This window comes from Streptomyces sp. NPDC087300 (assembly GCF_044744425.1).
Lineage (GTDB): Bacteria > Actinomycetota > Actinomycetes > Streptomycetales > Streptomycetaceae > Streptomyces.
This window is the reverse complement of the sequence record NZ_JBIUYI010000020.1, coordinates 1-57,671: the sequence shown is the minus strand read 5'-3', so window position 1 is coordinate 57,671 and position 57,671 is coordinate 1. Positions and strand designations below refer to the sequence as shown.

The 57,671-nt window shown below is 73.3% G+C and carries 4 protein-coding genes (1 of these 4 running past the window's edge); all 4 read right to left on the bottom strand.

The annotated features are described in order from the left end of the window. Window positions 1-4,783, bottom strand: the beginning of a protein-coding gene (locus tag ACIO9J_RS42305) for a type I polyketide synthase (RefSeq protein WP_402010953.1). The gene continues 15,371 nt to the left of window position 1, outside the view; the window shows 4,783 of its 20,154 coding nt (coding positions 1-4,783); its start codon is at window positions 4,781-4,783; its stop codon lies off the left edge, out of view. Window positions 4,784-4,835: 52 nt separating this feature from the next. After that, window positions 4,836-29,561, bottom strand: a complete 24,726-nt coding sequence (locus ACIO9J_RS42300; protein WP_402010957.1) for a type I polyketide synthase — start codon at window positions 29,559-29,561, stop codon at window positions 4,836-4,838. 131 nt (window positions 29,562-29,692) lie between these two features. Then, window positions 29,693-49,018, bottom strand: coding sequence for a type I polyketide synthase (locus ACIO9J_RS42295; protein WP_402010951.1), 19,326 nt, complete (start codon window positions 49,016-49,018; stop codon window positions 29,693-29,695). Between the two features lie 53 nt (window positions 49,019-49,071). Next, window positions 49,072-57,671: SDR family NAD(P)-dependent oxidoreductase (locus ACIO9J_RS42290; RefSeq protein WP_402010949.1), on the bottom strand; the 8,600-nt coding region annotated here is incomplete at its 5' end.

The following is a 57,671-nucleotide window of genomic DNA, read 5'->3' as shown; positions in this document are numbered from 1 at the left end:
GGAACTCGGACACCGCGTCCTCACCCGACAGGACGATGTCCCACAGTTCCTCCGGGCTCGACACTCCGCCCGGGAACCGGCACGCCATCGCGACGATCGCGATCGGCTCGTCGGACGCGTTCGACACCGTCACGGAAGCGGAGTCCGTGGGGAGCGCGCCGGAGAGTTCGGTGCGGAGGAAGGCGGCGAGGGCCGCGGCGTTGGGGTAGTCGTAGACCAGCGTCGCCGGAAGCGCGACACCTGTGACCTCGCTCAGCCGGGAGCGCAGCTCCACCGCCGTGAGCGAGTCGAAGCCCAGCTCCCTGAACGCGCGGGACGCGGAGAAGGCGTCACCGGACACGTGGCCCAGCACCGCCGCCGCCTCGTACCGCACCAGCTCGGTGAGCTGACGCTCCTGCTCGACCTCGTCCAGACCCACCAGACGCTGCGCCAGCTCCGACAATCCGCTCTCCGCGGACGTCGCCGCGAACGCCTCCCGCACCTGCGGCAGTTCACTCAGCAGCGGACTCGGACGCTGGGCCATGAACGTGCCCGCGAACCGCTCCCAGTCCACGTCCGCGATAGCGACGTTTCCATCACCGCGCTCCAACGCCGTGGCCAGACCCGTGATCGCCACCGCCGGAGCCATCGTCGGCAGACCCCGACGCCGCAACTGCTCCGCCGCATCCACACCGGCACCAGCCACCATGCCGCCGCCACCCCAGGGACCCCACGCCACAGCCGTCGCACACAGACCAGATGCCCGACGATGCTCAGCAAGCGAGTCCAGATAGGCATTGGCCGCCGCATACGCGCCCTGCCCACCACTGCCCCACACACCCGCAATCGACGAGAACAAGACGAACGCGTCCAACTGCCGCTCCCCCAGCAGCTCATGGAGATTGCGCGCACCGTCGACCTTCGCCGTCAGCACACCCGCGAACCCACTCAAGTCCGCCGGATCCATGTCCACCAGCACACCCGAACGCTCCACACCCGCCGCATGCACCACCGCGGTGAGGGACGGAATGCCCGCCAGGAGCTCGGCGACGGACTCCCTGTCCGCCATGTCGCAGGCGGCGAACGTGACGCGCGCGCCCAGTTCGGTGAGTTCGGCCTCCAGCTCCGCGGCGCCGTCGGCCGCGCTGCCGCGGCGGCTGACCAGCACGAGGTGCTCGGCACCCTGCCCGGCGAGCCAGCGCGACACGTGACCGCCCAGGGCGCCGAGGCCGCCGGTGACGAGGACCGTGCCGCGCGGCGTCCAGCCGGCGCCGGGCGCGGTCCCGCTCAGCGGCGCGGGCACCAGCCTGCGGCCGAGGAGTTCGCCGCCTCGTACGGCGATCTGATCCTCGCCGTTCGTGCCCGCGAGCGCGGAGGCGAGCAGGTCCCCGGTCGTCTCGTCCTGCGTCTCGGGCAGGTCGACCAGACCGCCCCAGTGAGCGGAGAGCTCAAGCGCCGCGACCCGGCCGAGGCCCCACAGCATCGACTGCTCGAAGCCGGCGACCGCGTCATCCGCAGCCGCCGACACCGCACCCGACGTCAGCGACCACAAACGCACGTCCGCGTCACCAAGAGCCTGCAACAGACCGACCGTCGCAGCGATGCCCGTGGGCACGGTCGTCCCGCCCGCATCCGCGAGCCCGAGCAGCGAGACCACGCCATCGAGCGACGAAAGACCCGTCAACTCCCCTTCCCAGTCGGTCGATTCCGGATCCACGTGCAGGAGACGCACGTCCTCCGCACCGCTCCGGGCCAGCGACTCACGCACCCACTCGGCACGCGCCTCACCGACCGGCGCGACGACCAGCCACGCACCCTTCAGGCGCCCGGACCCGGCAGCCAGCGGCTGCCACTCCACCCGATAGCGCCAGCCATCGACCGTGGAACGCCCCTGCTGCTCCTTACGCCACGCGGACAGCCGCGGCAGGACCTCGCTCAGCGGAGCGTCCGACGACACATCCAGTGTGCGGGCCAGGTCGGCGATGTCGCCGTCCTCCACGACGCCCCAGAACCGCGCGTCCACCGGCGACAGAAGCTCGACGTCCAGGTCGGCGGGCCGGGCGTCCAGCCAGTAGCGCTCGCGCTGGAAGGCGTACGTGGGCAGGTCCACGTGACCCGCGCCGTGACCGGCGAAGAACACGTCCCAGTCCACCCGGACGCCCCGCACGTGGAGTTGACCTGCCGCGTTCGTCGCGGCGAGCGCCTCGGGGCGGTCGCCGCGCAGCGTCGGCACGAAGGCCGCGTCCGGCGCGGACTGCCGACCGAGCGCGGAGAGCGTGCCGCCGGGGCCGACCTCGACGAAGGTGGTCACGTCGTCGCCGACGAGCGTGCCGACGGCGTCGGCGAACCGCACGGACTCGCGCACGTGCCGCACCCAGTACGCGGGCGAGGCGAGCTCCTCCGCCGTAGCGGGGCGACCCGTCAGCGTCGACACGATCGGAATCGCCGGAGCCGCGTACGAAACGGACTCCAGGACCGCACGGAACTCCTCCAGCATCGGGTCCATCAGCGGCGAGTGGAACGCGTGACTGACCTTCAGACGGGACACCTTGCGACCCGCCTCACGCCAACGCTCGGCCACCGCCTCGACATCGGCCTCGACGCCCGAAATCACCACGGACGACGGCCCGTTGACCGCCGCGATGCCGACCGTGTCGGACAGGTCCGAGGCGACCTCGGCCTCCGTCGCCTCGATCGCGACCATCGCGCCACCCGACGGCAGCGCCTGCATCAGCCCGGCACGCGCCGACACGACCTTCACCGCGTCCGCGAGGGACCACACACCCGAAACGTGTGCCGCGGCAAGCTCACCGATCGAGTGACCGGCGAGGACATCGGGGCGCACACCCCACGAGTCCAGAAGCCGGAACAGCGCGACCTCGACCGCGAACAGCGCGGGCTGCGTCACACCCGTCTCATTCAGCGCGTCGACGTCCTCGCCGAACAGAACCTCACGTACGGCCGGGTCGAACTCCGACAGCACCGCATCCAGCGCCTCGCCGAACACCGGGAAACGAACGGCCAGTTCGCGCCCCATGCCGATCCGCTGCGAACCCTGACCCGAGAAGAGGAAGCCCACCCGACCGGGCGCATCGGCAAGTCCCGTGACCACGGCGCCGGCCGACCGGCCCTCCGCCACCGCCTCAAGAGCGGCGAGCAGCTCCGACCGGTCCGCACCGGCCACGACCGCGCGGTGTTCGAGCGTCGCCCGCGAGGACACCAGCGCGCGGCCCACGTCCGTCACGGACAGGTCGGATGCCTCGTCCACGAAGGACTTCAGCCGTACCGCCTGCTCCCGCAGCGCCTCGACGCTCCGTGCCGAGAGCACCCACGGGACCAGACCGCCCTCACGCACCGGCTCCGCGACGGGCTCCGCCGGAGAGGCCACCGGAGCCTGCTCGACGATGACGTGCGCGTTCGTGCCGCTCACGCCGAACGACGAGATGCCCGCGCGCCACGGCTGGCCCGTCTCCGGCCACGGACGGGCCTCGGTGAGCAGCTCCACCGCGCCCGCCGACCAGTCCACGTGCGAGGACGGCGCGTCGACGTGGAGGGTCTTGGGCAGCATGCCCTGCCGCATCGCCATGACCATCTTGATCACACCCGCCACACCGGCGGCCGCCTGCGTGTGACCGATGTTCGACTTCACCGAACCCAGCCACAACGGGCGGTCGGCGGGGCGGTCCTGGCCGTAGGCCGTCAGGAGCGCCTGGGCCTCGATGGGGTCGCCGAGCTTCGTGCCCGTGCCGTGCGCCTCGACCGCGTCCACCTGTGCCGCGGAGAGCCGTGCGCTCGCCAGTGCCTGGCGGATGACGCGCTGCTGGGAGGGGCCGTTCGGGGCGGTGAGGCCGTTGGACGCGCCGTCCTGGTTGACCGCCGAGCCGCGGATCACCGCGAGGACGGGGTGGCCGTTGCGCTGGGCGTCGGAGAGGCGTTCGAGGACGAGCAGGCCGACGCCCTCGCCCCAGCCGGTGCCGTCGGCGGCGTCCGCGAACGCCTTGACGCGGCCGTCCGTGGCCAGGCCGCGCTGGCGGCTGAAGTCGATGAACACACCGGGCGTCGACATCACGGTGACGCCGCCCGCGAGGGCGATCGGGCACTCGCCGTGGCGCAGCGCGTGCACCGCGAGGTGCATGGCGACCAGGGACGACGAGCAGGCCGTGTCGACGGTCAGGGCGGGGCCTTCGAAGCCGAAGGTGTAGGAGAGGCGGCCGGAGATGACGCTCGCCGCGTTGCCGGTGCCGAGGTAGCCCTCGTAGCCGTCCGGCGCGCCGGTCAGCAGGCGGGCCAGGTAGTCCTGGCCGTTGGTGCCGACGAATACGCCGGACCGGCTGCCGCGCAGCGCGTGCGGGTCGATGCCCGCCCGCTCGAAGGCCTCCCAGGAGGTCTCCAGGAGCAGGCGCTGCTGCGGGTCCATCGCGGCGGCCTCGCGCGGCGATATCCCGAAGAACGCCGGGTCGAAGTCCGGCACGTCGTGGATGAAGGCGCCTTCACGGGTGTAGCAGGTGCCCTGCCGGTCGGGGTCGTCGTCGAAGAGCGCCTCCAGGTCCCACCCGCGGTTGGTGGGGAACTCGGAGACGGCGTCCCTGCCGTCGTTCAGGAGTTGCCACAGGTCCTCCGGGGACCGTACGCCGCCGGGGAACCGGCAGCTCATGCCGACGATCGCGATCGGCTCGACCTCGCGGTCCTCCGCCTCGCGCAGCTTGCCGCGCGCCTCTTGGAGGTCGACGGAGGCTCGGCGGAGGTAGTCGAGGTACTTCTCCTCGTTGGAGGACATGTGTTCGGACCCTTCAGGGGAGTTCATGGGCTCAGGACCTACCGAGTTGTTCGTTTCGAGCAGCGGGAGCGGCTCGTGCTCAGGAATTGCCGAGTTGTTCGTCGAGCAGCGCGAGCAGCTCATCCGCCGTCGCGGTACGTGCGTCCGTACCGGACTCGGCGGGTTCCGTGCGGTGGTGCGTTTCTTCCCAGATGGCGAGCAGGGCGCGGAGACGGTCTCCGACGGCCACGCTCTGTTCGTCGTCCGGGGTGAGGAGGGAGAGGGTGGATTCCAGTCGGTCCAGTTCGGTGTCGATGGTCGGTGTCCCGCCGCCCGGCAGCCCGTCCAGCACGTGCGCGGCGAGCGCGGACGGCGTGGGGAAGTCGAAGACGAGCGTGGCGGGCAGGCTCAGCCCGGTGGTGGCGTTGAGGAGGTTGCGGAACTCGACCGCGGTGAGCGAGTCGAAGCCCAGCTCCTGGAAGGCGCGGCCGGGTTCCACCAGCTTGGTGCCCTCGTGTCCGAGGACGGCGGCCGCCGCCTCCCGTACGAGGTCGAGCACGGCGCGTTCGCGGTCGGGACCCGACAGGGCGGTCAGCTTGGCCACCATGTCGACCGGCGCCGGTGCCTCCGCCGATCCTTGTCCGCGCTGTACGCCGGGCAGGTCCTGGAGCAGCGGGCTCGGGCGTACGGACGTGAACGCCGGTGCGAACACGCTCCAGTCGACGTCCGCGACGAGTGCCGTCGGTTCGCCCTGCCGGATGGCCCGGTCGAGGGCCGCGACGGCCTGCTCGGGCTCCAGCGGGGCGAGGCCGCGGCGGCGCAGCTGTTCGCCGAGCTGTCCGTCGGCCATGCCGCCGCCGCCCCAAGGCCCCCACGCGACCGCGGTGGCGGGCAGGCCCGCCGCCACGCGCTGTTCCGCGAGTGCGTCGAGGAAGGCGTTGGCGGCCGCGTAGTTGCCCTGGGCCGCCGCACCGAAGGTGCCCGACACGGAGGAGAACATCACGAACGCCGACAGGTCGAGGTCGCGGGTCAGCTCGTGCAGGTTGGCGGCGGCCCCTGCCTTGGGCCGCAGCACGGCGTCGAGCCGCTCGGGGGTGAGCGCGGTCAGGACGCCGTCGTCCAGGGTGCCCGCCGCGTGCACGACGGCGGTGAGCGGGAACTCCTCGGGCACCGAGGCCAGCAGGGCCGCGAGCGCGTCCCGGTCGGCGACGTCGCAGGCCGCGACGGTGACGCGGGCGCCCAGAGCGGTGAGCTCCGCGCGCAGTTCCTCGGCGCCTTCGGCGGCGAGCCCGCGCCTGCTGGTCAGCAGGAGGTGTTCGGCGCCCTTGGCGACCAGCCACCTGGCGACGTGGCCGCCGAGCGAGCCGGTGCCGCCGGTGACGAGCACCGTGCCGGTGGGGTCCCAGTCGTTCAGGCGCGCCGAGGACACCGGCAGGAGCCTTCGGGCGTGGACCCCGCCGGCGCGCAGCGCGACCTGGTCCTCCCCCTGCGTACCGGACAGGACACCGGCGAGGCGGGCGCCGCCGCGCTCGTCCAGCGTCTCGGGCAGGTCGACGAGGCCGCCCCAGCGCTCGGGGTATTCGAGTGCGACGACCCGGCCGAAGCCCCACACCATCGCCTGCTCGGGTGCTGCGGGCGCGTCGGAGTCACCGACCGTGACGCCGCCCCGCGTGGCGCACCACAGCGGGGCCGCGAGGCCGGTGTCGCTGAGGGCCTGGACCAGGGCGAGGGTGGCGTGCAGACCGCCGGACGGCAGTGCGGGGTCGAGCGCGAGCAGCGAGAGGACGCCCGCGACGGGCTCGCCGGTCGCCATCGTGACCGCGAGGGATTCCCGGTCCACCGCTTCGCCGGTCCGTACGGGAACCACGCGGGCCCCGTGCGTGCTCAGCGCGGCGGCGACGGATTCCTCACCGGTGCCGTCCCTGCTGACCACGAGCCAGGTGCCGGTGAGCGCGGCGGCCGTCTCGCCGACGGGCTGCCAGGTGGCGCGGTAGCGCAGGCCGTCGACCGCGGAGTTCTCCGCCTGCTCCTTGCGCCACGACGACAGCCGGGGCAGCACGGCGCTGATCGGGTCGTCCAGGGACACGGCGAGCTCGTCGGCGAGTTCACCGAGGTCGCCGTCGGCGACGGCCGCCCAGAAGCGCGCGTCGACGGACCCGGAGACCTCGCCCGTGGGGGCCGCGGCCAGGGTCGGCCAGTAGCGCTGCCGCTGGAAGGCGTAGGTGGGCAGGTCGACGTGCCTGCCACCGGCGGTCAGTGCGGTCCAGTCGACGGCGACACCCAGCACGTGCAGCCTGGCCGCGGCCGTGACCAGTTCGAGCGTCTCGGACCGGTCGGCGCGCAGCGCGGGCACGAACGCCGCCTCGGGCGCGGTCTGCTGGCCCAGCGCGGTGAGCACCCCGCCGGGGCCGATCTCCAGGAACGTGTCCACGCCCTGGTCCCGCAGCGTGCCGACGGCGTCGGCGAACCGCACCGCGTCGCGCACGTGCCGCACCCAGTACTCCGGCGACGTCAGCTCCTCGGCACCGGCCCGCTCGCCGGTCAGCGTGGAGACGATCGGGATGCCCGGCGCGGCGTACGACACGGTGTCGAGCACCTTGCGGAAGTCGTCCAGCATCGGGTCCATCAGCGGCGAGTGGAACGCGTGGCTGACCTTCAGGCGGGACACCTTCCGGCCCGCGGCGCGCCACCGCTCGGCGACGGCCTCGACGTCGGCCTCGACGCCCGAGATGACCACCGAGGAGGGGCCGTTGACCGCGGCGATGCCCACGGTGTCGGTCAGCTCCGGCAGGATCTCCGCCTCGGTCGCCTGGACCGCGGTCATCGTGCCGCCGGTCGGCAGCGCCTGCATCAGCGCACCGCGCGCCGCCACCACGGCGGCGGCGTCGGCCAGCGACCAGACACCGGCCACGTGTGCCGCGGCGAGCTCGCCGATGGAGTGCCCGGCCAGCATGGCGGGCCGCACACCCCACGACTCCAGGAGCCGGAAGAGCGCCACTTCGACCGCGAACAGAGCGGGCTGGGTCACACCTGTCTCGTTCAGCGCGGCGGCATCGGCATCGGCGTCCGTGCCCTCGCCGAGGAGAACCTCTCGTACGGCGGGGTCGAACTCCGACAGCACCGCGTCCAGCGCCTCGGCGAACACCGGGAAACGGGCGGCCAGTTCGCGGCCCATCCCGATGCGCTGCGAACCCTGGCCCGAGAACAGGAACGCCGTCCTGCGCCCGGCCGCGACACCGGAGACGAGACCGTTGGCGGTCCGCCCGCCGGCGAGCGCGTCGAGCGCGGTGAGCAGTCCCTCGCGGTCCTGCCCGACGACGACGGCCCGGTGGTCGAGCGTGGCCCGCGTCTCCGCGAGCGTGGCCGCGGCGTCGAGCGGGTCCAGGTCCTGGTGCGCCACCAGGTGGGCGCGCAGCCGTCCGGCCTGTGCCCGCAGCGCGTCGTCGCCGCGCGCCGACACCAGCAGCGGAAGTGCGGACGGGTCCTGGGCCACGGCCTTCGGGGCGGCGGCCGGGACGTCCGGTGCCTGCTCGATGATCGCGTGCGCGTTGGTGCCGCTGAAGCCGAAGGACGACACGCCGAACCGGCGCGGCCTCTCGGTCTCCGGCCACGGACGGGCCTCGGTGAGGAGCTCGATGTCACCGGCCGACCAGTCGACCTGCGGGGTCGGCTCGGCGACGTGCAGCGTCTTGGGGAGCACGCCGTGCCGCATCGCCATGACCATCTTGATGACGCCGCCGACGCCCGCCGCGCCCTGCGTGTGACCGATGTTCGACTTCAGCGAACCGAGCCACAGCGGCCGGTCCTCGTCACGGTCCTGGCCGTAGGTGGCCAGGAGCGCCTGCGCCTCGATCGGGTCGCCCAGCTTGGTGCCGGTGCCGTGCGCCTCCATGGCGTCCACGTCGGCCGACTCCAGACCGGCGCTCGCGAGCGCCTGACGGATCACGCGCTGCTGCGAGGGACCGTTCGGGGCGGTCAGACCGTTGGACGCGCCGTCCTGGTTCACCGCGGTTCCGCGTACGACGGCGAGCACGTCGTGCCCGTTGCGGCGGGCGTCGGAGAGGCGCTCCAGGACGAGCATGCCGACGCCCTCGCCCCAGCCGGTGCCTTCGGCGTCCGAAGAGAACGGCCTGCAACGGCCGTCGGCGGACAGGCCGCGCTGGCGGCTGAAGTCCAGGAACGCGCCCGGGGTCGTCATCACCGCGACGCCACCGGCGAGCGCCATCGAGCACTCGCCCGACCGCACCGCCTGCGCGGCGAGGTGCAGGGCCACCAGCGACGACGAGCAGGCCGTGTCGACCGTGACGGCCGGACCTTCGAGGCCGAACGTGTACGACAGCCGGCCGGACGTGACGCTCGCCGCGTTGCCCGTACCGACGTACCCCTCGACGCTCTCCTCGCTCGCGCCGAGCAGCGTGGCGTAGTCCTGGATGCTGGTACCGGCGTAGACGCCGATGTCGCGTCCCCGCACCGAGTTCGGGTCGATGCCCGACCGCTCGAAGGCCTCCCAGGTGATTTCGAGGAGCAGCCGGTGCTGCGGGTCCATGGCGAGGGCCTCGCGGGGCGAGATCCCGAAGAACGCCGGGTCGAACTGGTCGGCGTCGTGCAGGAAGCCGCCGTGGCGGGTGTACGCGGTGCCCATGTGGTCGGGGTCCGGGTGGTAGATCGCGTCCAGGTCCCAGCCACGGTTGACGGGGAACTCGCTGATGGCGTCGGCGCCGTCGGCGACGAGCCGCCACAGGTCCTCCGGCGAGGTGACCCCGCCCGGGTAGCGGCAGCTCATGCCGACGATCGCGATCGGCTCGTCGGACACGGCGACGGTCCTGCGGGTGCGTGCCTCGACGGCGGGCGCGCCCGCGAGCTCGGACACCAGGTACGCGACGAGCGCGTCCGGGGTCGGATAGTCGAAGACCAGCGTGGCGGGCAGCCGCAGCTCGGTGGCCGCGTTGAGCCGGTCACGGAACTCGACGGCGGTCAGGGAGTCGAACCCGAGCTCCTTGAAGGCGCGTTCGGGTACGACGGCGTGCGCCGAGCTGTGCCCGAGCACCACGGCCACGTGCCCGAGCACGAGGTCGAGCAGCGTCTTCTCCCGCTCCGCCGCGGTCAGCCCCGCGAGCGACTGCGCAAGGGCGGACGCGGCGGCGCCGTTGCCCGCGGACGCGGACGCCCTGCGCGTGGAGCCCCGCACGAGTCCGCGCAGCAGGTGCGGCACGGGCCGCGAGCGCGCCTGGCGGTGCAGCACCGGCAGGTCGAGCGGGATCGGGACGAGCACGGCACGGTCCGTGGCGCCCGCCGCGTCGAAGAGGGCCAGGCCCTCGTCCGCGCCGATCGGAGCCACACCGCTCCGGGTCATCGGCAGCGCGTCGGCCTCGTCGAGGCCGCCCGCCGTACCGTTCGCGTCGGCCCACAGGCCCCAGGCGAGGGAGGTAGCGGCGAGTCCGTTGGCACGGCGGTGCTGCGCGAGGGCGTCCAGGAAGGCGTTCGCCGCCGCGTAGTTGCCCTGTCCGGAGTCACCGAGGGTCCCGGCCGCCGAGGAGAACAGCACGAAGGCGGACAGGTCCAGGTCGCGGGTCAGCTCGTGCAGGTGCCAGGCCGCGTCGGCCTTGGGCCGGAAGACGGTGTCGATCCGGTCCGGGGTCAGCGAGCCGATCGTGCCGTCGTCCAGCACGCCTGCCGCGTGTACGACAGCGGAGATCTCGTGCTCGGACAGCAGGCCCTTGAGGGCGTCGCGGTCGGCGACGTCGCAGGCCGCGAACGTCACCTCGGCGCCCTGCACGGTGAGTTCATCGCGCAGCTCCTCGGCACCCTCGGCTGTGGCGCCGCGCCTGCTGACCAGCAGCAGGTTGCGTACGCCGCGCTCGGCGACCAGGTGCCGGGCGAAGAGTCCACCCAGCGTGCCAGTGGCACCGGTGACCAGCACCGCGCCCGAACCGAAACCGGGGTCCTCCGCTGCGGAGGGCTCGACCCTGGCCAGGCGCGGCACACGCACCTCGCCGGAACGCACCGCGAGCTGCGGCTCACCGGTAGCCAGCGCGGACGCCAGTTCCTCACGGGAAGCTGAGCCGTCCGTGTCGACCAGGACGATCCGGTCCGGGTTCTCCGACTGGGCGGAACGAACCAGGCCCCATACGGCGGCTTGCGCCACATCCCGTACGTCGTCGTCAACGGTCGCGGCGATCGCACCGTTGGTGACGATCACCAGGCGCGTAGCGCCGAACTCCTCGCTGTCCAGCCAGGATTGAACCGTGGTGAGAGCCCAGTACGCCGACTCATGGGCGTTGGCGACCGGGTCCGTTCCCGAGGTGACGGGGCACGACACGGCCACGAACTCGGGCAGTTCCTGCGCACCCGCGAGCGAGTCCAGATCAGCCCATTCGACCGTCGGAACATCGCTGTCCGACACCGCGGTCGACACCCAGTCGACGCCGAACAGCGACTCCCGGTCCTGTCGCGCGGGCTTCGCCGCCATGGGACGGAGCACCAGCGAGTCGACCGTGGCCACCGGAGCGCCGGAGCCGTCCGCGACCGTCAGCGCCACCGCGTCCGCGCCCGCAGGTGCGAGGCGCACCCGCAGCGACGTCGCGCCCGAGGCGTGCAGGCGCACACCCGACCACGCGAACGGCAGACCGCCGGATTCGCCGTCGCCACCCGCGAGACCGATCGCGTGCAGCGAGGCGTCGAGCAGCGCCGGGTGCAGACCGAAGCCGTCCACGCCCGTGCCGTCCGGCAGGGCCACCTCGGCGAACACCTCGTCGCCCTTGCGCCAGGCGGCCCGCAGGCCCTGGAACAGCGGGCCGTAGCCGAAACCACCGTCGGACATTCGGTCGTAGTGACCCTCCAGGTCCACGGCCTCCGCATCCGCGGGCGGCCACGCGACCAGCGAGGTCCCAGCGGACTGCGCGCCCTCGCGCAGCACGCCGGTGGCGTGGCGCGTCCATGCGCGACCGTCGTCGGTGTCGCCGACGCTGGAGTGGAACGTCAGCTCGCGGCGGCCCGACGCGTCCTCCGCGCCGACCCACACCTGAACCCGTACCGAACCGTGCTCGGGCAGTACGAGGGGAGCTTCGAGCGTCAGCTCCTCGACCAGGTCACATCCGACCTGGTCACCGGCGCGCACCGCCAGTTCGACGAACGCGGCACCGGGCAGCAGCACCGAACCCTGGACGAGGGAGTCGGCGAGCCACGGGTGGGTCTGGAGCGAGAGCCGGCCGGTCAGCAGCACACCATCGGTGCCGCCCACCGTGACGGCCGCGCCGAGCAGCGGGTGCTCGGCCGAACCGAGCCCGACCGCGGCGACATCGCCCAGCATCGGCTGGACGGCGGGCCAGAAGCGCTCGCGCTGGAAGGCGTACGTCGGCAGGTCCACGTGTCCCGCGCCGCGACCGGCGAAGAACACGTCCCAGTCCACCCGGACTCCACGCACGTGGAGTTGACCGGCGGCCGTGGTGGCGGCCAGCGCCTCGGGGCGGTCGCCGCGCAGGGTCGGTACGAAGGTGGCGTCCGGCGCGGACTCACGGCCCAGCGCCGACAGCGTGCCGCCGGGGCCGACCTCGACGAAGATGCCCACACCCTCGTCCACGAGCGTGGCGACGGCGTCGGCGAACCGGACGGACTCGCGTACATGGCGCACCCAGTACTCCGGGGAGGCGAGCTCCTCGGCACCGGCAGGCCGACCCGTCAGCGTCGAGACGATCGGGATGGCAGGGGCCTCGTAGGAAACGCTCTCCAGGACCGCGCGGAACTCGTCCAGCATCGGGTCCATCAGAGGCGAGTGGAAGGCGTGACTGACCTTCAGACGGGACACCTTGCGACCTGCCTCGCGCCACCGCTCGGCGACCGCGTCCACATCGGCCTCGACGCCCGAAATCACCACGGAGGACGGGCCGTTGACCGCCGCGATGCCCACCGTGTCGGACAGATCCGAGGCCAGCTCCGCCTCCGACGCCTGGATCGCGACCATCGCGCCGCCGGACGGCAGCGCCTGCATCAGCGCGCCACGCGCCGAGACGACCTTGACCGCGTCCGCGAGGGACCACACACCCGATACGTGTGCGGCGGCCAGCTCACCGATGGAGTGACCCGCGAGCAGGTCGGGGCGCACGCCCCACGACTCCAGGAGACGGAAGAGGGCGACCTCGACCGCGAACAGTGCGGGCTGGGTCACGCCCGTCTCGTTCAGCGCGGCGGCATCAGCATCCTCGTCTTCGCCGTACAGCACCTCACGTACGACAGGGTCGAACTCACCCAGTACAGCATCCAGGGCGTCCGCGAACACCGGGAAACGAACCGCCAGTTCACGCCCCATCCCCAACCGCTGCGAACCCTGCCCCGAGAACAGGAAGCCCACCCGACCGGGCGCATCGGCAAGCCCCGTGACCACGGCGCCGGTTGCCCGGTCCTCGGCCAGGGTCTCCAGAGCGGCAAGCAGCTCCGAGCGGTCGGCGCCGGCCACCACGGCACGGTGCTCAAGCACTGCGCGGGAGGACACCAACGCACGACCCACGTCCGTCACGGACAGATCGGACGCCTCGTCCACGAAGGACTTCAGCCGCGCGGCCTGCTCCCGCAGCGCTTCCACGCTCCGCGCGGAGAGCACCCACGGGACAAGTCCCTCGTGCTGAGGCTCGGGGGCTTCCGCCTGCTCGGCGGCGGGAGTCCGCGGGGCCTGCTCGACGATGACGTGCGCGTTCGTGCCGCTCACGCCGAACGACGACACGCCCGCACGCCACGGCTGCCCGGTCTCCGGCCAGGCGCGCGCCTCGGTGAGGAGCTCCACCGCACCCGCCGACCAGTCCACGTGCGACGACGGCGCGTCCACGTGCAGCGTCTTGGGCAGCACACCTTCCCGCATCGCCATGACCATCTTGATCACACCCGCGACACCCGCCGCGGCCTGCGTGTGACCGATGTTCGACTTCACCGAGCCGAGCAACAGCGGCTCGGCGCCGCGGTCCTGGCCGTAGGTCGCGAGAAGCGCCTGGGCCTCGATCGGGTCACCGAGCTTGGTGCCCGTTCCGTGTGCCTCGACGACGTCAACGTCGGTCGGGGCAAGGCCCGCGCTCGCCAGTGCCTGGCGGATGACGCGCTGCTGGGAGGGACCGTTCGGGGCGGTCAGACCGTTGGACGCACCGTCCTGGTTGACCGCCGAGCCGCGTACGACCGCGAGGATCTGGTGGCCGTTGCGCTGAGCGTCCGAGAGACGCTCGACGAGCAGCATGCCGACGCCCTCGCCCCAGCCGGTGCCGTCGGCGGCATCCGCGAACGCCTTGACGCGGCCGTCCACGGACAGCCCTCGCTGGCGGCTGAACTCGATGAACGCACCCGGCGTCGACATCACGGTCACACCGCCGACCAGGGCCAGTTCACACTCGCCCTTGTGCAGTGCCTGGCTCGCCCAGTGGAGGGCGACCAGGGACGACGAGCAGGCCGTGTCGACCGTGACGGCCGGGCCTTCGAGTCCGAAGGTGTAGGAGAGCCGGCCGGAGATGACACTCGCGGCGTTGCCGGTGCCCGCGTACCCCTCCACGCTCTCGCGGGAGGCCATCAACAGCGTGCCGTAGTCCTGGCCGTTGGTGCCGACGAAGACACCGGACCGGCTGCCGCGCAGCGAGTTGGGGTCGATGCCCGCCCGCTCGAACGCCTCCCAGGAGGTTTCCAGGAGCAGGCGCTGCTGCGGGTCCATCGCCAGGGCCTCACGCGGCGAGATCCCGAAGAACGACGGATCGAACTCCGCGACACCGTCGAGGAAGGCACCCATCCGGCTGTAGGTGGTGCCCGAACGCTCGGGATCGGGGTCGGGGTCGTAGAGCGACTCGATGTCCCAACCCCGGTCCGTCGGGAACTGCGCCACGGCGTCCCCGCCCTCGGCCACGAGACGCCACAGGTCCTCCGGCGACTCGACGCCACCGGGGAAGCGGCAGCTCATGCCCACGATCACGATCGGCTCGTCCGCCACCACCGCGACCGAGTCATTCGACACGACATCGACCACGCCACCCAGCAGCTCCGCGCCAAGGTGCGCGGCCAACGCAGCCGGGGTCGGGTAGTCGAACACCAGCGTGGCCGGGAGCGCCAGCTCCGTCGCCGCGTTCAAGCGGTTACGCAGCTCGACCGAGCTGAGCGAGTCGAAACCGAGCTCCTTGAACGCACGCTCGGAGCCGATCGCCTGGGCCGAGCCGTGGCCCAGCACCACCGCCACATGCCCCAGCACCAGATCGAGAAGCGCCTTCTCACGCTCCGCCACCGGAAGGCCCGCCAGCGACTGCGCCAGCGCCGACCCGGCAACGACAAGACCCGACTCGGCCACCCGGCGCACCGAACCCCGCACCAGACCACGCAGCAGATACGGCACCGGCTGCGAACGCGCCTGGCGATGCAGCACCGGCAGGTCGAGCGGAACCGGCGCGAGAAGCGCGCGGCCCGTCGTACCCGCCGCGTCGAACAGCGCGAGCCCCTCGGCCGCACCGATCGGGACGACACCACTGCGCGTCATCCGTCGCACGTCGGTGTCGTCGAGGCTGCCCGCCATGCCGCCACCCGAGGCCCACAGGCCCCAGGCGAGGGAGGTCGCGGCGAGGCCGCTGGCGCGACGGTGCTGGGCGAGCGCGTCCAGGAAGGCGTTGGCCGCGGCGTAGTTGCCCTGACCGGGGCCGCCGAGGAGGCCTGCCACCGAGGAGAACAGTACGAAGGCGGACAGGTCCAGGTCGCTGGTCAGCTCGTGGAGATTCCAGGCCGCGTCGACCTTCGGACGGAAGACGGTGTCGATCCGCTCCGCGGTCAGCGAGCCGATCGTGCCGTCGTCCAGCACGCCTGCCGTGTGTACGACGGCGGAGATCTCGTGGCTGTCGAGCAGGTCCTTGACGGCGTCGCGGTCGGCGACGTCGCAAGCGGCGAAGGTCACCTCGGCGCCCTGCGCGACGAGGTCGTCGCGCAGTTCCTCGGCACCCTCGGCGGCCGCACCGCGCCTGCTGACCAGCAGCAGGTTGCGTACGCCGCGCTCGGCGACCAGGTGCCGGGCGAAGAGTCCACCCAGCGTGCCGGTGGCACCGGTGACCAGCACCGCGCCCGAACCGAAGCCCGGGTCCTCCGCTGCGGAGGGCTCGACCCTGGCCAGGCGCGGCACACGCACCTCGCCGGAACGCACCGCGAGCTGCGGCTCACCCGTGGCCAGCGCGGACGCCAGTACGTCACGCGAGACCGCGTCATCGTCCATGTCGACCAGGACGATCCGGTCCGGGTTCTCCGACTGAGCCGAACGCACCAGGCCCCACACGGCGGCCTGCGCCACATCCCATACGTCCTCGCCGGCCGTGGCGGCGATCGCGCCACGGGTCACGATCACCAGGCGCGCAGCATCGAACTCCGCTCCGTCCAGCCAGGATTGGACCGTGGCCAGGGCCCAGTGCGCCGCCTCGTGGGCGTTGGCGACCAGGTCCGAGCCCGACGTGACCGGGCACGCCACGGCGACGAACTCAGGCAGCTCCTGCGCACCCGCGAGCGCGTCCAGGCCAGACCACGCAACCGCCGGAACAGCACTGTCCGGCACCGGAGTTGAGACCCACTCGACGCCGAACAGGGCGTCGTCCTGACCGCGGCCGGCGAACTGCTCCGGCGACACCGGGCGCAGCACCAGCGAGTCGACCGTGGCCACCGGAGCGCCGGAGCCGTCCGCGACCGTCAGCGCGACGCCGTCCGAGCCGGTGGGCGCGAGGCGCACCCGCAGCGTCGTCGCGCCCGAGGCGTGCAGGCGCACACCCGACCACGAAAACGGCAGACCGCCAGAGTCGCCGTCGACATCGCCGTCCGTCAGACCGACCACCTGCAACGCCGCATCCAGCAGCGCCGGGTGCAGACCAAACCCTTCGGCCTTCACACCCTCCGGCAGCGCGACCTCGGCGAACACCTCATCGCCGACCCGCCACGCGGACCGCAGCCCCTGGAACACCGGACCGTAGGCGAAGCCCAGCTCCGCCAACTCACCGTAGAACGAGTCCAGTTCCAGGGCCTCGGCACGCGCCGGCGGCCACTCGGTTAGCGACACCTCATCAGAACGGCCGCCCTCGCACACCACACCCGTGGCGTGGCGGGTCCATGCGCGGCCGTCGTCGGAGTCGCCGACGCTGGAGTGGACGGTCAGCTCACGCCGACCCGATTCGTCGGCAGTCCCGACCCACACCTGAACCCGTACCGAACCGTGCTCGGGCAGTACGAGGGGGGCTTCGAGCGTCAGCTCCTCGACCAGGTCACATCCGACCTGGTCACCCGCACGTACCGCCAGCTCGACGAAGGCCGTGCCCGGCAGCAGTACGGAACCCCGCACCACATAGTCGGCGAGCCACGGGTGGGTCTGGAGCGAGAGGCGGCCGGTCAGCAGCACGCCGTCCGTGCCACCGAGGGTGACCGTCGCGCCGAGCAACGGGTGCTCGGCGGCACCGAGCCCGGCCGCCGCGACGTTGCCGATCACCGGCAGGACGTCGGGCCAGAAGCGCTCGCGCTGGAAGGCGTACGTCGGCAACTCGATGCGGCGGGCGCCGCGACCTGCGAAGAAGGCCTCCCAGTCCACTCGGACACCCCGCGCGTGGAGCTGTCCGGCGGCCGTCATCGCGGCCGCCACCTCGGGGCGGTCGCTCCGCAGCGTCGGTACGAAGGTGGCGTTCGGCGCGGACTCCTGGCCGAGGGCCGAGAGCGTGCCGCCGGGGCCGACCTCGATGAACGTGCCCACGCCCTCGCCGACGAGCGTGCCGACCGCGTCGGCGAACCGGACGGACTCGCGGACGTGGCGCACCCAGTACGCGGACGAGGTCAACTCCTCGGCCGTGGCACGGGATCCGGTCAGCGTCGACACGATCGGGATGGCAGGGGTGTCGTAGGAAACGCTGTCCAGAACCGTGCGGAACTCGTCCAGCATCGGGTCCATCAGCGGCGAGTGGAAGGCGTGGCTGACCTTCAGACGGGACACCTTCCGGCCCGCCGCACGCCAACGCTCCGCGACCGCGTCCACGTCAGCCTCGACACCCGAAATCACCACAGAGGACGGGCCGTTGATCGCCGCGATGCCCACCGTTCCGGACAGGTCAGCGGCGAGTTCGGCCTCCGACGCCTGGATCGCGACCATCGCGCCGCCCTCAGGCAGCGCCTGCATCAGCGCGCCACGCGCCGACACCACCTTCACGGCGTCGGCCAGCGACCACACACCCGCCACATGCGCGGCAGCAAGCTCACCGATCGAGTGACCAACGAGGACATCGGGGCGCACCCCGAAGGACTCAAGGAGCCGGAACAGCGCGACCTCGACCGCGAACAGCGCGGGCTGCGTCACACCCGTCTCGTTCAGCGCGTCAGCATCCTCACCGAAGAGAACCTCACGCACCGCCGGGTCGAACTCCGACAGCACCGCGTCCAGAGCGTCAGCGAACACCGGGAAACGGGCGGCCAGCTCACGCCCCATCCCCAGCCGCTGCGAACCCTGACCCGAGAACAGGAAGCCCACCCGACCAGGCTCATCAGCCACGCCCGTGACCACCGCACCGGTCACCTGGCCCTCGGCCAGAGCCGTCAGCGCGGACACGAACTCGGCGCGGTCGGCGGACACGACCACCGCACGGTGGTCCAACGCCGAACGCGTCGTAGCCAGCGAGTAGCCGACGTCGACGGGCTCGTGCGCATCCACCAGGGACAGCAGACGCTCCGCCTGCCCACGCAACGCGCCCTCGTCACCGGCCGAGAGCACCCACGGCACCACGCCACCGTCACGTACCGGCTCAACAGCCTCGACCGGCTCGGCGGCCGGGGCCTGCTCGATGATCGTGTGCGCATTCGTGCCGGAGAAACCGAACGACGACACACCCGCACGCAACGGCTGACCCGTCTCCGGCCAGGAGCGCGCCTCCGCCAGCAGCTCCACCGCGCCCGCCGACCAGTCGACGTGCGGCGACGGCTCATCCACGTGGAGAGTCTTGGGCAGCACGCCGTGGCGCATGGCCATGACCATCTTGATCACGCCGGCGACACCAGCCGCGGCCTGCGTGTGACCGAGGTTCGACTTCACCGAACCCAGCAGCAGCGGCTCACCGTCACGGTCCTGGCCGTAGGTCGCGAGAAGCGCCTGGGCCTCGATCGGATCGCCCAGCTTGGTGCCCGTGCCGTGCGCCTCGACCACGTCCACGTCGGACGGGGCCAGGCCCGCGCTCGCCAGCGCCTGACGGATCACGCGCTGCTGCGACGGACCGTTCGGGGCCGTGAGGCCGTTGGACGCGCCGTCCTGGTTCACCGCGGAACCCCGCACCAAGGCAAGCACCTGATGCCCGTTGCGCTGGGCGTCGGAGAGGCGCTCGACGAAGAGCATGCCCACGCCCTCGCCCCAGCCCGTGCCGTCCGCGCCGGCGGCGAACGCCTTGCAGCGGCCGTCCTCGGCGAGGCCGCGCTGGCGGCTGAACTCCACGAACGCACCCGGCGTCGACATCACCGTGACGCCACCCGCCAGGGCCATCTCGCACTCGCCGGAGCGCAGCGCCTGGACCGCGAGGTGCAGGGCGACCAGCGACGAGGAGCACGCCGTGTCCACGGTCACGGCCGGACCCTCGAAGCCGTACGTGTACGAGAGACGGCCCGAGGCCACGCTCGCCGCGTTGCCGGTCGCCACATAGCCGCCGACATCCTCGGCCGCACCGCCGAGGACGAGGCCGTAGTCCTGCACGTTCGAGCCGACGAACACGCCGACGCGCTCACCGCGCAGCGACGCCGAGTCGACCCCGGCCCGCTCGAACGCCTCCCACGACGTTTCGAGGAGCAGGCGCTGCTGCGGGTCCATCGCCAGGGCCTCGCGCGGCGAGATCCCGAAGAAGCCCGCGTCGAACCCGCCGACGTCCGAGAGGAACGCGCCGGACCGCGAGTACGAAGTGCCGATCCCGTCCGGGTCCGGGTCGTACAGCGCCTCCAGGTCCCAGCCGCGGTCGGTCGGGAACTCCGACACCGCGTCCCCGCCGGACAGGAGCACCTGCCAGAGGTCTTCGGGGCTGGCGACGCCGCCGGGGTAACGGCAGGCCATCGCCACGATCGCGATCGGCTCGTCGGTGGCACCGGAGACAGCGGCGGGACCGGCGGGGGCCGCCAAGTCCGCGCCGGAGAGCTCGGTGCGGAGGAAGGCAGCGAGGGCCGCCGCGTTGGGGTAGTCGTAGACCAGCGTCGCCGGAAGCGCGACACCCGTGACCTCACTCAGCCGCGAACGCAGCTCCACGGCAGTCAGTGAGTCGAAGCCCAACTCCTTGAACGCACGCGCCGGGGAGAGGGCGTCACCGGACACGTGGCCCAGCACCGCCGCAGCCTCATAGCGCACCAGCTCGGTGAGCTGACGCTCCTGCTCGGCCTCGTCCAGACCCACCAGACGCTGCGCCAGCTCCGAGAGCCCACTGTCCGCGGACGTCGCCGCGAACGCCTCCCGCACCTGCGGCAGTTCACTCAACAACGGACTCGGACGCTGGGCCATGAACGTGCCCGCGAACCGCTCCCAGTCCACATCAGCAATAGCGACGTTCCCGTCACCGCGCTCCAACGCCGTGGCCAGACCCGTGATCGCCACCGCCGGAGCCATCGTCGGCAGACCCCGACGCCGCAACTGCTCCGCCGCATCCACACCGGCACCAGCAACCATGCCGCCGCCACCCCACGGACCCCACGCAACAGCCGTCGCACACAGACCAGATGCCCGACGATGCTCAGCAAGCGAGTCCAGATAGGCGTTGGCCGCCGCATACGCGCCCTGCCCACCACTGCCCCACACACCGGCAATCGACGAGAACAAGACGAACGCGTCCAACTGCCGCTCCCCCAGCAGCTCATGGAGATTGCGCGCACCGTCGACCTTCGCCGTCAGCACACCCGCGAACCCACTCAAGTCCGCCGGATCCATGTCCACCAGCACACCCGAACGCTCCACACCCGCCGCATGCACCACCGCGGTGAGCGGGAACTCCTCGGGCACCGAGGCCAGCACGTCCGCCAGGGCATCCCGGTCGGCGACGTCGCAGGCCGCGATCGTGACCTGGGCGCCCAACTCGGTCAGCTCCGCACGCAGTTCCTCCGCGCCTTCGGCCGCCGGTCCGCGCCGGTTGGTCAGCAGCAGGTGCTCGGCGCCCTTGCCCGCCAGCCACCTGGCGACATGCGCACCGAGCGCGCCGGTACCACCGGTGATCAGGACCGTTCCTCGCGGGGACCAGCCCGTCCCTGACGTCTTGCCCAGCGGCGCGGGCACCAGCCTGCGCCCCAGGATCCCGCCGCCGCGCAGCGCGACCTGGTCCTCGCCGTCGGACCCGGCAAGCACCGAGACCAGCAGGTCGCCCGTCGCTTCGTCCTGCGCCTCGGGCAGGTCGACCAGGCCGCCCCAACGGCCCGGCTGCTCCAGGGCGGCCACCCGGCCAAGACCCCACAACATCGACTGCTCGAACCCGACGACCGCGTCATCCGCACCCGCCGACACCGCACCCGACGTCAGCGACCACAAACGTACGTCCGCGTCACCAAGGGCCTGCAACAGACCGACCGTCGCAGCGATACCCGTAGGAACGGTCGCCCCACCCGCGTCCGCGAGCCCGAGCAGCGAGACGACTCCGTCGAACGACGAAAGATCCGCCAACTCCCCTGCCCAGTCCGCCGATTCCGGATCCACGTGCAGGACGCGCACATCGCCCGCACCGTTCCGGACCAGCGACTCACGCACCCACTCGGCACGCGCCTCACCCGTCGCGGCGACGACCAGCCACTCACCGTCCAGGCGACCCGACCCGGCAGCCACCGGCTGCCACTCCACCCGATAACGCCAGCCGTCGACCGTGGAACGCCCCTGCTGCTCCTTGCGCCACGCGGAAAGCCGAGGCAGGACCGCACTCAGCGGAGCGTCCGACGACACGTCCAGCGTGCGGGCGACATCGTCCAGATCGCCGTCCTCGACGACGTCCCAGAACCACGCGTCGGCCGGCGACAGCTGCTCGGCGCGCTCGGAGGGCCGCACGTCCAGCCAGTAGCGCTGGTGCTGGAAGGCGTACGTCGGCAGGTCGACGCGCCGGGCACCACGAGCCGCGAAGTACGCGGGCCAGTCGACCGTCACACCCCGCGTGTGAAGCGCACCGACCGTGCTGACCAGCGCGCTCTCCTCGGCCCTGTCCGCGCGCAACGCGGGCAGGAACACGGAGTCGGGAGCACACCCGAGACCCAGCGCGGACAGCGTGCCACCCGGGCCGACCTCGACGAACGTGCCGACACCCTGCTCACCCAACGCAAGCACCGCGTCGGCGAACCGCACGGACTCGCGCACGTGGCGCACCCAGTACGCGGGCGAGGCAAGCTCCTCCGCCGTAGCGGGGCGACCCGCCAGCGTCGACACGATCGGAATCGCCGGAGCCGCATACGAAACGGACTCCAGGACCGCACGGAACTCGTCCAGCATCGGGTCCATCAGCGGCGAGTGGAAGGCGTGGCTGACCTTCAGACGGGACACCTTGCGACCCGACTCACGCCAACGCTCGGCGACGGCGTCCACATCGGCCTCGACGCCCGAAATCACCACGGACGACGGCCCGTTGACCGCCGCGATACCCACCGTGTCCGACAGGTCCGAGGCGACCTCGGCCTCCGTCGCCTCGATCGCAACCATCGCGCCACCCGACGGCAGCGCCTGCATCAGCCCGGCACGCGCCGACACGACCTTCACCGCGTCGGCCAACGACCAGACACCCGATACGTGTGCCGCGGCAAGCTCACCGATGGAGTGACCCGCCAGGGCATCGGGCTTCACGCCCCACGACTCAAGAAGACGGAACAGCGCGACCTCGACCGCGAACAGCGCGGGCTGCGTCACACCCGTCTCGTTCAGCGCAGCGGCGTCCTCGTCCTCACCGAAGAGAACCTCACGTACGGCCGGGTCGAACTCCCCCAGGACCGCATCCAGAGCCTCCGCGAACACCGGGAAACGGGCCGCCAGTTCACGCCCCATCCCCAGCCGCTGCGAACCCTGACCCGAGAACAGGAAGCCCAGCAGCCCACCGACGACGGAACCCGTCACCACACCCGCCGACTGCCTGCCCTCCGCGAGCGCGGTCAGCGCGGCGGTCCGGGTCTCCGTGTCCTCCGCGACGACCACCGCGCGCTGCTCCAGCGACGCACGCGTCGTCGCGAGAGAGAAGCCGACGTCCGCGGGGTCGAGGTCGATCACGTCGGACAGCAGCCGAGCAGCCTGCTCGCGGAGCGCCTCCGCGCTCCGGGCCGAGAGGACCCACGGCACCGAGCCGCCGACCACGGTCGGCGTCGCGGGAGTCGGCTCCTCGACGGCCGGGGCCTGCTCGATGATGGTGTGCGCGTTCGTGCCGCTGAAGCCGAACGACGACACACCGAACCGGCGCGGGCGGTCGGTCTCCGGCCACGGACGTGCCTCGGTGAGGAGTTCCACGTCACCGGCCGTCCAGTCGACCTGCGAGGACGGCGCGTCGACGTGCAGCGTCTTGGGCAGCACGCCCTGCCGCATCGCCATGACCATCTTGATCACACCCGCCACACCGGCGGCCGCCTGCGTGTGACCGATGTTCGACTTCACCGAACCCAGCCACAACGGCTGATCGGCGGCGCGGTCCTGACCATAGGTGGCGATCAGGGCCTGAGCCTCGATCGGGTCGCCGAGCGTGGTGCCGGTGCCGTGCGCCTCCATGGCGTCCACGTCGGCCGGGGTCAGACCCGCGCTCGTGAGCGCCTGGCGGATGACGCGCTGCTGGGAGGGACCGTTCGGGGCGGTGAGGCCGTTGGACGCGCCGTCCTGGTTGACCGCCGAGCCGCGGATCACCGCGAGGACGGGGTGGCCGTTGCGCTGGGCGTCGGAAAGGCGCTCCACCAGGAGCATGCCCACGCCCTCGCCCCAGCCCGTGCCGTCCGCGGCATCCGCGAACGCCTTCACCCGGCCGTCGGCGGCAAGGCCGCGCTGGCGGCTGAACTCGATGAACGAGCTCGGCGTCGACATCACCGAAACGCCGCCGACCAGGGCCAGTTCGCACTCGCCCTTGTGCAGGGCGTTCACGGCCAGGTGCAGCGCCACCAGGGACGACGAGCAGGCCGTGTCGACCGTGACGGCCGGGCCCTCGAAGCCGTACGTGTAGGACAGCCGGCCGGAGATGACACTCGCCGAGATGCCGGTGCCCGCGTACCCCTCGACCTCCTCCTGCGCGGCCATCAACAGCGCCGCGTAGTCCTGGCCGTTGGTGCCGACGAAGACGCCCGAACGGCCGCCGCGCAGCGAGTTCGGGTCGATGCCCGCCCGCTCGAACGCCTCCCAGGAGGTCTCCAGGAGCAGGCGCTGCTGCGGGTCCATGGCGAGGGCCTCGCGCGGCGAGATGCCGAAGAACGTCGGGTCGAACTCCGCGACGCCGTCGAGGAAGGCGCCCATCCGGCTGTAGCTGGTGCCCGAACGATCGGGGTCCGCGTCGTACAGCGACTCCAGGTCCCAGCCGCGGTCGTCCGGGAACCCGGCCACCGCGTCCCCGCCGGACTCGACGAGGCGCCACAGGTCTTCCGGCGACTCGACGCCACCGGGGAAGCGGCAGCTCATGCCGACGATCACGATCGGCTCGTCCGCCACCACCGCGACCGAGTCGTTGGAGACCACATCGACCACGCCGCCGAGCAGCTCCGCACCCAGATGCGCGGCCAGCGCAGCCGGGGTCGGGTAGTCGAACACCAGCGTGGCCGGGAGCGCCAGCTCCGTCGCCGCGTTCAAGCGGTTACGCAGCTCCACCGAGCTGAGCGAGTCGAACCCGAGCTCCTTGAACGCACGCTCGGAGCCGATCGCCTGGGCCGAGCCGTGGCCCAGCACCACCGCCACATGCCCCAGCACCAGATCGAGAAGCGCCTTCTCACGCTCCGCGACCGGCAGGCCCGCCAGCGACTGCGCCAGCGCAGAACCGGCCACCACGAGACCCGACTCGGCCACCCGGCGCACCGAACCCCGCACCAGACCACGCAGCAGATACGGCACCGGCTGCGAACGCGCCTGGCGGTGCAGCACCGGCAGGTCGAGCGGGATCGGGACCAGCGTGGAACGACCCGTCGTGCCCGCGGCGTCGAAGAGGGCCAGGCCCTCGGCCGCGCCGATCGGGATCACACCGCCACGGGTCATCCGCTGGACGTCGGTCTCGTCGAGGCTGCCCGCCATGCCGTCCGCGTCGGCCCACAAGCCCCACGCGAGGGAGGTGGCGGCCAGGCCGTTGGCGCGGCGGTGCTGGGCGAGCGCGTCCAGGAAGGCGTTCGCGGCCGCGTAGTTGCCCTGACCGGGGCCGCCGAACACACCGGCGGCGGACGAGAAGAGCACGAAGGCGGACAGGTCCAGGTCGCGGGTCAGTTCGTGCAGATGCCAGGCCGCGTCGACCTTCGGGCGGAACACCGTGTCGATCCGCCCGGCGGTCAGCGAGCCGATCGTGGCATCGTCCAGCACGCCTGCCGTGTGCAGCACGGCGGAGATCTCGTGCTGGGACAGCAGATCCTTGACGGCGTCGCGGTCGGCGACATCGCAAGCCGCGAAGGTCACCTCGGCGCCCTGCGCGACGAGGTCGTCGCGCAGCTCATCGGCGCCCTCGGCTGTGGCGCCGCGCCTGCTGACCAACAGCAGGTTGCGTACGCCCCGCTCAGCGACCAAGTGCCGGGCAAGGAGGCCGCCGAGCGTGCCCGTCGCGCCGGTCACCAGGACCGCACCGGCACCGAAACCGGAGTCCTCCACCACGGACCGACCGGCCCGCGCCAGGCGCGGCGCGCTGACCGCACCCGCGCGCAGCGCCAACTGCGGCTCCCCGGTGGCCAGCGCGGATGCCAGGTTCTCGCGGGAGGCCGACTCGTCCATGTCGACCAGGACGATGCGGTCCGGGTTCTCCGACTGAGCCGAACGCACCAGGCCCCACACCGCGGCCTGCGCCACATCCCGTACGTCCTCGTCGGCCGTGGCAGCGATCGCGCCATTCGTGACGATCACCAGGCGCGAGCCGTCGAACTGCTCGCTCTCCAGCCAGATTTGGACCGTGGCGAGGGCCCAGTGCGCCGCCTCGTGGGCATTGGCGACCGGGTCCGAGCCCGACGTGACCGGGCACGACACGGCGACGAACTCGGGCAGCTCCGCCGCACCGGCAAGCGCGCCCGACTCGGTCCACGCGACCGTCGGAGCGTCGCCCCCGGTCGTCGGCACCGACACCCAGTCGACGCCGAACAGCGCGTCATCGCGGTCATCAGCGGCGAGCTGCTCCTGCGACACCGGGCGCAGCACCAGCGAGTCCACGGTCGCGACCGGGGCACCGGAACCGTCCGACAGGACCAGCGACGCGCCGTCCGTGCCCGTCGGCGTCACCCGCACCCGCAGCGCCGTGGCACCCGAGGCGTGCAGGCGCACACCCGACCACGCGAACGGCAGACCGCCGGATTCGACATCGCCGTCCGTCAGACCGACCGCCTGCAACGCCGCATCCAGCAGCGCCGGGTGCAGACCGAAGCCGTCGACCTTCACACCCTCCGGCAGCGCGACCTCGGCGAACACCTCATCGCCGACCCGCCACGCGGACCGCAGCCCCTGGAACACCGGGCCATAGCCGAAGCCGAGATCCGCCAGCTCTCCGTAGAACGCGCCGAGTTCGACGCCCTCCGCGCCCGACGGAGGCCACTCCGCCTGCGCGACGCCGCCGGAGCGTCCGCCCGCGCCGAGCACACCCGTGGCGTGCCGCGTCCACGAACGGCTGTCGTCGGCGTCCCCCGCGCTGGAGTGGAACGTCAGCTCGCGGCGGCCCGACTCGTCGCCCGCGCCGACCCACACCTGAACCCGTACCGAACCGTGCTCGGGCAGGACGAGAGGGGCTTCGAGCGTCAGCTCCTCGACCAGGTCACATCCGACCTGGTCACCGGCGCGCACCGCCAGCTCGACGAAGGCCGTGCCCGGCAGCAGTACCGAACCGCGCACCACGTAGTCGGCGAGCCACGGATGGGACTGGACCGAGAGGCGGCCCGTCAGGAGCACACCGTCCGTGCCCGCCACCGTGACGGCCGCGCCGAGCAGCGGGTGCTCGGCCGAACCCAGTCCGGCCGCCGTGACGTCGCCCGCCGAGGGCAGGGCGTCCAGCCAGAAGCGCTCGCGCTGGAAGGCGTACGTCGGCAGGTCGACGCGCTGGGCCCCGTGGCCGGCGAAGTACGCGGCCCAGTCCACCTGGACGCCCCGTACGTGCGCCTCCGCGAGGGCGGCCGTCAGTGCCGCCTGCTCCGGGCGGTCGTTCCGCAGCACCGGGACGAACCCGGCCTCCGGCGCGGACTCCTGACCGAGGGCGCACAGCGTGCCGCCCGGTCCGACCTCGACGAACGTGGTAACGCCCTCGTCCACGAGCGCGCCGACGGCGTCGGCGAACCGCACGGACTCGCGCACGTGCCGTACCCAGTACGCCGGGGAGGTCAGCTCCTCGGTGGTGGCCGGCCGGCCCGTCAGCGTGGAGACGACGGGGATCGCGGGAGCTTCGTACGTCACGCTCTCCAGGACCGTGCGGAAGTCCTCCAGCATCGGGTCCATGAGCGGCGAGTGGAAGGCGTGGCTGACCTTGAGACGGGACACCTTGCGGCCCGCCTCGCGCCAGCGCTCCGCCACCGCGTCCACGTCAGCGGCCACGCCCGAAATCACCACGGACGAGGGGCCGTTGACCGCCGCGACGCCGACCGTGTCGGACAGGTCCGAGGCAAGCTCCGCCTCCGACGCCTGGATCGCCACCATCGCGCCGCCCTCAGGGAGCGCCTGCATCAGCGCACCACGCGCCGACACCACCTTCGCCGCATCGGCAAGCGACCACACGCCGGATACGTGTGCCGCGGCCAGCTCGCCGATCGAGTGACCGGCCAGCACGTCGGGGCGCACACCGAGCGACTCCAGGAGGCGGAAGAGTGCCACCTCCACCGCGAACAGCGCGGGCTGGGTCACACCTGTCTCGTTCAGCGCAGCGGCATCAGCATCCGCGTCCTCACCGAACAGCACCTCGCGTACGGCGGGGTCGAACTCCGAAAGGACCGCGTCCAGCGTCTCCGTGAACACCGGGAAACGGGCGGCCAGTTCGCGCCCCATCCCGATCCGCTGCGAACCCTGGCCCGAGAAGAGGAAGCCCAGCAGTCCACCGGCCACGGAACCCGTCACCACGCCCGCCGCCTGCCCGCCCTCGGCGAGCGCGGTCAGTGCGGCGGTCCGGGCGTCCGCGTCGCCCGCGAGGACCACGGCGCGCTGCTCCAGCGAGGCGCGCGTCGTCGCGAGGGAGAAGGCGACGTCCACGGGGTCCAGGCCGAGCACTCCGGAGAGGAGGCGTTCCGCCTGTTCACGCAGGGCGTCGGCGTTCCGGGCGGAGAGGACCCACGGCACGAGGCCGCCCTGCACGGAGTTCTCCGCGGGGGCGGACTCCTCGACCGCCGGGGACTGCTCGGTCTCCGGGGTCTGCTCGGCTTCGGGAGCCTGCTCGACGATGACGTGGGCGTTCGTGCCGCTCACGCCGAACGAGGACACGCCGGCCCGCCACGGGCGGCCCGTCCGCGGCCACTTGCGGGTCTCCGTGAGGAGTTCCACCGCGCCCGCCGACCAGTCCACGTGGGACGAGGGCTCGGTGACGTGGAGCGTCTTGGGCAGCAGGCCGTGCCGCATCGACATGACCATCTTGATCACACCCGCGACACCCGCCGCGGCCTGCGTGTGACCGATGTTGGACTTCACCGAGCCGAGCCAGAGCGGGCGGTCCTCGGGGCGGTCCTGGCCGTAGGTCGCGAGGAGTGCCTGGGCCTCGATGGGGTCGCCCAGCTTGGTGCCCGTGCCGTGCGCCTCCATGGCGTCCACGTCGGCCGGGGTCAGACCCGCGCTCGTGAGCGCCTGGCGGATGACGCGCTGCTGGGAGGGGCCGTTCGGGGCGGTGAGGCCGTTGGAGGCGCCGTCCTGGTTGACGGCGGAGCCGCGTACGACCGCGAGGATCGTGTGGCCGTTGCGCTGGGCGTCGGAGAGGCGCTCCACCAGGAGCATGCCGACGCCCTCGCCCCAGCCGGTGCCGTCGGCGCTGTCGGAGAACGCCTTGCAGCGGCCGTCGGGGGCGAGGCCACGCTGGCGGCTGAACTCGATGAACGACCCGGGCGTCGACATCACGGTCACACCGCCGACGAGGGCCATCTCGCACTCGCCCTTGTGCAGGGCCTGGGTGGCCAGGTGCAGGGCGACGAGGGACGAGGAGCACGCGGTGTCGACCGTGACGGCCGGGCCTTCGAGGCCGAAGGTGTAGGAGAGGCGGCCGGAGATGACGCTCGCCGAGATGCCGGTGCCCGCGTAGCCCTCGACCTCCTCCTGTGCGGCCATGAGCAGCGAGGCGTAGTCCTGGCCGTTGGTGCCGACGAAGACACCGGACCTGCTGCCGCGCAGCGAGTCGGGGTCGATGCCCGCCCGCTCGAACGCCTCCCAGGAGGTCTCCAGGAGCAGGCGCTGCTGCGGGTCCATCGCCGCGGCCTCGCGCGGGGATATCCCGAAGAAGCCGGGGTCGAACTCCGTTGCCTCGTAGAGGAATCCGCCCTCACGGGCGTAGGTGGTGCCCTTGTGCTCGGGGTCCGCGTCGTACAGCGACTCCAGGTCCCAGCCGCGGTCGGCGGGGAATCCCGCGACCGCGTCCGCACCGGACTCGACAAGACGCCACAGGTCCTCCGGCGACTCGACCCCGCCGGGGAAGCGGCAGCTCATGCCGACGATGGCGATCGGCTCGCTGTCCTTCTCCTCGACCTCGCGGAGACGTTGCTTGGTCTGCCGCAGGTCCGCGGTCAGGCGCTTCAGATAGTCGAGGACCTTGTCGTCGGTCGACATGTGCTTGATACCCCTCTGGGTGAGAGTCCGTACCCGTCGTGATGGGAGTCCGTAGCGGGCTTGTCGGTTTGGTGCGAGTACGTACCCGCAGGTCAGGACTTTCCGAGCTCCTCGTCGATGATGTCGAAGACGTCATCGAGCGTTGCCGAGGTCAAGTCGTCGGCGGCGGGCTCGGGTTCGCTCTCGTCCCAGGTGGACAGGAGCGACCTGAGCCGCAGCCGGATGTCCCCGGCCAGGGCGTCGTCCGGGTCGAGCTTGGAGATGGCGACGGTCAGCTTGTTCAGCTCGCCGAGGACCGCGGCGGCGGGTGTGCCGTCGCCGGCGAGCACCGTCGTCCGCAGGTGGGCCGCGAGTGCCGCCGGGTTGGGATGGTCGAAGACCAGGGTGGCGGGCAGTCGCGATTCGACCTCGGCGTCGAGCCTGTTGCGCAGTTCCACGGCCGTGAGCGAGTCGAAGCCGAGTTCCTTGAACGCCCGGTCCGCCTCGACGGCCTCCGGGCCGGCGAAGCCGAGCACGGCCGCGGTGTGGGTGCGGACGAGCCGCACCAGGGTTCGGTCCTGCTCCGCCTCGGTGAGCCCGGCGAGCCGTTGGGCCAGCGAGACCGTTCCCGGGCCTTCGCCGGAGCGTGCGGTCCTGCGGGCCGGCGTCGGGACGAGGCCGCGCAGCAGGGGCCGCACCTGTTCCGGGTGGGCGCGCAGTGCGGCCAGGTCGAGCACGGCGGGCATCGCCGTCGCGGTGCCGGTGGTGCGCACCGCGTCGAACAGTGCCATGCCGTCGGCGGAGGACAGCGGCGTCATGCCGCCCCTGGCCATCCGCTGTACGTCGGCGTCGTCGAGGTGCCCCGTGATGCCGCTGGCCTCGGCCCACAGGCCCCAGGCGAGGGACGTCGCGGGGAGCCCCGCCGCCCTGCGGTGCTGGGCGAGCGCGTCGAGGAACGTGTTGGCGGCCGCGTAGTTGCCCTGTCCGGGGCCGCCGAACACACCGGCGGCCGCGGAGAACAGTACGAATGCCGTGAGGTCCGCGTCCCGGGTCAGCTCGTGCAGGTGCAGCGCCGCGTCGGCCTTGGGGCCGAACACGGTGTCGATGCGCGCCGCTGTCAGGGACTCGATGACGCTGTCGTCGAGGACGCCCGCCGTGTGCACGACGGCGGTGACGGGGTGCTCGGCGAGGAGTGCGGCGACCGCGGCGCGGTCGCTGACGTCGCAGGCCACGACGGTGACCCGGGCGCCCAGTGCGGCGAGTTCCGTGCGCAGTTCCGTCGCGCCCGGGGTGGCGGGTCCGCGCCTGCCGGTCAGGACGAGGTCCCGTACGCCGTGGCGGGTGACCAGGTGGCGTGCGGTCAGGCCGCCGAGTACGCCGAGGCCGCCGGTGACGAGCACCGTGCTCTCGGGGGTGAACCCGGTCTGCTCGGAGGCGTCGGCAGGAGCGGCGAGGCGGGCCAGCCTGGCCACGGTGGCGGTGCCGTTCCTTACGGTCACCTGGGGTTCCCCGGTGGCGACGGCGGCGGGCAGCCTGCGCAGCGACTTGTCGTGCCCGTCGACGTCGACGAGGACGAACCGGTCGGGGTGCTCGGTCTGTGCCGATCGGACCAGGCCCCACGCGGGGGCGCGCACCAGGTCGGGTACGGCGTCCTCCGGCCCCGCCGCCACCGCTCCGCTCGTGACGAGCACGAGCCGCGACGCGGCGAACCGGTCGTCGGCGAGCCACTCCTGGAGCAGGTCCAGGGTGAGGTGCGTCGCCTCGCGCGGGCTCGTCGCTCCTTCGCCGGGCGTCACGGCCACGCACCGCGGTGCGGGCAGGCCCGCGTCGAGTGCGGCGCGCAGTGCGGCCAGGTCGGCGTGCTCGTCGACCGGCTCGCCCGCGGCGGTGAGTGCCTGGGTGAGGCGGGCGGTGTCGCCGCCGATGACCGCCCAGGTGCCGTGGTCGGGCGCGGCGTCCGGCATCGGGACCCACTTCACCTCGAACAGCGAGTCGCGGTGGGCGGAGCGTGCGGCGTCGAGCTGGTCGGCGGAGAGCGGCCGCAGGCTCAACTCGTCGACGGTGGCGACCGGTTCACCGGAGCCGTCGGTGACGAGCACGGCCACGGCGTCCACGCCGGCCGGCGTCAGCCGGACCCGCAGTGCCGTCGCCCCGGTCGCGAACAGGCGTACCCCGGCCCAGGAGAAGGGGAGGCCGTCCGAGCTCACGCCGAGTCCGACGGTGTGCAGTGCGGCGTCCAGGAGGGCGGGGTGCAGCCCGAAGCCCTCGTCGGCGAGGCCGTCGGGCAGTGCCACTTCGGCGAACACCTCGTCGCCCTTGCGCCAGGCGGCGCGCAGGCCCTGGAAGGCGGGGCCGTGGTCGATGCCGGAGGCGGCGACGGTGGCGCGGTGGCCGTCGAGGTCGACGGGTTCGGCCTCGCTCGGCGGCCAGGCGACGAGGTCGTCGGTGACGGGGCGTGCCTCGCCCGTCAGGGTGCCGGTGGCGTGCCGGGTCCAGCCGCCGCCGTCGTCCCGCCGGGAGTCGACGGTGAACGCCCGGGTGCCGGTGGCGTCGGGTCCTTCGAGGCTGAGCCGGATCTGGACGCCGTCCCGTTCGGGCAGCACCAGGGGCGCTTCGAGGACCAGGTCGTCCAGGGACGCGCAGCCGACGTGGTCACCGGCGCGCAGCGCGAGGTCCACGTAGGCGGCGCCGGGCAGTACCGCGGTGTCCAGGATGCGGTAGTCGGCCAGCCAGGGGTGGGTGCGCGCGGAGATCCTGCCGCTGAACACGAGGCCCTCGGAGTCCGCGAGTTCGGTGACGGCGGCGAGCAGGGGGTGGTCCACGCGGCCGAGGCCTGCCGAGGTCACGTCGCCGGGTGCGGCGTGCGTCGTCGTGGGCCAGAAGCGCTCACGCTGGAACGGGTAGGTGGGCAGGTCCACTTGGCGGGCCGCGGGCAGCGGCAGGGTCACCCGGCCGCCGCGTACGAAGAGCCTGCCGGCGGAGTCGATGAGCCGGTCGATGCCGCCGTCGCCGCGCCGCAGCGAGCCGACCACCAGGCCTTCGGGTCCGGCGAGTTCGCCGAGTCCGGCCGCCAGGACCGGGTGCGGGCTGACCTCGACGAAGGTGGTGTGGCCCGCGGCGACCAGGGCGGTGACGGAGTCCGCGAACTCCACCGTCCTGCGCAGGCTGCGGTACCAGTACGCGGCGTCCAGCTCCCGGGTGTCCAGCCAGTCGCCGGTCAGCGGCGAGAAGTAGGGCACGTCGCCGGTGCGCGGCGTCACGTCGGCCAGGCCCGCGAGGATGTCGGCCTCGACCTGCTCGACGTGGTGGGAGTGCGGGGCGTAGTCCGCCTGGACCCGCCGCGCCCATACGCCCTGTTCGGCGCAGACCTCGATGAGTTCGTCCAGCGCAGGGGCGTCACCGGAGACGACGACGGAGGCGGGGCCGTTCACCACGCCGACGGCGAGGCGTCCTTCCCAGCGCGTGAGGAGTTCCCGCGCGTCCTCCTTGGCGAGCGCGACCGAGACCATGCCGCCCCGGCCCGCCAGCGCGGTGAGCGCCTTGCTGCGCAGGACGGCGAGGCGTGCCGCGTCCGGCAGGGACAGGGCGCCCGCGACGCAGGCCGCGGCGATCTCGCCCTGGGAGTGCCCCAGCACGGCGCTGGGCTCGACGCCCCAGGAACGCCAGACGGCGGTGAGGGAGACCATCACGGCGAACAGGGCGGGCTGGACGACGTCCAGACGCTCCATCAGATCGGGGTCGCCGATGGCGTCGATGAGCGTCCAGTCGACGTGCTCTTCGAGTGCTTCGGCGCACTCCTGCATCCGCTCCCTGAACACCGGTGAAGTGTCGAGGAGTTCGAGGGCCATACCGACCCACTGCGTGCCGTGGCCGGGGAAGACGAACACCGTTCCGGTGCCGCGGTGCCCTGCCGTGCCCGTGACGACGCCGGGTGCCTCGCGGCCTTCGGCCAGCGCGGCGAGGCCGGTGCCGAAGTCGTCCCTTTCGAGGCCGACGAGGACGGCCCGGTGGTCGAACAGCGCGCGGGAGCGCAGCGAGTGGGCGACGTCGGCGACCGACGCGGCCGCGTCGGCGCGCCCCAACTCCGCCTGGAGGCGGGCCGCCTGTGCCCGCAGGGCATCGGCGGTCCGCGCCGAGAGGATCCACGGCACGACGCCGGGCGCGTCCTGCTCCGCCGGTTCGGTGTCGGGGGCCTCCGGTTCGGGGGCCTGCTCGATGATGGTGTGCGCGTTGGTCCCGCTGAAGCCGAAGGACGACACGCCGGCCCGCCACGGCCGGTCGACGGCGGGCCAGGCCCGCTCGCCGGTGAGCAGTTCCATCGCGCCGGCCGTCCAGTCCACGTGCGAGGACGGCTCGGTGACGTGCAGCGTCTGCGGCAGTACGCCGTGCCGCATGGCCATCACCATCTTGATCACTCCGGCGACGCCGGCGGCGGCCTGGGTGTGGCCGATGTTGGACTTCACCGAGCCGAGCAGCAGCGGCCGGTCGGCGGCGCGGTCCTGGCCGTAGGTGGCGAGCAGGGCCTGTGCCTCGATCGGGTCGCCGAGGGTGGTGCCGGTGCCGTGGGCTTCGACCGCGTCCACGTCGGACGGGTGCAGGCCCGCGCTGGCCAGCGCCTGGCGGATGACGCGCTGCTGAGAGGGGCCGTTCGGGGCGGTCAGACCGTTGGACGCACCGTCCTGGTTCACCGCGGATCCCCGTACGACGGCGAGGACCTGGTGGCCGTTGCGCCGGGCGTCGGAGAGGCGCTCGACGATCAGCATGCCGATGCCCTCGCCCCACCCGGTGCCGTCGGCGCTGTCCGAGAAGGCCTTGCAGCGGCCGTCCACGGAGAGCCCGCGCTGGCGGCTGAACTCGATGAACGCGCCGGGCGTCGACATCACGGTGACACCGCCCGCGAGCGCCATCTCGCACTCGCCGGAGCGCAGTGCCTGCGCGGCCAGGTGCAGGGCGACCAGGGACGACGAGCACGCCGTGTCCACGGTCACGGCCGGGCCCTCGAGGCCGAACGTGTACGACAGGCGGCCGGACATGACGCTCGCCGCGCTGCCCGTCGCCACGTGTCCGCCCACGTCCTCGGCGGCTTCACCGAGGACGAGGCCGTAGTCCTGCACGTTCGATCCGACGAACACGCCGACGCGCTCGCCGCGCACCGAGTTCGGGTCGATGCCCGCCCGCTCGAAGACCTCCCAGGAGGTTTCCAGGAGCAGCCGCTGCTGCGGGTCCATCGCCAGGGCCTCACGCGGTGAGGTGCCGAAGAAGGTCGCGTCGAAGTCCGCCACGCCGTCGAGGAAGGCGCCCTTGCGCGAGTACGTCGTGCCGATCCCCGCGGGGTCCGGGTCGTACAGCGCCTCGATGTCCCAGCCGCGGTCGGCCGGGAAGTCGGTCACCGCGTCCCCGCCCGACCTGAGCACCCGCCACAGGTCCTCGGGGCTGGCGACGCCGCCGGGGTAGCGGCAGGCCATCGCCACGATCGCGATCGGCTCGTCGGTCACGTCCTGCCGCGCGGTGTCCCGCGCCGGGTCCGTACCGCCCAGCGGTTCCAGGACCACCGTCAGGAGGTGGTCGGCGAGCGCCGCGGGGTTGGGGTAGTCGAAGACGACGGTCGCGGGGAGGGTGAGGCCGGTCGCGGCCGTCAGCCGGTTGCGCAGTTCCACGGCGGTCAGCGAGTCGAAGCCCAGGTCGCGGAAGGCCCGGTCCGGGTCGACCGCGCCTGCCGTGGCGTGCCCCAGGACGGCGGCGGCCTCCGCGGCCACCAGGCCGCGCACCAGCTCGCCCCGCTTCGCCGCGTCCAGGCCGGTCAGACGGCCCCGCAGCGCGGCCCCGTCCCGGTCGGACTCCGCAGGGCCCGAAGAGTTCTCGGTCCGCCCCGCGACGGCGTCGCGTGCCTCGGGCAGGTCGGAGAGCAGCGGGCTCGGCCTGCCCACGGTGAACGCGGGCGCGAACCGCTCCCAGTCGACGTCCGCCACCACGGTGGTCGGCGTGCCGCCCGCGACCGCGTCGGCGAGGGCGCCGACCGCGAGTTCGGGCGCCAGGGACAGGAGTCCGCGCCGGGAGAGCTGCCGCTGAGCCTCGTCGTCGGCCATTCCGCCGCCGCCCCACGGGCCCCAGGCCACGGCGGTGCCGGGCAGGCCGTGCGCGGTGCGGTGCTCGGCGAGCGCGTCGAGGTAGGCGTTGGCCGCGCTGTAGCCGACCTGGCCGCCGCTGCCCCAGATACCGGCGATCGAGGAGTAGGACAGGAACGCGTCGAGCGGCTTGTCCGCGAGCAGTTCGTGCAGGTGTGCGGCACCGGCCACCTTGGCGCCGACGACGTGCGCGAAGCGCGCGAGGTCGGTCTCGCCGACCGGGGCGCTGTCGTTGAGTCCCGCGGTGTGGACGACGGCGTCGACCTGGTCCCCGGCGGCGGCGAGGCCGTCGAGCAGGGCGGCGAGCCCGTCCCGGTCCGCGATGTCCACGGCGGCGACCGTGACGCGCGCGCCGAGCCCGACGAGCTCGGCCGTCAGCTCGGCGGCGCCCTCCGCCTCGGCGCCGCGACGGCTCGCCAGGACGACGTGGTCCGCGCCGCGCTCGGCGGACCAGCGCGCGGCCCGCGCGCCCAGGGCACCGAGGCCGCCGGTCACCAGGACGGTGCCGCGCGGCGTCCAGCCGGTACCGGCTTCCGGGGCGACCCGGTCGGCGCGGCGGAGCCGGCGTGCGAACACCCCGGTCCCGCGTACGGCGACCTGGTCCTCAGCGCCGCCGAGCAGCCCGCACAGCCGCGCGGCCACGCGCTCGTCCAGCGCGTCCGTCTCCGACGCCGCCTCTTCCCTTGCCTCGGGCAGGTCGATCAACCCGCCCCAGCGGTCGATGAGTTCGAGTGCGGCGGCCCTGCCGAGGCCCCACACCATCGACTGTGCGAAGCCCGTGACCTGGTCACCCGCGACCGCGGCCACCGCGCCGGACGTCGCGCACCACAGGGGTGCCTGGACGTCCGTGTCACCGAGCGCCTGGATCAGCGCGAGGGTGGCCGCCACGCCCCGCGGCACCGCGGGGTGGTCGGCGTGCGGCGACTCGTCGAACGCGAGCAGCGAGAGGACTCCGCCGAGCTCGTCGCCCCGCGAGAGCACCCGGGCGGCGGCCGCGCGCAGCGCGCCGGCGAGACCCGCGCGGTCCGACGCCTGGGCGTCGGCCTCGACCGTGTCGAACGTCAGGCCGCTGTCCGCGAGCAGTGCGCTCAGCGCGGCGGCGCGCTCGTCACCGGCAGGCAGTACGGCCAGCCAGGTGCCCGAGGGCGGCGTCGTCGCCGGGACGCCGACGGACTTCCAGCCGACGGTGTAACGCCACGCGTCCAGGGTGGACTTCTCGTGGCTCCGGCGTCGCCAGGACGTCAGGAACGGCAGCACGGCGCGGAGCGAATCGGTCGCCCCGTCGTCGGTGATGCCGAGGGACGACGCGAGCGCGGACGCCTCCTCGCCGTCCACCGCGGCCCAGAACCGTGCCTCGTCCGCGTTCGGCGCGGCCTCGACGGCGACGGGCGCGGCGTCCATCCAGTAGCGCCGGTGCTGGAAGGCGTACGTCGGCAGCTCGACGCGCCGAGCACCACGACCGGCGAAGTACGCGGCCCAGTCGACCGCCACGCCGTGCGTGTGCAGTGCGCCGACAGTGCCGACCAGCGCGTTCTCCTCGGCCCTGTCCGCACGCAGCGCCGGAAGGAACACGGAGTCGGGAGCACAGCCGAGACCCAGCGCGGACAGCGTGCCGCCGGGACCGACCTCGACGAACGTGCCCACGCCCTCGCCCACGAGCGTGCCGACGGCGTCGGCGAACCGGACGGACTCGCGCACGTGGCGCACCCAGTACTCGGGGGAGGCAAGCTCCTCGGCCGTGGCGGGGCGACCGGTCAGCGTCGAGACGATCGGGATGGCAGGGGTTTCGTAGGAGACACTGTCCAGGACCGTGCGGAACTCGTCCAGCATCGGGTCCATGAGAGGCGAGTGGAAGGCGTGGCTGACCTTGAGACGGGACGTCTTGCGGCCCGTCTCGCGCCAACGCTCGCCGACCTCCAAGACGTCGGCCTCGACACCCGAAATAACCACGGATGACAGGCCGTTGACCGCGGCGATGCCGACCGTGTCGGACAGGTCCGAGGCGAGTTCCGCCTCCGACGCCTGGATCGCGACCATCGCGCCGCCGGACGGCAGCGCCTGCATCAGCCCGGCACGCGCGGACACCACCTTGACGGCATCCGTCAGCGACCAGACACCCGATACGTGTGCGGCGGCAAGCTCACCGATGGAGTGGCCCGCGAGCAGGTCGGGGCGCACGCCCCACGACTCCAGGAGACGGAAGAGAGCCACCTCGATCGCGAACAGCGCGGGCTGGGTCACGCCCGTCTCGTTGAGCGCGGCGGCGTCAGCATCGGCGTGCTCGCCCTCGTCCTCGCCGAAGAGAACCTCACGTACGACCGGGTCGAACTCCCCCAGCACCGCATCCAGCGCCTCCGCGAACACCGGGAAACGGGACGCCAGTTCACGCCCCATCCCCAGCCGCTGCGACCCCTGCCCTGAGAACAGGAAGCCCACCCGGGCGGACTCGGCGGCCACTCCGCTGACCACGGCACCCGTCGTCCGGCCGTCGGCCAGAGCCGTCAGCGCGGACACGAACTCGGCACGGTCGGCGGCCACGACCACCGCGCGGTGGTCCAATGCCGAACGCGTCGTAGCCAGCGAGTAGCCGACGTCGACGGGCTCGTGCGCATCCACCAGGGACAGCAGACGCTCCGCCTGCCCACGCAACGCGCCCTCGTCACCGGCCGAGAGCACCCACGGCACCACGCCACCGTCACGTACCGGCTCAACAGCCTCGACCGGCTCGACCGCGTCGACCTGCGGGGCCTGCTCGATGATCGTGTGCGCGTTCGTGCCGGAGAAACCGAACGACGACACACCGGCACGCAACGGCCGGTCCGTGGCGGGCCATTCACGCTCGTCGGAGAGCAGTTCCACCGCGCCCGCCGACCAGTCCACGTGCGGCGAGGGCTCGTCCGCGTGCAGGGTCTTGGGCAGGACGCCGTGGCGCATGGCCATCACCATCTTGATGACACCCGCGACACCGGCGGCCGCCTGCGTGTGACCGATGTTGGACTTCACCGAACCCAGCCACAGCGGCCGGTCCTCGGGACGGTCCTGGCCGTACGTGGCGAGGAGCGCCTGGGCCTCGATCGGGTCGCCCAGCTTGGTGCCCGTGCCGTGCGCCTCGACCGCGTCCACGTCGGCCGGGGTCAGACCCGCGGTGGCCAGGGCCTGGCGGATGACGCGCTGCTGGGAGGGGCCGTTCGGGGCGGTGAGGCCGTTGGAGGCGCCGTCCTGGTTCACGGCGGAGCCGCGTACGACCGCGAGGACGGGGTGTCCGTTGCGCCGGGCGTCCGAGAGGCGCTCGACGAAGAGCATGCCGACGCCCTCGCCCCAGCTGGTGCCGTCGGCGTCCGCGCCGAAGGCCTTGCAGCGGCCGTCGAGCGACAGGCCGCGCTGGCGGCTGAACTCGATGAAGGCGCCGGGCGTCGACATCACGGTGACGCCACCCGCCAGGGCCATCTCGCACTCCCCCGTGCGCAGCGCCTGCACCGCGAGGTGCAGGGCGACCAGCGACGAGGAGCACGCGGTGTCGACCGTGACGGCGGGGCCCTCGAAGCCGAAGGTGTACGACAGTCGGCCCGAGGCCACGCTCGCCGCGTTGCCGGTCGCCACATAGCCGCCGACGTCCTCGGCCGCATCACCGAGGACGAGGCCGTAGTCCTGGGCGTTCGAGCCGACGAACACGCCGACGCGCTCACCGCGCAGCGACGCCGAGTCGACCCCGGCCCGCTCCAGGAGTTCCCAGGAGGTTTCGAGGAGCAGCCGCTGCTGGGGGTCCATCGCGAGGGCCTCGCGCGGCGAGATGCCGAAGAAGCCCGCGTCGAATCCGCTCACGTCCGAGAGGAACGCGCCGGAGCGCAGATACGTGGTTCCCACCGCGTCCGGGTCGGGGTCGTACAGCGCCTCGACGTCCCAGCCGCGGTCGGCGGGGAACTCCGTGACGGCGTCCCCGCCCGACCTGAGGAAGTCCCACAGGTCCTCGGGCCCCGTCACCCCGCCGGGGAACCGGCACGCCATCGACACGATCGCGATGGGCTCGTCGATCACGCCGGAGACGGCGGCAGGGGTGGCGGCGGTGGGCGTCGCGTCCACCGCGCACAGCTCTTCGCGCAGGTAGGCGGCGAGCGCGGCGGCCGTCGGGTAGTCGAACACCAGGGTCGCGGGCAGCGCGATGCCCGTCGCCTCGCGAAGTCGGGCGCGCAGTTCCACGGCCGTCAGCGAGTCGAAACCGAGCTCCTTGAACGCACGTGTCGGGGAGAGGGCGTCGCCGGACACATGGCCGAGGACCGCGGCGGCCTCGAACCTGACCAGCTCGGTGAGCTGCCGTTCCTGCTCGGCCGCGTCCACCTCGGCGAGGCGCCGCGCGAGTGCCGACGTGCCGCCCTGTTCTGCGGGCGCCGCATCGAACACGGCGCGGACCTCGGGCAGTTCACCGAGCAGCGCGCTGGGGCGCTGCGCCATGAACGTTCCGGCGAACCGGGCCCAGTCGACGTCCGCGACGACGACGTTCCCGTCACCGCGCTCCACCGCCGTGGCCAGACCCGCGATCGCCACGTCGGGAGCCATCGTGCCCAGGCCCCAGCGGTGCAGCTGCGCGGTCTGCTCGTCGGTCGCGACCATGCCGCCGCCGCCCCACGGGCCCCAGGCGACCGCGGTGGCGGGCAGGCCCGCGGCCCTGCGGTGGTCGGCGAGGCCGTCCAGGTAGGCGTTGGCGGCCGCGTATGCACCCTGCCCGCTGCTGCCCCACACACCGGCGATGGACGAGAACAGCACGAACGCGTCCAGCTCGGTGCCGTGTTCGGCGAGCAGCTCGTGCAGGTTCCGCGCGCCGTCGACCTTGGCCGTGAGGACCTCGCCGAACTCGGTGAGGTCGGCCGGGTCGAGGTCGGCGAGGGTGGCCGAGCGCTCGATGCCGGCTGCGTGCACCACCGCGGTGAGCGGGAACTCCGCGGGCACGGAGGCGAGTACGTCCGCCAGCGCGTCCCGGTCGGCCGCGTCGCAGGCCGCGATCGTGACCCGGGCGCCGAGCGCGGTGAGCGCCGCACGCAGCTCCTCCGCGCCCTCGGCGGCCGCGCCGCGCCTGCTGGTCAGCAGCAGGTGCTCGGCGCCCTTGCCCGCCAGCCACCTGGCGACATGCGCGCCCAGGGCGCCGGTACCACCGGTGACGAGGACCGTGCCGCGCGGGGACCAGCCGTCCCCGGCCGCCCCGCGCACCGGAGCGGACACCAGCCTGCGGCTCAGGATCTTGCCGCCGCGCAGCGCGACCTGGTCGTCGCCACTCGTGCCGGCGAGGACGGAGACCAGCAGATCGCCGGTCCTGTCGTCCCGCGTCTCGGGCAGGTCGACCAGGCCGCCCCAACGGCCCGGCTGCTCCAGGGCGGCCACGCGGCCAAGACCCCACAACATCGACTGCTCGAACCCGACGACCGCGTCGTCCGCACCCGCCGACACCGCACCCGACGTCAGCGACCACAGACGCACGTCCGCGTCACCAAGAGCCTGCAACAGACCGACCGTCGCCGCGATACCCGTGGGCACGGTCGCCCCGCCCGCATCAGCCAGCCCGAGCAGCGAAACCACGCCGTCGAGAGATGCAAGTCCCCTCAACTCCTGGGCCCAGTCCGCCGATTCCGGCTCCACGTGCAGGACGCGCACATCGCCCGCACCGTTCCGAGTCAGCGACTCACGCACCCACTCGGCACGCGCCTCACCCGTCGCGGCAACGATCAGCCAGTCACCGTTCAGGCGCCCTGTTCCGGCAGTCACCGACTGCCACTCGACCCGATAGCGCCAGCCGTCGGCCGTCGACCGGTCCCGCTGCTTCCTGCGCCACGCCGAGAGCCGAGGCAGGACCGCGCTCAGCGGGTCGTCCGAGGACACACCCAACGTGCGGGCGAGATCCGCCGGATCACCCTCCTCCACGACCTCCCAGAACCGCTCCTCCACCGGCGACATCCGCTCGACGCCCAGCTCCACGACCGGAGCGTCCAGCCAGAAGCGCTCGCGCTGGAAGGCATACGTCGGCAGGTCGACGCGCTGGGTGCCACGACCGGCCAGGAAGGCTTCCCAGTCGACATCGACACCGCGTACGTGCAGGTGGCCCAGGGCCGTCGTGGCGGACATCTCTTCGGAGCGGTCGCCGCGCAGCGTCGGTACGAAGGTGGCGTCCGGCGCGGACTCCTGTCCGAGCGCGGACAGCGTCCCGCCGGGGCCGATCTCCACGAACGTCGCCACGCCCTCGTCGACGAGCGTGCCGACCGCGTCGGCGAACCGCACCGACTCACGGACGTGCTGCACCCAGTACGCGGACGAGGTCAACTCCTCGGCCGCGGCACGCGATCCGGTCAGCGTCGAAACGATCGGAATCGCCGGAGCGACGTACGAAACGCTCTCCAGGACCGCACGGAACTCCTCCAGCATCGGATCCATCAACGGCGAGTGGAACGCGTGACTGACCTTCAGACGGGACACCTTGCGACCCGACTCACGCCAACGCTCGGCGACCGCGTCCACGTCGGCCTCGACACCCGAAATCACCACGGAGGACGGGCCGTTGACCGCCGCGACACCCACGGTGTCGGACAGGTCCGAGGCGACCTCGGCCTCCGTCGCCTGGATGGCGACCATCGCGCCGCCCTCAGGCAGCGCCTGCATCAGCGCGCCCCGCGCCGACACGACCTTCACGGCGTCCGCGAGGGACCACACACCCGCCACGTGCGCGGCGGCCAGCTCACCGATCGAGTGACCGGCCAGAACGTCGGGCTGCACGCCCCACGACTCAAGGAGCCGGAACAGCGCGACCTCGACCGCGAACAGCGCGGGCTGCGTCACGCCCGTCTCGTTCAGCGCGTCAGTGTCGTCGCCGAACAGAACCTCGCGTACGGCGGGGTCGAACTCAGACAGCACCGCATCCAGCGACTCCGCGAACACCGGGAAACGGGAAGCCAGTTCACGCCCCATCCCCAGCCGCTGCGAACCCTGGCCCGAGAAGAGGAAACCCAGCCGGTGCGGAACGGCCTCGCCGAGCACGACACCCGGGCCGCCCCGCCCTTCGGCGAGCGCGCTCAGCGCCGACCGGAACTCGGCGGGCTCCGTGGCGGACACCACCGCGCGGTGTTCGAGGGCGGCTCGCGAGAACGCCAGCGCGCGGGCGACGTCCGGTACGGCCAGGTCCGGCGCCGCGTCCAGGAAGGACGTGAGCCGCGCGGCCTGCTCGCGGAGCGCCTCGGGGCTCTTGGCCGACAGCGTCCACGGGACGACCGTGCCCGCGGGCAGCGGCTCCGCGGCCGCTTCCTGCTCCGGCACGGCGGGGGCCTGCTCGATGATGGCGTGCGCGTTCGTGCCGCTGAAGCCGAACGACGACACACCGGCACGCAACGGCCGGTCGGTGACCGGCCATGCGCGCTGCTCGGAGAGCAGCTCCACCGCACCGACGGACCAGTCCACGTGGGGCGAGGGCTCGTCGGCGTGCAGGGTCTTGGGCAGGACGCCGTGGCGCATCGCCATGACCATCTTGATCACGCCGGCCACACCGGCGGCCGCCTGCGTGTGACCGATGTTCGACTTGATCGAGCCGAGCAGCAGCGGCCGGTCGGCAGGGCGGTCCTGGCCGTACGTGGCGAGGAGCGCCTGCGCCTCGATGGGGTCGCCCAGCTTGGTGCCGGTGCCGTGCGCCTCGACCGCGTCCACGTCGGACGGCGTGAGGCCGGTCTCGTCGAGGGCGGCGCGGATGACGCGCTGCTGGGAGGGGCCGTTCGGGGCGGTCAGACCGTTGGACGCACCGTCCTGGTTGACGGCGGATCCGCGTACGACAGCGAGGACTTGGTGGCCGTTGCGCTGGGCGTCGGAGAGGCGTTCGACGAGGAGCATGCCGATGCCCTCGCCCCAGCCGGTGCCGTCCGCGTCCGCGCCGAAGGCCTTGCAGCGGCCGTCGACCGAGAGGCCGCGCTGGCGGCTGAACTCCACGAAGGCGGCGGGCGTCGACATCACGGTCACGCCGCCCGCGAGGGCGAGTTCGCACTCGCCCTTGCGCAGCGCCTGCACCGCGAGGTGCAGGGCGACGAGCGACGACGAGCACGCCGTGTCCACGGTGACGGCCGGGCCTTCGAGGCCGAAGGTGTACGAGAGGCGGCCGGAGATGACGCTCGCCGCGCTGCCGGTGCCGAAGTAGCCGTCGACGCTGTCGGGCGCGGCCATCATCAGCGTCGTGTAGTCCTGGCCGTTGGTGCCGACGAAGACACCGGACCGGCTGCCGCGCAGCGAGTTCGGGTCGATGCCCGCCCGCTCGAACGCCTCCCAAGAGGTCTCAAGGAGCAGGCGCTGCTGCGGGTCCATCGCCAGGGCCTCACGCGGCGAGATCCCGAAGAGCGTCGGGTCGAAGTCCGCCACGCCGTCGAGGAAGGCTCCCCTGCGGGAGTACGTCGTGCCGACGCCCGCCGTGTCCGGGTCGGGGTCGTACAGCGCCTCGACGTCCCAGCCGCGGTCGGTCGGGAAGTCGGTGACGGCGTCCTCGCCCGAGAGCAGGACCTGCCAGAGGTCCTCCGGGGTCGCCACGCCGCCGGGGTAGCGGCACGCCATCGCCACGATCGCGATCGGCTCGTCGGTCACGCCCGCGACGGTGCCGGGGCCGGTGGCCGCGGGCGCGGCTCCGGACAGTTCCTCGCGCAGGTAGGCGGCGAGGGCGGCGGCGGTCGGGTAGTCGAACACCACGGCCGCGGGCAGGGCGACGCCGGTGGCCTCGCTGAGCCGGGCGCGCAGTTCCACGGCGGTCAGCGAGTCGAAGCCGAGCTCGCGGAATGCGCGCGTCGCGGAGAAGACGTCGGCGGACGCGTGGCCGAGGACCGCGGCGGCCTCGGTGCGGACCAGCTCGGTGAGCTGCCGCTCCTGCTCGGCCGCGGGGAGGCCCGCGAGGCGCTGCGCGAGGGCCGACGTACCGGCCTGCTCGGCGGGGGCGGGCTCGAACGCGGCCTGTACGTCGGGAAGTTCACGGAGGAGGGCGCTCGGGCGCTGCGCCATGAAGGTCGCGGCGAAGCGGGTCCAGTCGACGTCCGCGACGGTGACCTTGGTGTCACCGCGTTCGATGGCGGAGCCGAGCCCGGCGAGTGCCGCCTCGGGGTCCATCGTGGCCAGGCCGAGGCGCTGGAGGTGGGCGCCCTGCCCGGAGTCCTCGACCATGCCACCACCGCCCCACGGGCCCCACGCGACGGCCGTGGCGGGCAGGCCCGCGGCCGTGCGGTGGTCCGCGAGGGCGTCCAGGTAGGCGTTGGCCGCACCATAGGCGGCCTGGCCGCCGCTGCCCCACACACCGGCGATGGACGAGAACAGCACGAACGCGTCCAGCTCGGTGTCGCGCTCGGCGAGCAGCTCGTGCAGGTTCCGCGCGCCGTCGGCCTTGGCCGCGAGGACCTCGCCGAATCCGGTGAGGTCGGCCGGGTCGAGGTCGGCCAGGGCGGCCGAGCGCTCGACGCCCGCCGTGTGGACGACGGCGGTCAGCGCCGGGATGCTCTCCAGCATCGCCGCGACGGCGTCCCGGTCGGCCACGTCACAGGTCGCGAAGGTGACGCGCGCGCCCAACTCGACGAGCTCGGACTCCAGTTCCTCGGCACCCACGGCGGCGCGGCCGCGACGTGCCGCGAGCACGATGTGCTCGGCTCCGTGCGTCGCGAGCCAGCGCGCCACGTGGCCGCCCAGGGCGCCGGTGCCGCCGGTGACGAGCACGGTGCCGCGCGGCGTCCAGGGCTCGCCGGAGGCGTCGGCTGCCTCGCCGAGCGGGGCGGGCACCAGCCTGCGGCCGAGGATCCGGTCGCCGCGCAGGGCGATCTGGTCCTCTCCCGACGTCACGGCGGGAGCGTTCCCGTCGGCGAGGCCGCGCCGACCGGCAGCGTCCGTCGATTCATCGACACCGGCCGAAGCGGCGAGGGCGGCAGCGAGAAGATCTCCCGTCGCGTCGTCCAGCGTGCCGGGCAGGTCGACCAGACCGCCCCAGCGGTCGGGGTGCTCCAGCGCGGCGGCGCGGCCGAGGCCCCACAGCATCGACTGCTCGAACCCGTCGACGGACTCGCCCTCGTCGACCGAGACCGCACCCGATGTCAGGCACCAGAGCGGCGCGTCCACGTCGTCCAGGGCGCGCACGAGACCGATCGTGGCCGCGACGCCGACGGGCACGGTCGCCCCGCCCGCGTCCGCGAGCCCGAGCAGCGAGACGACTCCGTCGAACGACGAAAGCCCCGCCAACTCCCCTGCCCAGTCCGCCGATTCCGGATCCACGTGCAGGACGCGCACATCGCCCGCACCGTTCCGAGTCAGCGACTCACGCACCCACTCGGCACGCTCTTCACCCGTCGCGGCAACGATCAGCCACGCACCTTCGACCGGCCGGCCCTCGACGGCCACCGGCCGCCACTCGACCCGATAGCGCCAGCCGTCGGCCGTCGACCGGTCCCGCTGCTTCCTGCGCCACGCCGAGAGCCGAGGCAGGACCGCGCTCAGGGGGTCGTCCGAGGACACACCCAACGTGCGGGCGAGATCCGCCGGATCACCCTCCTCGACGACCTCCCAGAACCGCTCCTCCACCGGCGACATCCGCTCGACACCCGGCTCCACGACCGGAGCGTCCAGCCAGTAGCGCTCGCGCTGGAAGGCGTACGTGGGCAGGTCGACGCGCTCGGTACCGTCCTCGAAGAGGGCCGCCAGGTCCACCTCGACGCCGCGTACGTGCAGTTGACCGACGGCGGTCGTCAGAGCCACGAGTTCGGGACGGTCGCCGCGCAGCGCGGGGACGAAGGCGGCCTCAGGGGCGTTGAGCTGCCCGAGACCCGAGAGCACACCGCCGGGACCGATCTCCAGGAAGACGTCGGCGCCCTGCTCCTCCAACGCCACGACCGCGTCGTGGAAACGTACGGACTCGCGGACGTGCCGTACCCAGTACTCCGCCGAGGTCAGCTCATCGGCGGTGGCGCGCGCACCCGTCAGCGTCGAGACGATCGGGATCGACGGAGCCGCGTACGAAACGGACTCCAGGACCGTACGGAACTCGTCCAGCATCGGGTCCATCAGAGGCGAGTGGAACGCGTGGCTGACCTTGAGACGGGACACCTTGCGACCCGCCGCACGCCACCGCTCCGCCACTGCCTCGACATCGGCCTCGACGCCCGAAATAACCACGGAGGACGGGCCGTTGACCGCCGCGACACCCACCGTGTCGGACAGGTCCGAGGCCAGCTCCGCCTCCGAGGCCTGGATCGCGACCATCGCGCCACCTGACGGCAGCGCCTGCATCAGCCCGGCACGCGCGGACACCACCTTGGCGGCGTCGGTCAGCGACCAGACGCCCGCGACGTGTGCGGCGGCCAGCTCGCCGATCGAGTGTCCGGCGAGGACGTCGGGGCGCACCCCGAGCGACTCCAGGAGACGGAAGAGGGCCACCTCGACGGCGAACAGCGCGGGTTGGGTCACACCTGTCGCATTGAGCGCGTCGGCGTCCTCGCCGAACAGCACCTCACGTACGGCGGGGTCGAACTCCGACAGCACCGCGTCCAGAGACTCCGCGAACACCGGGAAACGGGCGGCCAGTTCACGCCCCATCCCCAGCCGCTGCGAACCCTGCCCCGAGAACAGGAAACCCAGCCGGTGTCGCGTCGCCTCGCCGAGTACGACGCCAGGGCCGCTCAGGCCCTCGGCGAGTGCGGTGAGGCGGTCGAGGGTAGTGGTCCTGTCCTCGGCGAGGAGTACGGCACGGTGCTCGAACGCGGAGCGCGTGGTGGCCAGCGAGAAGCCGACGCCCGCGGGGTCGAAGTCGCTGGTGGTCGTCAGGGCGGCGCGGAGGCGGTCGGCCTGGGCGCGCAGGGCGTCGGGGGTCCGGGCCGACAGTGCCCACGGCGTGACCGCGGGCTGTGCCACGGGGGCCGGAGCCGCGGTGTCCGTCGTGGACTCCGGATCGGGCGCGGGCGCCTCTTCCAGGATGATGTGGGCGTTCGTGCCGCTGACGCCGAACGAGGACACGCCGGCGCGGCGTGGTTCGCCGGTCTCCGGCCACTGCCGGCCCTCGGTCAGCAGCGCCACGGTGCCCGCCGACCAGTCGACGTGGCTGCTCGGCTCGTCGACGTGCAGGGTCCTGGGCAGCGTGCCGTGCCGCATCGCCATGACCATCTTGATGATGCCGCCGGCGCCGGCCGCCGCCTGGGAGTGGCCGATGTTCGACTTCAGCGAGCCGAGCCACAGGGGGCGGTCGTCCGTGCGCTCGGCGCCGTAGGTCGCGATGAGGGCCTGGGCCTCGATCGGGTCGCCGAGGGTGGTGCCGGTGCCGTGCGCCTCGACCGCGTCGACCTGCGCGGGGGTGAGCCGTGCGCTCGCCAGGGCCTGGTTGATGGCGGCCTGCTGGGAGGGGCCGTTGGGCGCGGTGAGGCCGTTGGAGGCGCCGTCCTGGTTGACGGCGGAGCCGCGTACGACCGCGAGGATGGGGTGGCCGTTGCGCTGGGCGTCGGAGAGGCGCTCCACCAGGAGCATGCCGACGCCCTCGCCCCAGCCGGTGCCGTCGGCGCTGTCGGAGAAGGCCTTGCAGCGGCCGTCGACGGACAGGGCACGCTGGCGGCTGTACTCGACGAACGTGCGCGGCGTCGACATGAAGGTGGCACCGCCCGCGAGTGCGAGGGAGCACTCGTCACGGCGCAGCGCCACCATCGCGAGGTGCAGGGCGACGAGCGACGAGGAGCAGGCGGTGTCGACCGTCACGGCGGGGCCGACGAGGCCGAGCGTGTAGGCGATCCGGCCGGAGGCGATGCTGCCCGCGCTGCCGTTGGCGAGGAAGCCCTCGAACCCTTCGGGCGCCTGGGTCAGCCGCGACGCGTAGTCGTTGTACATGACGCCCGCGAACACACCGGTCCTGGAGTCCCTGGCCTGGGCCGGGTCGATGCCGGCGCGCTCGAAGGCCTCCCAGGAGGTTTCGAGGAGCAGGCGCTGCTGCGGGTCCATCGCGAGGGCCTCGCGCGGGCTGACCCCGAAGAACGCGGGGTCGAAGCCCGTGGCGTCCTGGAGGAAGCCGCCGTGCCGGGTGATGGAGGTGCCCGCGTGGTCCGGGTCGGGGTCGTAGAGGGATTCGACGTCCCAGCCGCGGTCGGCGGGGAACTCCACCACGGCGTCCCGGCCTTCGGCCACCAACTGCCAGAGGTCCTCGGGCGATTCGATGCCGCCGGGGTAGCGGCAGCTCATCCCGATGATCGCGACGGGCTCGTTCTCGCGCTCCTCGACCTCGCGCAGGCGCCGGCGCGCACTGCGCAGATCGGTGGTGGCCCGCTTGAGATAATCGCGGAGCCTGTCCTCGTTCTCCATCTGGGTTGTGCTCCTTAGCGGGGTACGGACGACGTCGTCGCGGTCCGACCCGGTCACGAGGTCTCGAGTTCGTTGTCGAGGTAGCCGAAGAGTTCGTCGTCGGTGGCCGACGTGAGGTCGTCGGATGCGACGTCCTCGTCGGTGCCGTCGGCCCGTTGGTCGCTCCACTTGGCGAGCAGGGCGCGCAGGCGCAGGTCCACCTTGGTCGCGGCGCCGTCGTCGCCGAGGGCGAGCAGGGCGGTTTCGAGGCGGTCGAGCTGGTCGAGCACGCCGCTCTCCGGCTCGGGTTCGGTGCGCGGCAGCAGCGTGAGCACGTGCCGGGCGATCGCGGCGGCCGACGGGTGGTCGAACACGAGGGTCGAGGGCAGCCGCAGGCCGGTGGCGGTGGTGAGCCGGTTGCGCAGTTCCACCGAGGTCAGCGAGTCGAATCCGAGGTCCTGGAGGGCACGGCCCGGATCGACCTGGGTGCCGACCGAGTGGCCGAGCACCGCGGCGACCTGCTCGCAGACCAGGTCGAGGACCGTCTGTTCGCGGTCCGCGGCGGACTGGCCCGCGATGGTGTCCACGAACGTCGTGCCCGCGGCTTGGCTCGCCGCGGCGGCCCGGCGGGCAGGTGCCCTGACCAGGCGCCGCAGCATCGGCGGCAGCGTGCCGTCCGCCGCCTGGCCGCGCAGCGTCGCGGTGTCGAGGAGGACCGGCACGAGTGCGGCGCGGTCGTCCCGTGTCGCGGCGTCGAACAGCGCGAGGGCGTCGTCGGTGGGCAGTTCGCGGATGCCGGAGCGGCCGAGCCGGGCCCGGTCGTCGGTGTCGAGCGCCGCCGTCATGCCGCTCGCGGCCGCCCACAGGCCCCAGGCGAGGGAGATGCCGGGCAGGCCGTGGGCCCTGCGGCGCCGTACGAGTGCGTCGAGTGTCGCGTTCGCGGCGGCGTAGCTCGCCTGTCCCGCGCTGCCGAGGATTCCGGCGGCCGAGGAGAACACGACGAACGCGGAGAGGTCGGCGTCCCTGGTCAGTTCGTCCAGGTGCCGCAGTCCCTCGACCTTCGGGCCGAACACGCGGTCGATCCTGGCGGGTGTCAGGGATTCGAGTACGCCGTCGTCGACGACGCCCGCCGCGTGCACGACCGCGCCGAGCGGGCGGTCGAGGGAGGCGAGGAGCGCGGCCAGCGCGTCGCGGTCGGCCACGTCGCAGGCCGCGACGGTCACCTCGGCGCCCAGGGCGGTCAGTTCGTCGCGCAGTTCCGCGGCGCCGTCGGTCGCGAGCCCCTTGCGGCCCGTGAGGACGAGGTTCCGCACGCCCCGGTCGGCGACCAGGTGCCGGGCCACGAGGGTGCCGAGCGTGCCGAGGCCGCCGGTGACCAGGACCGGGCGGTCCGGGTCGAGCGGGGCGGGCACGGTCAGGACGGTCCGCCGCGCGGGCCGGTCCCGGTCGAGGCCGCGGAACGCCTCGGGGGCGCGGCGTACGTCGACGGCGTGCACCCGCGGGGAGGTCAGCGTGCCCGCCGCGAACAGCGCGAGCACCTCGGCCAGCATGTCCTGGCAGCGGTCGGGGTCGGACGGCACGCGGTCGCAGGCGGCGTACTTGACGCCGGGCGGCAGGTCGTCGGGCTCGGGCAGGTCGGCCGTGCCCAGTTCGATGAACCGGCCGCCGTCGGGGAGCAGTTCGAGGGACGCGTGGATGAACTCGCGTGCTTCCGGGCCGTCTTCGGTGAACTCCCTGAGCGAGGAGTTGAGCACCGCCTTCACGCCCCGGCCACCGGTCTCCGCGTCGAACAGCGCCGTGAAGTCGGTGTCGAGCGAGGAGGCGAGGTGGCTGTCGGGCACACCCGCCGCCCGCAGGGTGTCCCACTCGGCGGGGCGTGCGGTCGCGAACACCTCCGCGCCCCAGTGCCGCGCGAGCTGCACGGCCGCCAGGCCGACGTCGCCCGCGGCGTCGTGCACGAGCACGGAGTCGCCGTCGCGCAGGTCGGCCAGGTCGCGCAGGGCGTAGTAGGCCGTGAGGAAGGCGGGCGGTACGGCCGCGGCCCTGGCGAAGGACCAGCCCGCGGGGACCGGGGCGAGCAGCCTGCGGTCGGTGACCGCGAGCGGCCCGAAGGCCTTGGTGGCCGTGCCGAGGACGCGGTCGCCCACGGTCAGGCCGGTCACGGCCGCGCCGGTCTCGGTCACCACGCCCGCGATCCCGCTGCCGGGCTCGCCTTCGTCGTGGTGGGTGCCGAGGGCGACGAGGACGTCCCTGAGGTCCAGGCCCGCCGCGCGCACGGCGATACGCACGTCGCCGGGCGCGAGGGGCGCGGTGGCCTCGGGGTGCGCCACCAGGGCGAGTTCGTCCAGTGAGTCGTACGCCTTGACGTCGAGGCGCCAGGCGCCTTCGGCGGGCGGTGTGAGCAGTCCTCCGGCGCTGGCGCGGGCGAGCCGCGGCACCGTCACCTGGCCGGCCCTGACGGCCGCCTGGGGCTCGCCGGAGGCCAGTGCGGCCGGTACGGCGAGGGCGGACTCGGCGGCGTCGTCGAGGTCGACGAGCGCGAACCGGCCGGGGTTCTCGGTCTGCGCCGACCGCACGAGCCCCCACAGGGCGGCTCCCGCCGGGTCGGGCGTCGCGGTGCCGACGGCGCCGCGGGTCACGAAGACCAGGCGGGCGTCGGCCGTCCGCTCGTCGGCGAGCCAGTCCTTGGCCAGTGCCAGCGCCCAGGTGACCGTCTCGCGCACCGCCCCGCCGTCCGCACCGGCCGGCAGGGGGCAGGGGGCGAGCAGGTCGGTCACGCCGTCGAGGGCCGCGAAGTCGGCCACGGCCGGCACGTCGAGGTCGAAGTCCCGCATGTTCGGGCCCACTTCGCCCGTGCCGTCCCCGCCGAACACGGCGAGCCGCACCGGCCTTTCCGCGGGAGCGCTCGCCTCGGCGGGCGTCCACTCCAGCTCGAACAGGGCGTCGGCGGTCGGTGAAGCGGTCTGCCGGAGGTCCACCGGTCGCATCACCAGCGACTCGACGGTCGCGACGGGCCTGCCCGTCGGGTCCGCGACGGCCAGGGACATCTGGTCCTGGCCGGTCCCGGTGGGCGACCAGCGCACCCGCAGCGTGGAGGCGCCGACGGCGTGCAGCCGTACGCCCGTGAAGCTGAACGGCAGCCGGGGGCCGCCGCCGGTCTCGTCGAGGGCGCGCAGGACCGGCGCGTGCAGGGCGGCGTCGAGCAGGGCGGGGTGGACACTGAAGCCGTCGCCGCCGGTGCCCTCGGGCAGGGACACCTCGACGTACACGTCGGAGCCCAGGCGCCAGGCCGCGCGGACCGCGCGGAACACCGGACCGTAGGCGTAGCCGAGTTCGGTGAGGCGCTCGTAGATGCCGTCGGCGTCCATGGGTTCGGCGTCCCGCGGCGGCCACGCGGACAGCTCGGTCGCCGGGGTCTCCCCCGTGGTGAGCGTGCCGGTCGCGTGCTCGGTCCACGGCGCGTCCCGGTCGGCGTCCTCGGCCCGCGAGTGGACGCGGATCGTGCGCCGGTCGTCGCTCTCGGCGCCGACCGTGACGCGCAGGACGCTGCCGCCGCGCTCGGGCAGGACCAGCGGGGCGTGCAGGGTCAGTTCCTCGACGGTGTCGAGCCCGCAGTGGCCGGCGGCGTGCAGGGCGAGGTCGAGGAAGCCCGTGCCGGGGAACAGCACCCGGTCGCCGACGCCGTGGTCGGCGAGCCAGGGCTGGGTCCGCGTGGACAGCCTGCCGGTGAACACCACGCCGTCGGAGTCGGGCAGCGCGACCGCGGCACGCAGCAGCGGGTGGTCGCCCGTGGCGACGCCGAGGGCCGTCGTGGCGCCGTCACCCGCGGGCGCGACGGCCGCGGTCAGCCAGTACCGCTCGTGCTGGAAGGCGTAGGTGGGCAGGTCGACGCGGGTGCCGCGGCCGCCGGTCAGCGCGGCGGGGTCCAGGTGCGCGCCCCGTACGTGCAGGCGAGCGGCGGCGAGGGTCAGCGCGTCCGGTTCGCTCCTGTCGGAGCGCAGCGTCGGCACGAACACGGCGTCGGGGGCGCTGTCCTGGCCCATCGCGGCGAGCGCGCCGCCGGGCCCGACCTCCAGCATGGTGGTGACGCCCTGCGCGACGAGCGCGGTGACGCCGTCGGCGAACCGGACGGGCCGGCGCACGTGGCGCACCCAGTGCTCCGGTGACGCCAGTTCCTCGGCGTCGACGGGCGCGCCGGTCAGCGTGGAGACGATCGGCAGTACGGGCGGGTGGGCGGTGGTGCCCGCGACGACGCGGCGGAACGCGTCGAGCATCGGCTCCATCAGCGGCGAGTGGAAGGCGTGGCTGACCCGCAGCGGGGTCACCTTGCGGCCCTGCGCCTTGAGCCGGTCGGCCAGTTCGAGCACTTCGAGTTCGCTGCCGGAGAGGACGAGTGAGTCCGGTCCGTTGACGGCGGCGATGCCGACGTTCTCGGAGCACTCCGGAATGATCTCGTCCTCGGTGGCGCGCACCGCGACCATGACGCCGCCCGCGGGCAGCGCCTGCATGAGCGCGCCGCGCGCGGCCACGATGGTGCAGGCGTCGGCCAGCGAGAAGACGCCCGCCACGTGTGCGGCGGCCAGTTCGCCGATCGAGTGTCCGGCGAGCGCGTCGGGCGTGAGGCCCCACGACTCCCACAGGCGGTAGAGCGCGACCTCGACGGCGAACAGCGCGGGCTGTGCGTACTCGGTGCGGTCCAGGAGTGCCTGGTCGTCGCCGAAGACGACGTCGCGCAGCGGCACGGCGAGCAGCGGGTCGAGGTGGGCGAAGACCTCGTCGAGCGCGTCGGCGAACGCGGGGTGCGCCTCGTACAGGCCGCGGCCCATGCCGATGCGCTGGGAGCCCTGGCCGGAGAAGAGCACGGCGAGCCTGCCGCCGTCGGGGGTGCCCCGGACCACGGCCGGGTGGTCGGTGCCTTCGGCCAGCGCGTCGAGTCCGGCGCGCAGTTCGGCGGTGTCGGTGCCGAGGACGACGGCGCGGTGGTCGAGCGCGGCGCGTGCCGTCGCGAGGGTCGCGGCGACGTCCACCGGCGAGAGGTCGGGCCGCTCGTCCACGGTGGCGGTCAGGCGGGCGGCCTGGGCGCGCAGCGCGGCCGTGTCACGGGCGGAGAGCGCCCACGCCAGCGCCTGGCCTTCGGGCGCGGCCACGGAGGCCGCGGGCACGGATTCGGCCTGTTCGAGGATGACGTGGCCGTTGGTGCCGCTGACGCCGAACGCGGAGACGGCGGCGCGCCGGGGGCGGTCGAGCTCGGGCCACGGCCGTACGTCGGGGAGGAGCTCCACGGCGCCGGTCGTCCAGTCCACGTGCTCGGACGGGCGGTCGAGGTGGAGGGTGCGGGGCAGTACGCCGTGCCGCATCGCCTGCACCATCTTGATGACGCCCGCGATGCCCGAAGCGGCCTGGGTGTGGCCGATGTTGGACTTCAGCGCGCCGAGGAGCAGCGGCCGTTCGGCGGGGCGGTCCTGGCCGTAGGTGGCGAGCAGTGCCTGTGCCTCGATGGGGTCGCCGAGGCGGGTGCCCGTGCCGTGGCCCTCGACCGCGTCCACGTCGGCGGTGGTGAGCCCCGCGTTGGCGAGCGCGGCGCGGATGACCTGCTGCTGGGCGGGGCCGTTCGGCGCGGAGAGGCCGTTGGACGCGCCGTCCTGGTTGGTCGCGGAGCCCCGGACGACGGCGAGCACCTCGTGGCCGTTGGCCTGGGCGTCGGAGAGCCGTTCGAGGAGGATCAGGCCCGCGCCCTCGCCCCAGCCGACACCGTCGGCGGCGTCGGCGAAGGGCTTGCACCGGCCGTCGGGGGCCAGGCCGCCCTGGAGGCTGAACTCGGCGAACGGGGTCGGCGTCACCATGATCGCCGTGCCGCCCGCAAGGGCCATCGAGCACTCCCCCGACCGCAGCGCCTGCACCGCGAGGTGCAGGGCGACCAGCGAGGACGAGCACGCGGTGTCCACGGTGACGGCGGGGCCGCGCAGACCGAGCGAGTAGGCGATGCGGCCGGAGACGACGCTCAGCGCGTCGCCGGTGAGCCGGTAGCCGTCCATCTCGGGCGTCGCCTGTTCCAGGCTGCCCGCGTAGCTCTGCGGGGAGGCGCCGACGTAGACGCCGGTGAGGCTGTCGCGTACGGACGACGGGTCGATGCCCGCCCGCTCGAAGGCCTCCCAGGCCAGTTCGAGCACCTGCCGCTGCTGGGGGTCCATCGCGAGGGCCTCGCGCGGCGCGATGCCGAAGAAGCCCGCGTCGAACCCGCCCGCCTCGTCGAGGAAGGCGCCTTCCAGGGTGTGGCTGCGGCCCTGCTCCGCCGCGTCGGCCGGGTACAGCCGGTCGGTGTCCCAGCCCCGGTCCTCGGGGAAGGGACCGATGGCGTCGCGCCCTTCGAGGACGAGCGACCACAGGTCCTCGGGGCCCCGTACGCCGCCGGGGTAGCGGCAGCTCATGGCGACGACGGCGATCGGCTCGTCGGCGCCGCGGGGCGCGGTGCCCGCGGGCTCGGCGGGCGCGGGGGTCGCCCGCTCGCCGAGCACCACGGAGTGCAGGTGTCCGGCCAGCGCCTCCGGTGAGGGGTGGTCGAAGACGACGGTCGCCGAAAGCCGCACGCCGGTCGCCGCGTTGAGGCGCTTGCGGAGTTCGATGGCGGTGAGGGAGTCGAAGCCCAGCTCGCGGAAGGCCCGGTCGGGCGTGACGGTGTCGGGTCCTTCGTGGCCGAGCACCGCGGCCGCGTTGCCGCGCACCAGGTCGAGCAGGAGCCGGTGCTGGTCGGCGTCGTTGAGCCCGGTCAGCCGCTCGGCGAGGGCTCCGCCGGAGGCGGGCCGGTCCTCGGCGTCCTGCGCGGCGAGCGCGACGACGTCGGGGATCTCGCTGATCAGGGGGCGGGAGCGGGCCGCGGTGAAGCCGGGGGCGAAGCGGGCCCAGTCGACGTCCGCGACGGTCACGGCCGTCTCGTCGGCCGTGAGGGCGGCGGCGAGCGCGCCGACCGCGAGCTCGGGCCGCATGGGGCGCATGCCCCTGCGGCGCAGCTGCTCGTCCAGGTCGCCGGTGACCATGCCGCCGCCGGCCCACATGCCCCAGGAGACCGAGGTGGCGGGCAGTCCCTCGGAGCGGCGGCGCTGCGCGAGGCCGTCGAGGAAGGCGTTGGCGGCTCCGTACGCGCCGAGTTCGCCGCTGCCCCACACCGCGGAGCCGGAGGAGAACAGCACGAAGGCGTCCAGCTCCCGTCCCGCGCACAGCTCGTCGAGGTGGGCCGCGCCGACGGCCTTGGCCGTCAGGGCGTACGCGAGGTCGGCGGTGTCGGTGTCGGCGAGCGGCAGGGACGGGACGGTGCCCGCCGCGTGGAAGACCGAGCGGACCGGGGCGCCTTCGGCGTCGAGCCGGGCGAACAGGTCGGCGAGCGCGGCACGGTCGGCGGCGTCGCAGGCCGCGACGGTGACCCGGGCGCCGAGCTCGGTCAGTTCGGCGGTGAGCTCGGCGGCGCCGGGGGCGTCCGCGCCGCTGCGGCTGGTCAGCACGATGTGCTCGGCGCCGTTGCCCGCGAGCCAGCGGGCTACGTGGCCGCCGATGTTGCCGGTGCCACCCGTGATGAGGACGGTGCCCGCGGCACGCCAGGCGGGTGCCGTGGCGGGTGCGGGGGCAGGGGTCAGCCGTCGTACGGACACGCCGGACGCGCGGATGGCCAGCTGGTCCTCGTCCGTCCGCCCGGACAGCACGGCGGCGAGCCGCGTCGCGGACCTGGCGTCGGGGGCCACGGGAAGGTCGACGAGACCGCCCCAGCGGTCGGGGTGTTCCAGGCCGACGGCGAGGCCGAGGCCCCAGGTCTGGCTCTGCGTCGGGTGGGTCAGCGCGTCGGACCGGCCGACGGACACCGCGCCCGTCGTCGCGAGCCAGAGCGGCGCGCCGATCCCGGCGGCGCCGAGCGCCTGGACCAGGGCCAGCGTGCCGGAGAGGCCGTTCGGGACGGCCGGGGCCGCCGGGTCGGGCTGCTCGTCGAGGGCCAGCAGGGACAGCACACCGCTGGGTACGACGTCCAGGGCGCGCAGCGCGTCGGCCGAGCCCTCGGTCTCCAGGACGTCGGCGCCGTGGACGCGCAGCGCGTCGAGGGCCGCGGCCCGCCACGGGTGCGCCGCCTCGGACGGGGCGCCGACCACGAGCCACGTCCCGCTCAGGGCGGGGGTGGCGGCGGCGAGGGGACGCCAGGTGATCCGGTGCCGCCAGGAGTCGACGGCGGACCGCTCCTGGCTGCGGCGGCGCCAGTCGGCGAGGCTCGGCAGGACGTCGGTGAGCGGTGCGTCGGCGGGCACGTTCAGCGTGGTGGCGAGGTCGCCGCGCTCCACGGCGGACCAGAACTCCTCGAAGGCGGAGTCGGCCACCGCGGCCGGGCGGGCCGTCTCCTCCAGCCAGAAGCGCCTGCGCTGGAACGGGTAGGTGGGCAGGTCGACGTGACGGCCCGTGGGGACCAGGCCGCGCCAGTCGAACTCCAGCCCTTCCACGTACGCCTCGGCGGCGGAGAGCAGGAACCGTTCGAGGTCTCCGTCGGTCCTGCGCAGGGTTCCGACAACGATGGCATCGCGCTCGGCGGACTCCACCGTTTCGCGGACGCCGATGGTGAGGACGGGGTGCGGGCTGCACTCCACGAACGCGGTCACCCCGTGGTCCAGCAGACCACGGGTGGCCTCCTCGAACCGGACCG

Excerpts from the sequence above, each read along its gene's own strand:
- ACIO9J_RS42295 (WP_402010951.1), bottom strand. The coding sequence starts at position 49,018 with ATGGAGAACGAGGACAGGCTCCGCGATTATCTCAAGCGGGCCACCACC.